The organism is Nocardia thraciensis, assembly GCF_054782435.1.
In genome coordinates this window covers 1-57,003 of record NZ_BAAGSM010000026.1, presented here as the reverse complement: position 1 = coordinate 57,003, position 57,003 = coordinate 1, and the positions used below count along the sequence as shown (strand labels likewise).

Annotated in this window: 52 protein-coding genes and 1 pseudogene (1 of these 53 only partly in view); 24 read left to right on the top strand and 29 right to left on the bottom strand. The window is 68.7% G+C overall.

All coding sequences use genetic code 11. From position 1 onward, the window contains the following. The 3 genes and pseudogenes from serB to ctaD all read right to left on the bottom strand — a co-directional run. Positions 1-1,092 carry the 5' portion of a phosphoserine phosphatase SerB gene (serB, locus tag ACYVLQ_RS16480; RefSeq protein WP_460698359.1) on the bottom strand. The gene continues 132 nt to the left of window position 1, outside the view, so 1,092 of the gene's 1,224 nt are visible here — the first part of the coding sequence; its start codon is at positions 1,090-1,092; its stop codon lies off the left edge, out of view. Between the two features lie 438 nt (positions 1,093-1,530). Beyond that, positions 1,531-2,530, bottom strand: a pseudogene (locus tag ACYVLQ_RS16475) (IS481 family transposase). A 118-nt stretch (positions 2,531-2,648) separates the two neighbouring features. Further along, the gene (gene ctaD, locus ACYVLQ_RS16470) at positions 2,649-4,385 is read right to left on the bottom strand and encodes an aa3-type cytochrome oxidase subunit I (protein ID WP_460698358.1); all 1,737 of its coding nucleotides are present in this window, start codon (positions 4,383-4,385) and stop codon (positions 2,649-2,651) included. A gap of 150 nt (positions 4,386-4,535) precedes the next feature. Here ctaD and ACYVLQ_RS16465 point away from each other — a divergent pair, with 150 nt between their 5' ends. Next, the gene (locus tag ACYVLQ_RS16465; protein ID WP_460698357.1) at positions 4,536-5,618 is read left to right on the top strand and encodes an ABC transporter substrate-binding protein; all 1,083 of its coding nucleotides are present in this window, start codon (positions 4,536-4,538) and stop codon (positions 5,616-5,618) included. A 216-nt stretch (positions 5,619-5,834) separates the two neighbouring features. Here the strand turns inward: ACYVLQ_RS16465 and ACYVLQ_RS16460 are convergent, their stop codons facing one another. Next, positions 5,835-6,233 carry a hypothetical protein gene (locus ACYVLQ_RS16460; RefSeq protein WP_460698356.1) on the bottom strand — a complete coding sequence of 133 codons (399 nt, stop codon included), beginning with the start codon at positions 6,231-6,233 and terminating at the stop codon, positions 5,835-5,837. A gap of 105 nt (positions 6,234-6,338) precedes the next feature. Further along, positions 6,339-7,493 carry a damage-control phosphatase ARMT1 family protein gene (locus ACYVLQ_RS16455; protein WP_460698355.1) on the bottom strand — a complete coding sequence of 385 codons (1,155 nt, stop codon included), beginning with the start codon at positions 7,491-7,493 and terminating at the stop codon, positions 6,339-6,341. A gap of 165 nt (positions 7,494-7,658) precedes the next feature. On the opposite strand from ACYVLQ_RS16455, the gene ACYVLQ_RS16450 reads away from it, so the two are divergent. Then, entirely contained in the window at positions 7,659-9,218 is a 1,560-nt protein-coding gene (locus ACYVLQ_RS16450; protein ID WP_460698354.1) for an alkaline phosphatase D family protein, read from the top strand. 27 nt (positions 9,219-9,245) lie between these two features. Here ACYVLQ_RS16450 and nrdF read toward each other — a convergent pair whose 3' ends face one another. Next, the gene (gene nrdF / locus ACYVLQ_RS16445) at positions 9,246-10,208 is read right to left on the bottom strand and encodes a class 1b ribonucleoside-diphosphate reductase subunit beta (RefSeq protein ID WP_460698569.1); all 963 of its coding nucleotides are present in this window, start codon (positions 10,206-10,208) and stop codon (positions 9,246-9,248) included. 320 nt (positions 10,209-10,528) lie between these two features. Between nrdF and ACYVLQ_RS16440 the strand changes: the two genes are divergently transcribed. Continuing rightward, on the top strand, positions 10,529-10,933 hold the full coding sequence (locus tag ACYVLQ_RS16440) for a DUF7144 family membrane protein (RefSeq protein WP_460698353.1): 405 nt from the start codon (positions 10,529-10,531) through the stop codon (positions 10,931-10,933). Between the two features lie 64 nt (positions 10,934-10,997). On the opposite strand, the gene mgtE is transcribed toward ACYVLQ_RS16440, so the two are convergent. Continuing rightward, positions 10,998-12,425, bottom strand: coding sequence for a magnesium transporter (mgtE, locus tag ACYVLQ_RS16435; RefSeq protein ID WP_460698352.1), 1,428 nt, complete (start codon positions 12,423-12,425; stop codon positions 10,998-11,000). A 565-nt stretch (positions 12,426-12,990) separates the two neighbouring features. On the opposite strand from mgtE, the gene ACYVLQ_RS16430 reads away from it, so the two are divergent. Continuing rightward, positions 12,991-14,049, top strand: a complete 1,059-nt coding sequence (locus ACYVLQ_RS16430; RefSeq protein WP_460698351.1) for a response regulator — start codon at positions 12,991-12,993, stop codon at positions 14,047-14,049. Between the two features lie 3 nt (positions 14,050-14,052). Here ACYVLQ_RS16430 and nrdE read toward each other — a convergent pair whose 3' ends face one another. From nrdE to ACYVLQ_RS16405, 5 genes are all read right to left on the bottom strand, one after another. Next, positions 14,053-16,158: a class 1b ribonucleoside-diphosphate reductase subunit alpha gene (gene nrdE / locus ACYVLQ_RS16425; RefSeq protein ID WP_460698568.1), complete on the bottom strand. Its 2,106-nt coding sequence runs from the start codon at positions 16,156-16,158 to the stop codon at positions 14,053-14,055. 35 nt (positions 16,159-16,193) lie between these two features. Continuing rightward, complete coding sequence (nrdI, locus tag ACYVLQ_RS16420) at positions 16,194-16,643, bottom strand: class Ib ribonucleoside-diphosphate reductase assembly flavoprotein NrdI (protein ID WP_460698350.1); 450 nt, start codon at positions 16,641-16,643, stop codon at positions 16,194-16,196. 96 nt (positions 16,644-16,739) lie between these two features. Then, positions 16,740-16,973, bottom strand: coding sequence for a redoxin NrdH (locus ACYVLQ_RS16415; RefSeq protein WP_068014192.1), 234 nt, complete (start codon positions 16,971-16,973; stop codon positions 16,740-16,742). Positions 16,974-17,610: 637 nt separating this feature from the next. Beyond that, positions 17,611-17,733: a type B 50S ribosomal protein L36 gene (ykgO, locus tag ACYVLQ_RS16410; RefSeq protein WP_025348247.1), complete on the bottom strand. Its 123-nt coding sequence runs from the start codon at positions 17,731-17,733 to the stop codon at positions 17,611-17,613. A gap of 115 nt (positions 17,734-17,848) precedes the next feature. Next, positions 17,849-18,415, bottom strand: coding sequence for an NAD(P)H-dependent oxidoreductase (locus tag ACYVLQ_RS16405; RefSeq protein ID WP_460698349.1), 567 nt, complete (start codon positions 18,413-18,415; stop codon positions 17,849-17,851). Between the two features lie 180 nt (positions 18,416-18,595). Here ACYVLQ_RS16405 and ACYVLQ_RS16400 point away from each other — a divergent pair, with 180 nt between their 5' ends. Beyond that, positions 18,596-19,219 carry a TetR/AcrR family transcriptional regulator gene (locus ACYVLQ_RS16400; RefSeq protein ID WP_460698567.1) on the top strand — a complete coding sequence of 208 codons (624 nt, stop codon included), beginning with the start codon at positions 18,596-18,598 and terminating at the stop codon, positions 19,217-19,219. 4 nt (positions 19,220-19,223) lie between these two features. Continuing rightward, positions 19,224-20,066: an ammonia-dependent NAD(+) synthetase gene (gene nadE, locus ACYVLQ_RS16395; RefSeq protein WP_460698348.1), complete on the top strand. Its 843-nt coding sequence runs from the start codon at positions 19,224-19,226 to the stop codon at positions 20,064-20,066. A gap of 192 nt (positions 20,067-20,258) precedes the next feature. Here nadE and ACYVLQ_RS16390 read toward each other — a convergent pair whose 3' ends face one another. The 4 genes from ACYVLQ_RS16390 to moaA form a co-directional block, all read right to left on the bottom strand. Beyond that, a complete protein-coding gene (locus ACYVLQ_RS16390) occupies positions 20,259-21,500 on the bottom strand; it encodes an RNA polymerase sigma factor (protein ID WP_460698347.1) in 1,242 nt (413 codons plus the stop codon). 5 nt (positions 21,501-21,505) lie between these two features. Next, a complete protein-coding gene (locus ACYVLQ_RS16385; RefSeq protein ID WP_460698566.1) occupies positions 21,506-22,216 on the bottom strand; it encodes a YciI family protein in 711 nt (236 codons plus the stop codon). A gap of 94 nt (positions 22,217-22,310) precedes the next feature. Then, entirely contained in the window at positions 22,311-22,553 is a 243-nt protein-coding gene (locus ACYVLQ_RS16380; RefSeq protein WP_460698346.1) for a MoaD/ThiS family protein, read from the bottom strand. Then, on the bottom strand, positions 22,546-23,604 hold the full coding sequence (moaA, locus tag ACYVLQ_RS16375) for a GTP 3',8-cyclase MoaA (protein WP_460698345.1): 1,059 nt from the start codon (positions 23,602-23,604) through the stop codon (positions 22,546-22,548). Before moaA ends, ACYVLQ_RS16380 begins: the two co-directional genes overlap by 8 nt. A 240-nt stretch (positions 23,605-23,844) precedes the next feature. On the opposite strand from moaA, the gene ACYVLQ_RS16370 reads away from it, so the two are divergent. The 5 genes from ACYVLQ_RS16370 (at position 23,845) to pucL (ending at position 28,048) form a co-directional block, all read left to right on the top strand. After that, positions 23,845-25,050 (top strand): molybdopterin molybdotransferase MoeA, encoded by a 1,206-nt coding sequence (locus tag ACYVLQ_RS16370; RefSeq protein WP_460698344.1) that lies wholly within the window; start codon positions 23,845-23,847, stop codon positions 25,048-25,050. Further along, positions 25,047-26,075 (top strand): bifunctional molybdenum cofactor biosynthesis protein MoaC/MoaB, encoded by a 1,029-nt coding sequence (gene moaCB / locus ACYVLQ_RS16365; RefSeq protein ID WP_460698343.1) that lies wholly within the window; start codon positions 25,047-25,049, stop codon positions 26,073-26,075. The genes ACYVLQ_RS16370 and moaCB overlap by 4 nt, the downstream gene beginning before the upstream one ends. After that, positions 26,068-26,493 (top strand): molybdenum cofactor biosynthesis protein MoaE, encoded by a 426-nt coding sequence (locus ACYVLQ_RS16360; RefSeq protein WP_460698342.1) that lies wholly within the window; start codon positions 26,068-26,070, stop codon positions 26,491-26,493. The genes moaCB and ACYVLQ_RS16360 overlap by 8 nt, the downstream gene beginning before the upstream one ends. 45 nt (positions 26,494-26,538) lie before the next feature. After that, positions 26,539-26,973, top strand: coding sequence for a Clp protease N-terminal domain-containing protein (locus tag ACYVLQ_RS16355; RefSeq protein ID WP_460698341.1), 435 nt, complete (start codon positions 26,539-26,541; stop codon positions 26,971-26,973). Between the two features lie 154 nt (positions 26,974-27,127). Continuing rightward, a complete protein-coding gene (pucL, locus tag ACYVLQ_RS16350; protein WP_460698340.1) occupies positions 27,128-28,048 on the top strand; it encodes a factor-independent urate hydroxylase in 921 nt (306 codons plus the stop codon). A 20-nt stretch (positions 28,049-28,068) separates the two neighbouring features. On the opposite strand, the gene ACYVLQ_RS16345 is transcribed toward pucL, so the two are convergent. From ACYVLQ_RS16345 to ACYVLQ_RS16330, 4 genes are all read right to left on the bottom strand, one after another. Further along, a complete protein-coding gene (locus ACYVLQ_RS16345) occupies positions 28,069-29,211 on the bottom strand; it encodes a CobW family GTP-binding protein (RefSeq protein WP_460698339.1) in 1,143 nt (380 codons plus the stop codon). A 41-nt stretch (positions 29,212-29,252) separates the two neighbouring features. Next, the gene (locus ACYVLQ_RS16340) at positions 29,253-29,762 is read right to left on the bottom strand and encodes a DinB family protein (RefSeq protein WP_460698338.1); all 510 of its coding nucleotides are present in this window, start codon (positions 29,760-29,762) and stop codon (positions 29,253-29,255) included. A 429-nt stretch (positions 29,763-30,191) separates the two neighbouring features. Beyond that, a complete protein-coding gene (locus ACYVLQ_RS16335; protein WP_460698337.1) occupies positions 30,192-31,970 on the bottom strand; it encodes an N-acetylmuramoyl-L-alanine amidase in 1,779 nt (592 codons plus the stop codon). Between the two features lie 128 nt (positions 31,971-32,098). Further along, the gene (locus ACYVLQ_RS16330; RefSeq protein WP_460698336.1) at positions 32,099-32,668 is read right to left on the bottom strand and encodes a sigma-70 family RNA polymerase sigma factor; all 570 of its coding nucleotides are present in this window, start codon (positions 32,666-32,668) and stop codon (positions 32,099-32,101) included. Between the two features lie 205 nt (positions 32,669-32,873). On the opposite strand from ACYVLQ_RS16330, the gene ACYVLQ_RS16325 reads away from it, so the two are divergent. The 8 genes from ACYVLQ_RS16325 to ACYVLQ_RS16290 all read left to right on the top strand — a co-directional run bounded on the left by ACYVLQ_RS16325 (position 32,874) and on the right by ACYVLQ_RS16290 (position 38,972). Beyond that, entirely contained in the window at positions 32,874-33,275 is a 402-nt protein-coding gene (locus ACYVLQ_RS16325; protein WP_460698335.1) for a hypothetical protein, read from the top strand. Positions 33,276-33,460: 185 nt separating this feature from the next. Continuing rightward, on the top strand, positions 33,461-34,531 hold the full coding sequence (galT, locus tag ACYVLQ_RS16320; RefSeq protein WP_460698565.1) for a galactose-1-phosphate uridylyltransferase: 1,071 nt from the start codon (positions 33,461-33,463) through the stop codon (positions 34,529-34,531). Continuing rightward, entirely contained in the window at positions 34,528-35,646 is a 1,119-nt protein-coding gene (gene galK / locus ACYVLQ_RS16315) for a galactokinase (protein WP_460698334.1), read from the top strand. The genes galT and galK overlap by 4 nt, the downstream gene beginning before the upstream one ends. Positions 35,647-36,163: 517 nt before the next feature. After that, on the top strand, positions 36,164-36,394 hold the full coding sequence (locus ACYVLQ_RS16310; protein ID WP_460698333.1) for a DUF397 domain-containing protein: 231 nt from the start codon (positions 36,164-36,166) through the stop codon (positions 36,392-36,394). Between the two features lie 39 nt (positions 36,395-36,433). Continuing rightward, on the top strand, positions 36,434-37,183 hold the full coding sequence (locus tag ACYVLQ_RS16305; RefSeq protein WP_460698332.1) for an SDR family oxidoreductase: 750 nt from the start codon (positions 36,434-36,436) through the stop codon (positions 37,181-37,183). Between the two features lie 305 nt (positions 37,184-37,488). Further along, the gene (locus ACYVLQ_RS16300) at positions 37,489-37,647 is read left to right on the top strand and encodes a hypothetical protein (protein WP_460698331.1); all 159 of its coding nucleotides are present in this window, start codon (positions 37,489-37,491) and stop codon (positions 37,645-37,647) included. A gap of 84 nt (positions 37,648-37,731) precedes the next feature. Then, on the top strand, positions 37,732-38,133 hold the full coding sequence (locus ACYVLQ_RS16295) for a PaaI family thioesterase (RefSeq protein WP_460698330.1): 402 nt from the start codon (positions 37,732-37,734) through the stop codon (positions 38,131-38,133). A gap of 86 nt (positions 38,134-38,219) precedes the next feature. Further along, positions 38,220-38,972 (top strand): alpha/beta fold hydrolase, encoded by a 753-nt coding sequence (locus ACYVLQ_RS16290; protein ID WP_460698329.1) that lies wholly within the window; start codon positions 38,220-38,222, stop codon positions 38,970-38,972. A 154-nt stretch (positions 38,973-39,126) separates the two neighbouring features. Here ACYVLQ_RS16290 and ACYVLQ_RS16285 read toward each other — a convergent pair whose 3' ends face one another. From ACYVLQ_RS16285 to ACYVLQ_RS16275, 3 genes are all read right to left on the bottom strand, one after another. Continuing rightward, positions 39,127-40,551 (bottom strand): MFS transporter, encoded by a 1,425-nt coding sequence (locus ACYVLQ_RS16285; protein WP_460698328.1) that lies wholly within the window; start codon positions 40,549-40,551, stop codon positions 39,127-39,129. A gap of 748 nt (positions 40,552-41,299) precedes the next feature. Next, positions 41,300-41,620, bottom strand: coding sequence for a hypothetical protein (locus ACYVLQ_RS16280; RefSeq protein WP_460698327.1), 321 nt, complete (start codon positions 41,618-41,620; stop codon positions 41,300-41,302). 102 nt (positions 41,621-41,722) lie between these two features. Then, on the bottom strand, positions 41,723-43,021 hold the full coding sequence (locus tag ACYVLQ_RS16275; RefSeq protein ID WP_460698326.1) for an aldehyde dehydrogenase family protein: 1,299 nt from the start codon (positions 43,019-43,021) through the stop codon (positions 41,723-41,725). A gap of 666 nt (positions 43,022-43,687) precedes the next feature. Here ACYVLQ_RS16275 and ACYVLQ_RS16270 point away from each other — a divergent pair. Together ACYVLQ_RS16270 and ACYVLQ_RS16265 are read left to right on the top strand one after the other, a co-directional pair. Continuing rightward, a complete protein-coding gene (locus ACYVLQ_RS16270) occupies positions 43,688-44,719 on the top strand; it encodes an AraC family transcriptional regulator (protein WP_460698325.1) in 1,032 nt (343 codons plus the stop codon). Between the two features lie 92 nt (positions 44,720-44,811). After that, positions 44,812-45,402 carry an HdeD family acid-resistance protein gene (locus ACYVLQ_RS16265; protein ID WP_460698324.1) on the top strand — a complete coding sequence of 197 codons (591 nt, stop codon included), beginning with the start codon at positions 44,812-44,814 and terminating at the stop codon, positions 45,400-45,402. 199 nt (positions 45,403-45,601) lie between these two features. Here the strand turns inward: ACYVLQ_RS16265 and ACYVLQ_RS16260 are convergent, their stop codons facing one another. Beyond that, on the bottom strand, positions 45,602-46,939 hold the full coding sequence (locus ACYVLQ_RS16260; protein ID WP_460698323.1) for a hypothetical protein: 1,338 nt from the start codon (positions 46,937-46,939) through the stop codon (positions 45,602-45,604). A 275-nt stretch (positions 46,940-47,214) separates the two neighbouring features. On the opposite strand from ACYVLQ_RS16260, the gene ACYVLQ_RS16255 reads away from it, so the two are divergent. The 3 genes from ACYVLQ_RS16255 to ACYVLQ_RS16245 all read left to right on the top strand — a co-directional run bounded on the left by ACYVLQ_RS16255 (position 47,215) and on the right by ACYVLQ_RS16245 (position 52,482). Continuing rightward, positions 47,215-48,594, top strand: coding sequence for a cytochrome P450 (locus ACYVLQ_RS16255; RefSeq protein WP_460698322.1), 1,380 nt, complete (start codon positions 47,215-47,217; stop codon positions 48,592-48,594). A 13-nt stretch (positions 48,595-48,607) separates the two neighbouring features. After that, positions 48,608-50,869 (top strand): sensor histidine kinase, encoded by a 2,262-nt coding sequence (locus ACYVLQ_RS16250; protein WP_460698321.1) that lies wholly within the window; start codon positions 48,608-48,610, stop codon positions 50,867-50,869. A gap of 386 nt (positions 50,870-51,255) precedes the next feature. Next, complete coding sequence (locus ACYVLQ_RS16245) at positions 51,256-52,482, top strand: IS110 family RNA-guided transposase (protein WP_460698320.1); 1,227 nt, start codon at positions 51,256-51,258, stop codon at positions 52,480-52,482. Between the two features lie 122 nt (positions 52,483-52,604). On the opposite strand, the gene ACYVLQ_RS16240 is transcribed toward ACYVLQ_RS16245, so the two are convergent. The 5 genes from ACYVLQ_RS16240 to ACYVLQ_RS16220 form a co-directional block, all read right to left on the bottom strand. Beyond that, complete coding sequence (locus ACYVLQ_RS16240) at positions 52,605-53,381, bottom strand: ESX secretion-associated protein EspG (protein ID WP_460698319.1); 777 nt, start codon at positions 53,379-53,381, stop codon at positions 52,605-52,607. Positions 53,382-53,486: 105 nt separating this feature from the next. Further along, positions 53,487-54,824, bottom strand: a complete 1,338-nt coding sequence (locus tag ACYVLQ_RS16235) for a hypothetical protein (RefSeq protein ID WP_460698318.1) — start codon at positions 54,822-54,824, stop codon at positions 53,487-53,489. 5 nt (positions 54,825-54,829) lie between these two features. Further along, positions 54,830-55,204: a hypothetical protein gene (locus ACYVLQ_RS16230; RefSeq protein ID WP_460698317.1), complete on the bottom strand. Its 375-nt coding sequence runs from the start codon at positions 55,202-55,204 to the stop codon at positions 54,830-54,832. A gap of 24 nt (positions 55,205-55,228) precedes the next feature. Continuing rightward, entirely contained in the window at positions 55,229-55,753 is a 525-nt protein-coding gene (locus tag ACYVLQ_RS16225; RefSeq protein WP_460698316.1) for a DUF3558 domain-containing protein, read from the bottom strand. Positions 55,754-56,132: 379 nt separating this feature from the next. Beyond that, a complete protein-coding gene (locus ACYVLQ_RS16220; RefSeq protein WP_460698315.1) occupies positions 56,133-56,489 on the bottom strand; it encodes a hypothetical protein in 357 nt (118 codons plus the stop codon). Positions 56,490-57,003: the final 514 nt, after the last annotated feature.

The following is a 57,003-nucleotide window of genomic DNA, read 5'->3' as shown; positions in this document are numbered from 1 at the left end:
CAGGGCGGGCTTGGCGTTGAATGCGATGCCCAGACCTGCGGCGTTCAGCATGTCGATGTCGTTGGCGCCGTCGCCGACCGCGACGGTCTGCTCCATCGGCACCCCGGCCTCGGCGGCGAACCGCCGCAGCGCCACGGCCTTGGCGGCCCGGTCGACGATCTCCCCGATCACCTTGCCGGTCAGCTTGCCGTCCACCACCTCGAGCGTGTTCGCCTGCACGAAATCCAGTTCCAGATCGTGCGCCAGCGGCTCGATCACCTGCCGGAAGCCGCCGGACACCACGCCGCAGCGGAAACCCAGCCGCCGCAGGGTGCGGATGGTGGTGCGGGCGCCGGGGGTCAGCTCGATGCGCTCGGCGACCTCGTCGATAACGGTCTCGTCCAGCCCGGCCAGCGTCGCGACCCGCTGCCGCAGCGATTCCGCGAAGTCGATCTCGCCGCGCATGGCGGACTCGGTGACCTTGCGCACCTCGTCCTCGACACCCGCGTGCGCGGCCAGCATCTCGATCACCTCACCCTGGATGAGGGTGGAGTCGACGTCGAACACGATCAGCCGCTTGGCCCGCCGCGCCAGGCCCGCGCGCTCGACCGCGACGTCGACGCTCTCCTTGGCCGCCACCACCGACAGGGCGGTGCGCAGCCGGGTCTCGCCCTCCTGGTCCACCGGCGCGGTCACCATCAGCTCCAGACCGGTCACCGGATAGTCGGCGATGCCGCGGATGGCGTCGATATTGACGTTCTGCTCGGCGAGCTTGCGCGCGATCGTGCTGAACGCCCGCGCGGTGACGGGGCTGCCCAGCACCACGATCGCGTGCGTCGACAGCCGTGCCCCCGCCACCGAGTTCGCGCCGATCTCGACGTCGACCTGCATGCCCACGGTGGCCATCGCGTCCTCGAGCTGATCCTGCAGATCCTCCGGATCGTCCGGGCAGGTCACCAGCACGCCGAGGGTCAACCGGCCGCGGATCACGACCTGTTCGACGTCGAGCAGGCTCACCCCGTTGCGGGACAGGGCCGTCAGCAGCACCGAGGTCACACCCGGTTTATCGGGCCCGGTGACAGTGATCAGCACGGTCGTCTCGGGCGTGCTCAAGCGAAACTCCGTTTCTCGTGATGTGCTCGGCCGCCGACGACGGCCAGCACATTGTCTCAGGTCGGTGTGGCGTTCTCTCCGCCGTCCCGGCCCACCATCCGGCGCACAATGCCCCCGCTCCCGTCACCCCGCGCGACACTGCTCCCGTCAACCCGGCGCAACCACCCGCTCCAGCCGACCCGCCGCAACACCCGCTCCAACCGACCCGGCGCAACCACCCGCTCCAACCGACCCGGCGCAACCCCCGCTCCAGCCGGCCCGGCGCAACCACCCGCTCGTCATCCCGGCCTGCTTTTGGCCGGGATCTGCCGTGGATTCCGGCCGAAAGCGTGCCGGAAATAGCGGGATGAGCAGGCCGGGAAGGACGGTGTCCGCTGTGCTCGAAATCGAACGCGGCGGCCGTCGTGTCGACGGCCGCCGCAGGTTCGCAATTTCTGGCTAGCTGTATGAGGCCGTGACGTTGGTGACGCCGGTGCGGAGTCGGCTGGCCGGCGGCCGGTTCCCAACGGCCGAATTGCGGTCGATGATAGTTGTAATGGACGTTCCAGACTTGTAGTGCCTGCTCGCGCTGCAGATCCGAGGTCCATTCACGCGCGTAGAGGAACTCCTCGGCCAAGATCCGGTTGTAGCGCTCGACCTTCCCGTTGTGCCGCGGTGTGTAGGGCGTGATCCGCTGATGCCGGGCCCCGAGCAGCACCCTGGCGAAATCGTGTGCCTTGTAGCAGGCGCCGTTGTCGGTCACGATCCGCTCGATCCGCGTGATGCCGTGCGCGGCGAAGAACGCCCGCGCCCGGAACACGAAACCGATTGCGGTGACAGCTTTCTCGTCGGGCAGTGCCTCGGTGTAGGCCAGGCGCGAGTAGCCGTCGACCGCGGAATGCAGGAACGTGTAGCCGGGCCTGGTGCGCCGGTTGACCGCGCGAGAAGCCTTGTGCTGCAGCGATCCTTTGCCGTGCACGCGCCAGCCGCCACCGTCGGGGATCCGACCGACTTTCTTGATATCGACATGGACCATGTGCCCGGACCGGCGTGCCACGATCGGCCGTGGTACCCGGTTGGCCTCACCGCCCGGATCCAGGAAGCGGCGCCGGTTCAACCCCAGGCGCACCAGATGCCGGCCCACCGTCCGCACCGACACCGAAACACCCTCGCCTGCCAGCTCGAGCGCGATGCGGCGCGCCGACCACTTCCGGGTCCGCCGCAGCACTTCGATCCGGGCCATGACCTGCAACGGCGTGGCTGCCGGTGACCGGTAAGGCGCGCTGGACCGATCGAGCAGCCCGAGTTCACCGTGGCGGCGGAATCGGTTGACCCACTTCGACGCGCACTGCCGGGAGATACCCATCTCCGCGGCGACGTGAGCGATCGGGCGGGACCGACAACGCTGGACGAGCCGGTGACGGCCCTCGAGGGTGAGCGGGGCATTACGGTGGGACACGGCGGTTCTTTCGTTCGTGGCTGATGTGTGAGTTGGCGCTTCACATCCTGCCGCTGAAAGAACCGCCTCTTTCAGCTCACCCCACCCTCGCCGTCACCAACGTCACGACCCACAACAGCTAGCTCGAGACCTTGTCGAGCTCCTTGACGTGGTGCGCTTTCCCACCCCAGCCGACGTGCGCCTCGGCGCGCATCCGCTCGATCATGTGCGGGTAGTGCAGCTCGAACGCCGGACGCTCCGACCGGATCCGCGGCAGCTCATAGAAGTTGTGCCGCGGCGGCGGGCAGGTCGTGGCCCACTCCAGCGAGTTACCGTAGCCCCATGGATCGTCCACCGTCACCACCTCGCCGTAGCGGTAGCTCTTGAAGACGTTCCAGATGAACGGCAGCGTCGAGGCACCGAGGATGAAGGCGCCGATGGTGGAGATCGTGTTCAGTAGCGTGAACCCGTCCGTGGGCAGGTAGTCCGCGTAGCGGCGCGGCATGCCCTCGGCACCCAGCCAGTGCTGCACCAGGAACGTGGTGTGGAAGCCCACCATGGTCGCCCAGAAGTGCCACTTGCCCAGGCGCTCGTCCATCATTCGGCCGGTCATCTTCGGGAACCAGAAATAGATTCCCGCGAAGGTCGCGAACACGATGGTGCCGAAGAGCACGTAGTGGAAGTGCGCGACCACGAAGTAGGTGTCGGATACGTGGAAGTCCAGCGGCGGGCTGGCCAGGATGACACCCGACAGACCACCGAACAGGAACGTGACGATGAAGCCCACCGAGAACAACATCGGTGACTCGAACGTCAACTGCCCCTTCCACATCGTGCCGATCCAGTTGAAGAACTTCACACCGGTCGGAACCGCGATCAGGAACGTCATGAACGAGAAGTACGGCAGCAGTACCGCACCGGTGGCGTACATGTGGTGCGCCCACACCGCGATGGAGAGCGCCGCGATGCCCAGGGTCGCGTAGACCAGCGTGGTGTATCCGAAGATCGGCTTGCGGCTGAAGACCGGGAAGATCTCGGACACGATGCCGAAGAACGGCAGCGCGATGATGTACACCTCGGGATGCCCGAAGTACCAGAACAGGTGTTGATAGAGCAGCGCACCGCCGGACGCCGGATCGTAGATGTGCCCGCCCAGGTGCCGGTCGTAGGCCAAGCCCATCAGGGCGGCGGTCAGCAGCGGGAAGGCCAGCAGCACCAGCACGCTGGTGACGGCGATGTTCCAGGTGAAGATCGGCATCCGGAACAGGGTCATGCCGGGCGCGCGCAGGCAGACCACGGTGGTCAGCATGTTGACGCCGCCGAGGATGGTGCCCAGGCCGGAGACGGCCAGACCCATGATCCACAGGTCGGCGCCGACACCGGGCGAGTGCACGATATCCGACAGCGGGGTGTAGGCGGTCCAGCCGAAGTCGGCGGCGCCGCCGGGGGTGATGAAGCCCGCGGTCGCCATCGAGGCGCCGAACAGGTACAGCCAGTAGCTGAAGGCGTTCAGGCGCGGGAACGCGACATCGGGGGCGCCGATCTGCAGCGGCAGCACGATGTTGGCGAAACCGAACACGATCGCGGTCGCGTAGAACAGCAGCATGATCGTGCCGTGCATGGTGAACAGCTGGTTGAACTGCTCCGGCGACAGGAACTGCAGACCCGGGCGGGCCAGCTCGCCACGCATCAGCAGCGCCATCAGGCCGCCGATCATGAAGAACGACATCGCCGTCACCAGGTACATCACACCGAGGACCTTGGGGTCGGTGGTGGTGACAGCCTTGTAGATGAACGACCCCTTCGGCCCCAGACGTGGTGGGTACGGCCGAGTCGCTTCCAACTTCGGGACTGGCTGGGGCTCTACAGCAGTCACTGATCCTCCATTAGGTACGGCAATGCGCTACGACGCATCGTAAACCGTGCTGCCACAGCGCATCGCGCCCGGTCCTACTCTGTGTCGTATTCGACCGCCGCGGGTGTCGTCGTTGTGGTGATGTCGGGGCGGCTGTGTACCCTTCCCCGCATGCCGGTGATCGAGGTCGACTCCACCCGAAACACCAGAGCCCGCCACCGCCGCCATGCTCGGCGTTTGCGCGCCGGTAGCTTGGCCGCGGCCGCCGCCGTGGCGTTGGTCGCGGGCTGCGCCCAGGGGTCGCACGACGACGCCAGCATCGTGCGCACCACGACCAATATCGCCGGGGCCGCCGTGGTCGGCATCGAGCGCGATACCCGCACCGCGTGCGCGCTGCCCTCGGCGCCGGATCAGCGGTCGGGCGCCCACACCGTCTCCCAGCCCGCCGGACCCACCCAGGTACCGGCGGACCCGCAGCGCATCGTCGTGCTCGACACCACGGCGCTGGATGCCGTGTGCGCTCTGGGGCTGTGGGAGCGCGTGGTCGGCGCCACCACGCTCGCCGGGGAAAGCCCGCAGCCGACCTATATGGGCACGGGCGTGCAGAAGATTCCGGGCGTGGGCAGCATCGGCGCACCCGACGTCCAGGCCATCGCGGGCCTGCGGCCGGACCTGATCCTCGGCGGCGACGGCAGCGTCGACGCGCTGCGCGGGATCGCCCCCACGGTGCAGGTGGGCCCCGGCAACTGGCAGGCGACCTTCACCGGCTACGCCGAGGCGATGGGCCGCAGCAACGCGGGCGCAACGGCGCTGGCGGACTATCGGACCGCCGCCCGCGATACCGGCGCCGCGGTCGCGGCCAACCTGTCGCAGGCGTCGATCATCCGCTTCACGCCCTCCGCCGATATCCAGGTCCAGGGCGACGACAGCTTCGCCGGGCAGGTGCTCGCCGACGCCGGGGTGCAGCGTCCCGTCGCGCAGCGCGGGGCCTCGTTCAGCGTCAGCAGCCTCTCGTCCGCCGACGACCGCGACAAGATCGAGGGCGACATCGTCTACCTGATGTTCGACGGCCCCGACGGCAAGGCCCACGGCGAGAAGGTGATGAAGGGCCCGGACTGGGAGAAGGTCAGCGCCGTCATCGATAAGCGCGACTTCGCCGTCGACGACGCGATCTGGCACGGCACCGGCCTCACCGCCGCCCGAGCGCTGCTGACGGACCTGGCCAAGTCGCTCAACAGCTTCGTCACCGACTGAGCCCCGGCCAAAAACACGCCGGGGAACGAGTAGAGGCGTGCCCGGGGAACGAGTAAGAAGGCACGCCCGGGGAACGAGTAAGAAGGCACGCCCGGGGAACGAGTAGAAGGCACACCCAGGGAACAAGGAGAAGACACACCCAGGGAACGAGGAGAGGCACGCCCTGGGAATGAGTAAAGGGCATGCCCGGGGGAAGATCGCCGTGGGCGTAGGTTGTCAGGGGGAGGCATCCGCGTCCCCGACCTCTTCGGGATGGCGGCGTGCGCTCTTGCGGGGGCGTAGCGCGTAGGCGGGGACCAGTTGGTCGGTCAGGTGCAGTGGCGGGCGGCCGTCCCCGTAGGGGATCGAGAAATTCACCCGCCCCAGCCAGTCGCCGTTCAGGCTCGGCACCCAGTGCGTCAGGGTGCCGGGGCGCTCCCCCGTCATATCCAGCCCGGCCCCGTTGATGTGACGTGGCATGCCCGGATCACGCACGAGGAGGGCGTCGAGACGGACCCACACCGGGCGCGGCGGATAGGTGAGCGCCCGGTAGTAATAGCCGGTCTCGTTCGGGTATTGCAGCTCGGGCTCCGTGCCTTCGGTCCGAGGTAACTCACCCTCCTCGTTCGAACGCATATTCGAATACTAGCGCGGGGTTCATGACACGTCTCGAGACGGTCTGATTTCATAGAAGTAGCAGGTCAACAAGCCTGAACGGCGGATCCGACGCCTGTCGGCCGCCTACCGGGCCTGGATCAGGGCGTGTTCGCCACTGGTACGCCAGGACCGGCCCGTGGCGTCGAGATCGGCGACCTGCTCGGCGGACAGACCCGCGATGACATCGGACTTCAGCGTGCGCAAGGCGGTGACCGGCGACGGGAAGTAGGCGGTGAGGTCGGCGAAGGGTGTGGTCGGAGGCCAGTCGCGGTCGCCGAGGAGGCGACGGTAGTTCAGGTCGCCCTTGAGGATCGTCATCGCCGCGCACGCGAACTCGACCGCGAGGTCTTCCGGCAGGTCGTGGAACGACAGTGGGGCACAGAAGAATTCGTGGGTGCGCGGGACCAGGCGACCCTCGTTCATCGCCTGCCACAGCCGCTCCCCCGCACGCGCGGCCTCGGCCGCGTCGCTGTCCCGCAATACCCGCACCGCGGCCAGCAGGTCGGCCATGGTCGCGTCGGAGACGTAGTACGGCTGCGGCTTGAGATAGATCGTGACCCGGGCGGCCGCCCCGCTGGTGAGCAGGTGATCGATGAGGATCAGGTCGGGCAGCAGTTCCCGACCCGCGTTGTCCGCCACCAGGCAGACATCGGGATCGGCCGCGGCGGCCAGCGTCGCCCAAAGCACCGGACTGTCGTCGACCAGCAGCCGTTCGTCCCGGGCGCCCGATTCGGATGTCAGCTGGAACCCGAGATCGGCCTGGTTGCCCCACAGCGCCGAGACCAGCAGCGCGTCGCGCTTCTTGTCCTCCGGCGCATCGGCCAGGTCGGCGAGTGCGTTCACCTCGTCGGCGACGGCCGGGCTCGACAGTTCGGCGGCCTTGGTGGGACCGAAGGGGTCGACACCGCGCCAGACGCCCGAGCCGAAATACCCGACCGCCTCCAGCAACCGCCGGTAGAAGTAACTCTCGGCCCACAGGAACGACGCCTCGCCCCACGGCCGCCCCCACATGTCCCGTCCCCACTCGTGCCACCGCGCGCCGTCCCCCGCGTCGGTCTCGAGCGGTTCGACCACCCCCGCGACGCTCTCGGCCAGCAACTTCCGCAGCGCCGTCTGCTCCACATGCCCATAGGGATGCGCGCCGATCACCTGCTCGATCAGCTTCGGATGACGCTCGTGGAACACGCCGTGTGGAAACGAGCCCGGGACTCCTGCCAGAATCTGCGGCGCATCGGTCATCCCTCGATCCTGTCATCCGAGCCCCCACCACCGTTCCCGCACCCCGTGCCGGGAGCTGGATGTCGCGGACCGAGGTAGGGACTGTTCGGTCGCTTTGGGGAGAGTTGGTTTGCCGGATAACAGCCGTTCAGATTGTGTTGCGTTGGCTTGGACAGGGTGCGAGCCATGACCGACGCTCCGCAACCAGGTATCTCGCGACGGACCCTGCTCCGCTCCACCGCGGTGGGGCTCGTCGCCGCGCCGGGGTTGGTGGCGTGCTCGTCGGACGGCCCCGGGTTGGCGCGGGAGCGGCGGGGCCTCACGCACGGCGTGGCTGTCGGCGATCCGCGCGGTGACGGTGCGCTGATCTGGGCCCGCTCCGACCGCCCGGCCAAGCTGATCGTGGAGACCTCCGCGACCGAAAACTTCACCGAGACAAGGCGATTCGAGGGCCCGACCCTCACCCCCGCGACCGACGGCACCGGTCGACTGCGGCTGGCCGGACTGCCCGCCGGGCAGCAGGTGCACTACCGGGTGACGCTGGAGGGCGACGGCGGGGCGACCTCGGAACCGCTCACGGGCGTATTCCGCACCGTGCCGACGGCGGCGTCGGATCTGCGGCTGCTGTGGTCCGGCGACGTCGTCGGCCAGGGCTGGGGAAGCAATCCGGACCTGGGCGGCATGAAGATCTTCTCGGCCATGGCCGCCCGCGACCCGCACCTGTTCATTCACTCCGGCGATGCCATCTATGCCGACGGTCCCCTGAAGGAGTCGGTGCCGCTGCCGGACGGGCGCGTCTGGCGCAACGTGGTCACCGAGCCGAAAACCGCTGTGGCCCAGACCCTCGAGCAGTTCCGCGGCCAGTACGCCTACAACCTGCTGGACGACAACTACCGGCGCTTCACCAGTTCGACGGCGCAGGTCGTGCAGTGGGACGACCACGAGACGGTCAACAACTGGTACCCGGGCGGCACGGTCGCCGCGACCAAGGGCTACACCGAGCGCAGCATGGACGTGCTGGCGCAGCGCGCCTGGCAGGCATTCCACGAGTGGATGCCGCTCGACCCCGCGGAGGCCGTCGACGGCAGGCTCTACCGCAAGATCCCCTACGGCCCGCTACTGGACGTGTTCATGCTCGACATGCGGACCTACAAGGACGCCAACGACGCCAACCGCTCCCCCGACGGAAAGATCTTCGGCCCCAGGCAAACCCAGTGGCTGATCGACTCGCTGCGGGAATCGAAGGCCACCTGGAAGATCATCGCCAACGACCTGCCGCTGGGCCTGGTCGTGAAGGACGGCGAACAGCCGAACACCACCGCCTTCGAGGGCCCGGCGAACGGCGACCCGGGCGCGCCGTCAGGGCGCGAGACCGAGATCGCCCGGGTGCTGTCGGCCGTCCAGGCGAACAAGGTCACCGGCGTCGTATGGCTGACCGCGGACGTGCATTACACCGCCGCGCATCATTATTCGCCGGAGCGCGCCGCCTTCACCGACTTCGACCCGTTCTGGGAGTTCGTCTCCGGCCCGCTCAACGCCGGTGCGTTCGGCCCCAACGAACTCGACGGAACCTTCGGCCCCACAGCCGTTTTCGTCAACGCCCCGCCCGTGCAGAACACCTCGCCGCTGGACGGTTTCCAGCACTTCGGCGAGGTGCTCATCGACGGCAAGAGCAGGGAGTTGACGGTCAACCTGTGCGATGCGACGGGCAAAGTGCTGTTCACCCAGCGCCTGCCACCGACCTGAGGCTCCATTCCCGGTGGCGAGCGCAATTCAGAAGTCCCAGTCCTCGTCTTCGGTGTTCACCGCCTTGCCGATGACGTAGCTGGAGCCCGAGCCGGAGAAGAAGTCGTGGTTCTCGTCGGCGTTGGGGGACAGCGCGGACAGGATCGCGGGGTTGACGTCGGTCTCGTCCTTGGGGAACAGGCCCTCGTAGCCGAGATTCATCAGCGCCTTGTTCGCGTTGTAGCGCAGGAACTTCTTGACGTCCTCGGTCAGGCCGACCTCGTCGTAGAGGTCCTGGGTGTATTCGACCTCGTTCTCGTACAGTTCGAACAGCAGCTCGAAGGTGTAGTTCTTCAGCTCGGTCTGCTCGGCCTCGGTCAGGCTCTCCAGACCCTTCTGGTACTTGTAGCCGATGTAGTAGCCGTGCACCGCCTCGTCGCGGATGATCAAGCGGATCAGGTCGGCGGTGTTGGTGAGCTTGGCCCGCGAGGACCAGTACATCGGCAGGTAGAAGCCGGAGTAGAACAGGAAGCTCTCCAGCAGCGTGGAGGCCACCTTGCGCTCGAGCGGCTCGTCGCCGTTGTAGTACTCGAGGACGATCTCGGCTTTACGCTGCAGGTTCCGGTTCTCCTCCGACCAGCGGAAGGCGTCATCGATCTCGCGGGTGGAGCACAGGGTGGAGAAGATCGAGCTGTAGCTCTTGGCGTGTACCGACTCCATGAACGCGATGTTGGTGTACACCGCCTCCTCGTGCGGGGTCAGCGCGTCCGGGATCAGGCTCACCGCGCCGACCGTGCCCTGAATGGTGTCCAGCAGCGTCAAGCCGGTGAAAACCCGCATGGTCAGCTGCTTTTCGTGCGGACTCAACGTGTTCCACGACGGAATGTCATTGGACACCGGAACCTTCTCGGGCAACCAGAAGTTGCCTACCAGCCGGTCCCAGACCTCGGCGTCCTTCTCGTCGGGCACCCGATTCCAGTTGATCGCAGACACTCGGTCGATCAGCTTCACGCGCCGCTCACTCACCCTTCTCACCTAGCCGGACCGTACAGATTTCCCGTACGGGAAAACACTACTACTTGGGGGCGACAACCCCTTGCAGCACAAGACCTTGTGTCTCCCCCGTCCTGCGCAAATGCCTCCGACGTGGGCCGACCCACACCCGCGCCCCCGCACGCCATGCCGACCATCACAGCACATCGTGCCGCGCATGACAGGTCAACCCCGCGTACGCTATTGGATGCTCGCAGTTTGCCAGACACGGCATCACGGCGTCGCGATGCCGCTCGGTTCGATCACCACCCGTGTGTTGTTCGAAAGGAGTCAGTGCAATGGCAGTTCCCGGCACGATCCGGTCCGGTCGCTCGGTGAGCTCTTGGACGATCTTTTCCGGTGTCCTCCTGCTCATCGCCGGTGTGATGCACCTGCTCACGGGCATCGCCGCCATCGCGGAGCGCGCGGTGTTCGTCGTCGACGAGGACGAGATCTTCCGTATCAGCCTCACCGGCTGGGGATGGCTGCACGTGGTGATCGCCGCGCTGCTGCTCATCGCGGGAGTCGGCATCGTCAACGGTAAGAGCTGGGGTTACCTCGGCGGCATCGTGATGGCCGCGCTCAGCGTGCTCGCCAACTTCATCTTCGCCCCGATGTACCCATTCTGGGCGCTGGTCATCATCGCCATAGATGTGCTGGTGATCTGGGCGCTGGCCCGCCAGCTGGCCGCGGACGACGCCTGAAAGTCGTTTCCGCACCACGGGCGCACGCCGGAATGACGCGCTGGAAGATCGGAAGGCCCGCCGCTCAGATGCCCAGCACTACCTTGGCGGTGGTGAAGTAGATGATCAGCCCCGTGGCGTCGACCAGCGTCGTGACCATGGGCGCGGAGATGACCGCCGGGTCGATACGGAGCTTCTTCGCCAGCAGCGGCATGGTGCCGCCGATGGTCGCCGCCCAGCCGCAGATGACGATCAGGGTGATGCCCACGACCAACGCGATCTGCGCGCTGACGAAGATGCCGCCGATGACCATCCCGACCACGGCCAGCATCGACCCCAGCACCAGGCCCACCCGGCATTCGCGCCAGATCACCCGCAGCAGGTCCGATACCCGGACCTCGCCGACGGCCAGCGCGCGCACACACGACGTCGCCGCCTGCGCGCCCGCGTTGCCACCGGCGCCGATCAGCAGCGGAATGAACAGCGCCAGATGCGCGGCCTGGGCGAGGGTGGCCTCGAAGGCGTCGGTCACCGAGACCGTCAGGGTCGCCGCCACCAGCAGCAGCATCAGCCACATCGCCCGGTACCGGGCCAGCTGGAACACCCCGGCCGCCATGTAGTGACCGGCCCACGGCATGGTACCGGCCTGCCGCGCCACATCCTCGCTGTCGGCGGCCTCGATCACCTCGACGGCGTCGTCGATGGTCAGCAGCCCGACCAGCCGGTCCTCGCTGTCGACCACGGGCAGGTTGATGAGGTTGGTCTCGCGCATCAACCGGGCGGCCTTCTCGGCCGAATCGGTGGCCCGCACGAAGACCGGCTCGGTGACGACGAGATCGGACACCATGGCCTCGGGCGCGCTGAGCACCAGCTCGCGCAGCTCGACGATGCCGATCAGCCGTCGGCCGAGATCCACCACCGGCAGCGTATACACGGTCTCCGCGCCGACGCCCTTCACCCGCACCATCTGCAGGGCCTGGGCGACGCTCACCTGCCGCGGCAGCGCGACGACCTCCGGTGTCATGTACCGGCCGACGGCACCCTCCGGATAGCCGAGCAGAGCGGCGGTCATGCGGCGCTCGCGGGGGCTCAGCCCGGCCAGCACCTTCTTGGCGACCTTGGCCGGGGCCTCGCGCAGCATCCGGGCGCGGTCGTCGGGATCCATCTCCTCGACGAGTTCCCGAAATGCCTGGCCGCGCAGGCCGGACAGGATCTGCTGCTGATCGACGGGCTCGAGTTCCTCGAACACCGCCAGCGCGCTGTCCTTGTCGAGCAGGCGGAAGGCCAGACCGGCCTGCACCGCGTCCATGCGCGCGAGTTCGTCGGCGATCAGGTGCGGCGGGTGATTGTCCAGCCACGCCAGGGTGGCGTCGACTCGGTGGCAGTCGACGATGTCGCGCAGCGACTCGCCCTGGGGGAACTGCGGCATCGACTCGGTGGACACGGACTCGGTGGACGTCGGCTCGGCAGTGGGGAGCACGGGAGCGGCGACGGACAGATCGGTCGGCGACATGGCAGAACCTCGGCACAACGGCATGCAGCACTACGGCATGGAGCGGAAATGGAACCGGATCATCACACCGCGGGGCGCCGCCCCTACCGCCGACGAACTATCGGCAGATCATGAAGGCGACGCCGCGCGGCCTTCGACTGGGGGGCTCGCTACGCATAGCAACCCACCTCCTCATCGTCGTAGCCGTTCGTGTGCGTCGTCCGCCCTTCGACGAACGCAGCCATCGGCGACTGGCCCGCCGATGACGCAATATTGCATTCCGGGGCAGCATACTCGAATACCGCGTACGCCACGCCGACAGGCGTATAACATCACGGCGCGCCGCGTCATTCCCGGCGCGACCTTGGTTGCCGTCACACCCCGTCCGGCGTCCGTCCACCATGGCTCGAGGTCCTCCCTCGTGCGTGTTCTGACACTGGAGGATGATGGGCGCACGCCACGGCGGCAGCACCGCAGGATATGCGAATGTGCGATGTGCGTTGCCCCGGCTCGTGCCCGCGGATAATCTTCTCGCGTCCGAAATATGTTGTCTCGGTGGACAACAGACGAACGCTGTGGGGGACCCGTGCATGAGATCCTCAGTTCCGTTGCCACACTGCTGTGGCCGGTGCTGTTCCTGGTGGCACTGCTGATGTTCCGCGGCCCGGTGGGCCGGGTGATCCGCTCGGCCGAGCGCCGCGAGTTCACGCTGAACGTGGGCGGTCAGGAGATCGGCATGAAGGAGCTCAGCGACCAGCAGGACGACATGATCGCCGACCTGCAGACGCAGCTGAGCAGGCTGCAGCAGGAGGTCGCCAACCTCCGGTCGGCGCGCTCGTCGTCCCCGCCGACACCGGCCTACGCCTGGTCGCCGCCCCGGCCGGACGCGCCCGCCCCTTACACCGGAGAACTCCTGGCAGGAGACGAATCGGGTGCGGCCGATGTCCGTGCCGCACCAGCGGCCGGTGCACCCTCCGCCGGATCGGACGACGCCGACCCGCCGCCCGCCGAGATCGACTTCGGCACTCCGGTACCGACGGGTCCCGTCTACGGCGAACCGCCGACCGATGAGGACGACGGTCCGTCCGCCTACGGGGATCCCGGCGCATTCGGCGCCGCAGCCCCCGGCAGTGCCCGCCCGACCGCTCGATCGCGTCGCTGGGGGCTGCGGGCACGGTCGGCAACCCCGCCGGTCACCGAGCGCCCTCGTGAGGATGCCGGGGCCGAGCAGAGCGGCCCGGGTAGCCGCCGCGAGCCCACGGCGAACGCCGTGCTCTGGGTGGACGACAAGCCGGAGAACAGCGCCCTCATCGTGGACCGCTTGGAGCGCAACGGAATTCGCGTCGATATCGCACGGTCCACCGCCGAGGCGCTGACCCTGCTGGACAAGGGGCGCGGCTACGGCGCCATCGTGACGGACTGGGGCCGCACCGAGAACGGTGTGCGCGTCTCGGATGCTGGGCGGCGATTGCTGGAGGAGGTGCGCGATCGCGACATCTCGACCCCGATGATCGTCTACACCAGTGTCTTCGGCATCTCGGCCGCCCGGCGCGACAGTGCGAGCGAGGCGGGCGCACGCCTGGTCACCGGCTCGACCACCCGCCTCACCGGGGAGCTGGCCGCGCTGGGCCTGCTCCCCGGTTGAGGGCTACAGCATGCAGCTGACGCAGCCCTCGACTTCGGTTCCCTCCAAGGCCATCTGTCGGATGCGGATGTAGTAGAGGGTCTTGATGCCCTTGCGCCACGCGTAGATCTGGGCGCGGTTGACGTCGCGGGTGGTGGCGGTGTCCTTGAAGAACAGCGTCAGCGACAGGCCCTGATCCACGTGCTGGGTGGCCGCGGCGTAGGTGTCGATGATCTTCTCGTAGCCGATGTCGTAGGCGTCGGCGAAGTAGTCGAGGTTGTCGTTGTCCAGGTAGGGCGCCGGGTAGTAGACGCGCCCGATCTTGCCCTCCTTGCGGATCTCGATCTTCGACGCCACCGGGTGGATCGAGCTGGTGGAGTGGTTGATGTAGGAGATCGAGCCGGTCGGCGGCACGGCCTGCAGGTTCTGGTTGTAGATGCCGTGCGCCATCACCGAGGCCCGCAGCTCCCGCCAGTCGTCCTGGTTCGGGATGTGCACCCCGGCGTCGGCGAACAGGCGCTGCACGGCTTCGGTTTTCGGCTCCCAGACCTGCTCGGTGTACTTGTCGAAGTACTCGCCGCTGGCGTACTTCGACTCGGGGAAGCCGCCGAAGTACTGCCCGCGCTCGATGGCCAGCCGGTTCGACGCCCGGATCGCGTGGAAGGCCACCGTGTAGAAGTAGATGTTGGTGAAGTCCACGCCCTCCTCGGAGCCGTAGTGGACCCGCTCGCGCGCCAGGTACCCGTGCAGGTTCATCTGGCCGAGGCCGATGGCGTGGGACTGGTTGTTGCCCTGCTCGATCGACGGCACCGAGTAGATGTGGGTCTGGTCGGACACCGCGGTCAGCGCGCGGATGGCCGTCTCCACCGTCTTGCCGAAGTCGGGCGAGTCCATGGTCTTGGCGATATTGAGCGAGCCCAGGTTGCAGGAGATGTCCTTGCCCACCGTGGCGTAAGTCAGATCGTCGTTGTAGACCGACGGCGTGGAGACCTGCAGGATCTCCGAGCACAGGTTGGAGTGGGTGATCTTGCCCGCGATCGGGTTGGCCCGGTTCACCGTGTCCTCGTACATGATGTACGGGTAGCCCGACTCGAACTGCAGCTCGGCGATGGTCTGGAAGAACTCGCGCGCGTTGATCTTCGACTTGCGGATGCGCCGGTCGTCGACCATCTCGTAGTACTTCTCGGTGACGTTGATATCGGCGAACGGCACGCCGTAGATGCGCTCCACGTCGTACGGCGAGAACAGGTACATGTCCTCGTTCTTCTTCGCCAGCTCGAAGGTGATGTCCGGGATCACCACGCCCAGCGACAGGGTCTTGATGCGGATCTTCTCGTCCGCGTTCTCGCGCTTGGTGTCGAGGAAGCGGTAGATGTCGGGGTGATGCGCCTGCAGATACACCGCACCGGCGCCCTGCCGCGCGCCCAGCTGGTTGGCGTAGGAGAACGAATCCTCCAGCAGCTTCATGATCGGGATGACACCCGAGGACTGGTTCTCGATCTTCTTGATCGGCGCGCCGTGCTCGCGAATGTTGCTGAGCAGCAACGCGACACCGCCGCCGCGCTTGGACAGCTGCAGCGCGGAGTTGATGGAGCGCCCGATGGACTCCATGTTGTCCTCGATGCGCAGCAGGAAGCACGACACCGGCTCGCCGCGCTGCTTCTTGCCCGAGTTGAGGAACGTCGGCGTGGCGGGCTGGAAGCGGCCGTCGATGATCTCCTCGACCAGTTCGGACGCCAGCACCTCGTCACCGGCGGCCAGGGTCAGCGCGACCATGCAGACCCGGTCCTCGAAGCGCTCCAGGTAGCGCTTGCCGTCGAAGGTCTTCAACGTGTACGAGGTGTAGTACTTGAACGCGCCGAGGAAGGTCGGGAACCGGAACTTCTTGCCGTAGGCCTGCTGGAACAGCTTCTTCACGAACGCCCGGCTGTACTGGTCGAGGACCTCGGGCTCGTAGTAGTTCTCCTCGATGAGGTAGTCGAGCTTCTCGTCGAGGTTGTGGAAGAAGACGGTGTTCTGGTTGACGTGCTGGAGGAAGTACTGGTGCGCGGCCTCGCGGTCCTTGTCGAACTGGATCTCGCCGTTGGGACCGTAGAGGTTCAGCATCGCGTTCAGGGCGTGGTAGTCCATGCCCTCGGTCGACGAATCGCCCGTCACCGGACGCTCTAGGCGGGCCGTCTTTCCGGCCGGTGCTGTTGTCGTTGCCAAAACAATCCCAATCCCTCTCGGACGCGTTCAACGTCCTCGGCGGTTCCCATGAGTTCGAAGCGATACAGGTACGGCACCCCGGCCTTGCGCGAGATCACCTCTCCCGCATAGCAGTAGGTATCGCCGAAGTTCGTGTTGCCGGCCGCGACGACGCCGCGCAACAGCGCACGATTGTGCGGATCGTTGAGGAACTTGGCCACCTGGCGGGGCACGAATTCCTTGTCGGATCGGTTACGACCCAGGACGTGCCGACCGCCCCCGTAGGTGGGGCAGATCAGTACGTAGGGCTCGTCGACGCGAAGCGATTCGGCGGTGTGGAGCGGAATGCGAACGGCCGGGAGGCCCAGCCGCTCCACGAAGCGGTGCGTGTTCTCCGACGCGCTCGAGAAGTAGACCAGATCGGCCATGGCCACTCCCCCTTCCCCATTGTCGGATGAAAGTCGGCGCCCCGTCATTCCAGCGTCAGAGCATCCCGGATTGTTTCCGGCATGCCTCGGCCGGAATCAGGCCGCCTGGGTCAGCAGCGACTTGATGCGGTCGGGGCGGAAGCCCGACCAGTGCTCGTCGCCGGCGACGACGACCGGGGCCTGCAGGTAGCCCAGCGCCATGACGTAGTCGCGGGCCTCGGGGTTCTCGGAGATGTCGACGACGTCGTAATCGACGCCGGCCTTGTCGAGAGCGCGGTAGGTGGCATTGCACTGGACACAAGCGGGCTTGGTGTACACGGTGATGGTCATGAGTGTCCCTCTCTCCTTGCCTTGAATCCGACTGCAGTGCACGACTCGCAAGATCCAACTGATAACTGCGCAAACCCCTGGAAGTGGGCCCGGAGCCCCAGGTCGCGAGTGCCGCAACCGGTCGGAGCCCGCTTCGTCTTCCAGCGCTGTAGACACTACACCTAGTGGCCGACAGATTCATCCAACACGACATGTTGCGAGTCACAAAGGTGAAATTCGGTCGGTGCAAGTACCTGGACAGTTGATTCGCAACCCGACACGGCAGTGGTGCGGATCACGATTTCGTGTCGCAGCTCTCTCCCAGCAAACTCAATTTGCTCACCAGTCACAGACGCCCCATCCGCCCCGAAGCCAGCCTCGACGGCTCCGACACGCCCGGCGCTACAGAGAAGCCGCTCCGCCCCCAAGGGGGGACGGAGCGGCTATGTGTTTACCCTGCGGCCGAGCGGCCATGCGTCCACCCCACAGCCCAGTGGCATGCGCCTACCCACGGCGGAGTGGCTGAGTGTTTACCCACAGCCGAGCAGCCATGTGCTTACCCACAGCGGAGCAGCCACGTGCTTACCCCACAGCCGAGCGGCCATGCGTTTGCCCCACGGCGGAGCGGCTGGTTTGCCGCGCCGTCGCGGGGGTCGCGTCAGCCCTGGCGGGCCTTGAAGCGAGGGTCCTTCTTGTTGATCACGTAAGTCTTGCCGCGTCGGCGCACCACCTGGGCGCCCGGCTTGCTCTTCAGCGAACGCAGCGAGTTGCGGACCTTCATGCCACCTCCTAAATGATAATGGTTTTCACATTCTATACGGGTGGCGATCCGGCCTCGACACACGCGGGGCCGCATCCCGAAGGATGCGGCCCCGCGCGACGGAAAGCGTCGAAAGTCAGGCGTTCACGCGCTCGGCAACGACCTCGACCAGCTCCCGCACCGCGGCCGCGAGCTGCGTCAGCGCCTCGGCGTCCTCGCGCGGGTGCGACTCCGCGAACCGCTGGCCGATGGTGCCGAAGTGCAGGTGCGCGCTCTCCACCACCGAGGCACCGGCGACGTTCAGCGCCTTGACCGTGTCGCCGTGCGACCACCTGGCGGCGTTCTGGCTGATGGAACCGCTGATCACGGCGACCGGCTTGTCCTTGATCGAACCGTCACCGAACGGGCGCGAGGCCCAGTCGATGGCGTTCTTCAGCGCGGCCGGGATGGTGCCGTTGTACTCGGGAACGAACAGCAGCAGTCCGTCGGCAGCGGTCACCGCGTCGCGCAACGCGGTCGCCTGCGCGGGCTCCTGCCCGGGAACATCGATGTCCTCGTTGTAGAAAGGGATATCTCCGAGGCCCTCGAAGATCTCGACCTCGACACCTTCCGGGGCGGTCTGCGCGGCAGCCTCGGCGAGCTGACGGTTGAACGATCCGGCACGCAGGCTGCCGACCAGAGCGAGAAGGCGGGTCTGGGACATGGTCACTCCTTGTGCGATGGTGCGGTGGGCTAAGCTTCTACGACACCATAACCGGACCGCAGTCCGCTTTCATTCCCAGCCTTCGAGGTCACCGCTGTGAACCACGACACACACCCTCCCGCCGACGTGCACGCGCCGCAACCCGGTGACGCGCCGGCGGTCCTGCCGCTCGAGGCATCGATCCCGAGCCCGCCGCACACCCTGCCCGTCGCCGAGGAACACCTCGAGCGCAGCGACGCCGCCCGCAATCGGCAGCTGCTGCTGGACGCCGCCGAGCACCTGGTGCGCGAGCACGGCGCCGACGGCGTCACCATGGACGCGGTCGCCCGGCGCGCCGGTGTCGGCAAGGGGACGGTGTTCCGCCGGTTCGGCAACCGGGCCGGGCTGATGCTGGCGCTGCTGGACCAGTCCGAACGAAAACTGCAGGCCGCCTACATGTTCGGGCCGCCGCCGCTGGGCCCGGGCGCACCGGCGGTGGAGCGGCTGGTGGCGTTCGGGCGGGCGCGGCTGGCCGGGATCGAGGTCGAGGGCGAGATGCGCCGGGCCGCCGACGAATCCGGCCGCTACTCGGGAGCGCCCTACAACATCATGAAAACCCATGTGGCCCTGCTGCTCCGGCAGGCCCGCGCCCAGGGCGACATCCCGCTGCTGGCCGATTCGCTACTGGCGGGGCTGGACGCGGCCCTGGTACTGCACCAGACCCGGGTGCTGGGCTACTCCCCCGAGCAGATCGGCGACCACTGGGAGCGGCTGGTGCGCGCGATCGTCCCGGCGGCGCCCGCGTCGCGGCCGTCAGTAGAGTGACGGCATGGGGAACCTGCATGAACGCATTGTCGCCGAGTTGGGTGTGCGGCCGGTCATCGAGCCGAAGGTCGAGGTACGCCGCCGCGTCGACTTCCTCAAGGACTACCTGAAGACCACGCCCGCACAGGGTTTCGTGCTGGGGATCAGCGGCGGGCAGGATTCGACGCTGACCGGGCGGCTGTGCCAGCTGGCCGTCGAGGAGCTGCGCGCGGAGGGCCGGGCGGCCACCTTCGTGGCGGTGCGGCTGCCCTATGGCGTGCAGGCCGACGAGGCCGACGCTCAGATCGCGCTGGAGTTCATCCGGCCCGATCGCTCGATCGCGGTGAACGTCAAGCCGAGCGCCGACGCGGTAGCGGGCGAATCCGCGCAGGGGCTGCGCGAACTGCTCGCCGAACGGCCGCAGCTGCGGGACTTCGTGCGCGGCAACATCAAAGCCCGCGAGCGCATGGTCATCCAGTACTCGATCGCCGGGCAGCTCAATATGCTGGTGGCCGGCACCGACCACGCCGCCGAGGCGGTCACCGGCTTCTTCACCAAGTACGGCGACGGCGGCGTGGACGTCACGCCGCTGACCGGTCTGACCAAGCGCCAGGGCGCGGCGCTGCTGCAGGAATTGGGCGCCCCGCCGAGCGTGTGGGAGAAGGTCCCCACCGCAGACCTGGAGGACGAGCGCCCCGCGCTGCCGGACGAGACCGCCCTCGGCCTGAAGTACGCCCAGATCGACGACTACCTGGAGGGCAAGGACGTCTCCCCGGAGGTGGCCGACCGCATCGAGTCGATCTTCCACATGACCCGCCACAAGCGCGCGGTCCCGGTATCCCCGCTGGACACATGGTGGCGCGACTGAGCGAAACGCCGATGTCCGCATAGCGCGTGGTCCGGCCGACCTGCTGGCGGCCACCACTGCCGAACCGGCTCGCGTCCCTCCACTTCGACGTGGATTCCGACACTATCGCTGAGCTCACCGGTCGACCCCCGCAGTGGGCAGTGCCTGCGGGATCGGCGTGACCCGGTGCGTGGGAGCGGACTGCGGACGGCGTCAACCGGCTGCACCCGCCGACTCGACCTCCGCGAGGCGTCGACGCAGGAAACGCCGCGCCTGATCGTTACTCGCCAGCTCGATGGCCAGCCGATAGTGCGCGGCGGCGTCGGGATATCGCCCGGCGCGGCGCAGCAGGTCGGCGCGAGTGGATGCCACCAGGTTCGAACCGGCCAGGCGCGGATGGTCGGCGACCTCGTCGAGCGCCGCCAGGCCCCGGTCGAAGCCGTGCAGGAAGCCTACGGCGACAGCGCGATTCACCCGGACCGCCGGGGAATCGGTGTAGTGCAGCAGTTCGTCGTAGGCGGCGACGATCGACTTCCAGTCGGTCGCGGCCCAACTCGGTGCTACGGCGTGGGCGGCCGCGATTCGTGCCTGCGCCAGATACGGCCCGCTGCCACCCTGTTCGGACGCCGATACCAGGCAGCTCAGGCCCGCCCGGATCGCCGAGCGGTTCCAGCGGGTGCGGTCCTGGTCCTCCAGCGGCACCAGGGAACCGTCGGCCGCTCGCCGTCGCGCCCGCCTGCTGTCGTTCAGCAGCATGAGCGCGAGCAGTGACCGGGCCTCCGGTTCGTCCGGCAGCAGTCCGCACAGCAGGCGGCCGAGACGGATCGCCTCGTCGCACAGCTCGTCGCGCACCGCGGACAGACCGGAGGTCGCGAAGTAGCCCTCGCTGAACACCAGGTAGATGCACGAGAGCACGCCCGGAAGCCGTTGCGGCAGCAGGGGTCCCGGCGGCACTCGCAGCGGGATCCCGGCCTGCCGGATCTTCGTCTTGGCCCGGCTCAGCCGCTGCGCCACGGTGTGCTCGGGCTGCAGGAAGGCGCGGGCGATCTCCGCGGTCCGCAACCCGCACACCAGGCGCAGGGTCAGCGCCACCCGCGATTCGGGCGAGAGCGCGGGGTGGCAGCAGGTGAAGATCATCCGCAGCTGATCGTCGGCGATCGGTGTCACCTCCGGCTCCTCCCTCGGCGCGGTACTCATCTCGGCGACGTATTCTTTTGCGGCCCTGGATGATTCGCGGCGCAGCCGATCCAGCGCGCGGTTGCGGGCCGCGGTGGTGATCCAGGCGCCCGGATTCGCGGGCGGACCGGACGCGGGCCAGGTGCGCAGCGCGTCGGCGAAAGCCTCCTGGACCGCGTCCTCGGCGATGCCGATATCGCCGACCAGGCGGGCAACGGTGGCCATGGCCCGGCCGAATTCGGTCCGGTAGACCGCATCGATGTACTCGGCCGGGCCCATCGCGCTCAGCCGTCGAGGTCGACGATCCGACGTACCTCGGCCCGGCCCGTGGGGCCCAGCGGGATCTGTGCCGCGTACTCGAGCGCCGGGGCCCGGTCGGGTGCGGACAGGATGTAGAACCCGTCGACCACCTCGGCGGACTCGGCGAACGGACCGTCGCTGAGCAGCAGGTCGCCGTCGCGGACCCGCACGGTGGTGGCAGTGGACGGCGGCTGCAGCGCCCCGCCGCCGCGGACGGCCGCGCCGACCTGCTCGGCGAACCGCCGGTGTTCCACGATCGCCGCATCCCAGGCGGGCGTGCCCGGCTCGATCACGGCCTCGGGCTTCTCCCACAGCAGTGCGAGCCAGCCGTCGGAGCCCAGATCCTTCGGCGGGTCCCACTGCACCATCGGCCGGACCTCGACCGCGCCCTGCTCCGCCGCGGGCAGCTGCCGGGCGAGCTGAATCGCCTCGTCCAGATGCTCGCAGTCGAAGACATCGAAACCGCCGACGACCTCGGCCTGCTCGGCGAACGGCCCATCGGAGATCAGCGTCTGCCCACCGGACCGCCGCACATGTGTGGCGGTCTCCGACGGGAACAGCGCGGCGCCACCGGCGATCGCGCTGCCCGCCCGCTCCTCGAACTCCGCATAGCGCGCGACCTCGGCGTCGAACTCGGGGGTGCCCGGTTCCACACTCCCGTCCTCACGCCCGAACAAAAGCGCCAGGTAGTACATGCCGTCATCCTTCCTCATCACGGAGGAGTTCGGTACTCCCCTCACCGAGACGACGAACGACCGACGAGTTCTTCTACATCGGTCCGGATTTTTCTCAGCCGCCCGCGAAGGGCGGGAGGACGTCCACGCGCGCGGTGAGGGGCATGGACTCGTCGCGGGTGAGTTCGTCGTCGAGGAGGAAGGCGCAGACCTTCAGCATGGGCTCGAGGTCGGGGCCGTAGGCGGCGGCCAGGGTGCGGCGCAGGTCGCCGACCGTCGCCTCGGCGGACAGGTCCAGGCGCTCGCTGCTCTTGCCGACCGCATCGGCGATCGCCGCGAAATAGCGGACCTCAACCACCGATGGCTCCCATCGTGCGCTCCGGCGGCACGAACCCCTCGGCGTCGATGCCGTGCCCGGCCCACTTGTGCCACATCGCGCCGCGCCACAGCGTGGCGATCTCGTCGTCGCTCGCGCCCGAGCGCAGCGCCGAACGCACATCGTATTCCTGGTCGCTGAACAGGCACGAGCGGATCCGGCCGTCGGCGGTCAGGCGGGTGCGGTCGCAATCGCCGCAGAACTTGCGGGTCACCGAGGCGATGATGCCGACCTTCGCCGGGCCGCCGTCCACCAGCCAGTTCTCCGCCGGGGCGGCCGGATCGGGGCGGCCGATCTCGGTCAGGGTGAACCGGCTGCGCAGCGCGTCCAGCAGTTCGGCGGCGGTGATCATACTGGCGCGCGCCCATTCGTGATCGGCGTCCAGCGGCATCTCCTCGATGAACCGCAGCTCGCACCCCTCGTCCAGGCACCACTGCAGCAGATCCGCCGCGCCGGAAAGGGTTTCGCGCATCAGCACGGCGTTCACCTTCACCGGGGCCAGGCCCTCGCGCTGGGCCGCGCGGATGCCCGACAGCACCGAGTCGAGCCGATCGCGGCGGGTCAGGCGGGCGAAGCCGGTGCGGTCGACGGTATCGAGCGAGACGTTGACCCGACCCAGACCGGCCGCGACGAGCGCCCGCGCGCGATGCTCGAGGCCGACGCCGTTGGTGGTCATGGCCAGCGGAGTGTCGGGGACCACCGCGTGACATCCGGCGATGACGTGTTCGAGGTCGCGGCGCATCAGCGGCTCGCCGCCGGTGAAGCGGACCTCCCGCACCCCCAGCTCGCGTACCGACAGAGCCACCAGCCGCACGATCTCCTCTGCCGACAGCAGTTCGTCGGCGGGGATGGCGGGCAGGCCCTCCTCCGGCATGCAGTAGGTGCAGCGCAGTGAGCACTTCTCGGTGATCGAAACCCGCAGGTCCCGGGCCACGCGGCCGAACCTGTCGACAAGCAGCGGCGTGTCGGGCCGTCCCTCCAGCGTGGGCTGCCCGCCCCGCACGGCGGGAATCCCCATGAGAACAACCGTCACGCGACCATTATGGCCGCCATTCTCATCTCACGCCCGCACGGTGGCGGGCTGTGAGACCGTGCGCCGTCGTCGTCCCTGCACAGCGCTGGACGATTCGAGGAACCCGCACGCGGATGTTTCGGACATGCTTCGGAGGAACGTACGAACCGATACCGAAATCCGCCGGGACTAGGCTGGCGCCGTGAGCGAGCTTGCCAGCAACACAGCGCATGGCGGACCCGACCCGGGCGAGGCGCAGGCATGAGTGCCCAGCCCGCGACCGCGTCGGCCCGGTCCGTCGAGGAGCACCGCGACCGTGTCGAACAGTTGCTGCGGCCGCTCGCGGTCCGCGATATCGAGGATGCGGGCATGGGCGAGGCCCTCGGGCGGCTGCTGGCCGAGGAGGTGCGGGCGCCGGTCGATCTGCCGGTGTTCCGCAACTCGGGCATGGACGGCTACGCGGTGCGGGCCGAGTCGGTGTCCGTGACACCCGTGACGCTGCCGCTGGCCGGTGTCGTGGCCGCCGGTCAGCCGGGGCAGGCGCCGCTGCCGCCCGGCACCGCGGTGAAGGTGATGACCGGCGCGCCGATCCCGCCGGGGGCGGATTGCGTGGTGCCGGTGGAGGACACCCGCGCGGGCGACGGCGCGGTCACCATCGAACGTGGCCGCACGGCAGGCGATTTCGTACGCGAGCCGGGCACCGATGTGCGCGCCGGGGATCTGCTGGTGCCCGCCGGAACCCTGCTGGCACCCCGGCATATCGCGGCGCTGGCGGCGGTCGGACTGCCCGCGCTGCCGGTATTCCGACGAGTGCGCGCCGCGGTACTCACCACCGGTGACGAACTCGTCCCGGCGGGGGAAACGTTGCGGCCCGGGCAGATCTACAACTCCAACGGGATCGCCCTGGGCGCTGCGCTGGCCGCCAACGGGGTCGAGGTGGTCTCGGTCGAACACAGCCGCGACGATCCGGCCGAGTTCCGGCGCGCGCTCGGTCAGGCGGCCGGGTCCGCGGATGTCGTGTTCACCTCCGGCGGGGTGTCCAAGGGCGACTTCGAGGTGGTGAAGGACGTCTTGTCCGGCGCCGGTGGGGAGTTCGGCGCGGTCGCCGTGCAACCCGGTGGGCCGCAAGGGCTGTCGGTGGTCGACGGCGTGCCGGTGCTGAGCTTCCCCGGCAATCCGGTCAGCACCATGGTGTCGTTCGAGGTCTTCGCCCGGCCGGTGCTGCGGGTGCTCGGCGGACTGCCTCCTGTGACGAAAGTTGATGCGCCACTACTGGATTCGGTGCGATCACCGGCCGGTCGACGGCAGTTCCTGCGCGGGCGGCTGGAGCCGGACGGGATCGCGCAGGTCTCCGGGCCCGGTTCACACCTGATCGCGGCCATGGCACACGCCGATGTGCTGATCGACATACCCTCGGAGGTGACCGAGCTGGCGGCGGGATCGATTGTGAAAGTCTGGGAACTATGAGCGAGGGCACCCCCGCCGACCCGGCCCTGTCCCATGTGGATTCCGAGGGCCGCGCGCGCATGGTCGATGTGAGCGCCAAATCCGATACCGTCCGGGTCGCGGTCGCCGCGGGCGAGCTGCGGACCACGGCGGAGGTGGTGAAGCTCGTGCAGGCCGACGATATGCCGAAGGCCGACGTGCTGGCCACCGCGCGCATCGCCGGGATCGCGGGCGCCAAGAAGACCTCCGAACTGATCCCGCTGTGCCATCAGCTCGCACTGTCGTCGGTGGACGTGCACTTCGCCTTCACCGCCGACACGATCACCCTCGAGGCGACCGCAAAAACCAAGGGCCCCACCGGCGTGGAGATGGAGGCCCTCACCGCCGTAGCCGTCGCCGGGCTCACCTTGCACGACATGGTGAAGGCGGTGGATCCGGCGGCCGTCCTCAACGGCGTGCGACTGCTGACGAAAGACGGTGGTAAGCGCGGACATTGGGAACGATCCGCGGCCGACTCGCCCGGAGGGACGGGGGGTGGACCGCGGTCGACCCCGGCAGGAGCCGGCGAGGGTGCGCGGTCGGCCGTGGTGGTCGTCGCATCGACCGGTGCGGCGGCGGGGACGCGGGTCGACAAAACGGGCCCGGTTCTGGTGGATTGGCTTGCGGGACAGGGATTTTCGGTGCGCGGACCGCTGGTGTACGCGGATGCCGACATCGCGGCGGGCCTCACGGACGCGCTCAGCGGACAGCCGGGCCTGGTCATCACCACCGGCGGCACCGGCGCCTCCCCCACCGATGGCACCCCCGAGGCGACACTGGCGGTGCTGGACCGCGAGCTGCCCGGCATCGCCGAGGCCATCCGGCTGGCCGGGACGGCGACCTTCCCACTGGCGGCCCTGAGCCGCGGCGTCGCGGGGCTGGCTGACCGATCGGTCCTGATCAACCTGCCCGGCTCACCCGGCGGGGTGCGCGACGGGATCGCAGTGCTGGAACCGCTTCTGGATCATCTGCTGGCCCAGGTGGCCGGAGGAGGCAGCCATGACTGACGCCGTAGGGCTCACCGGGATCCGCGATCGGCCGCTGGACCCGTCCGAGGTGGAGCAGTCCGTCACCGGACCCGCCTACGGCGCCGTCGTGGTGTTCACCGGCAAGGTACGCAATCATGATGGCGGCCAAGCGGTTTCGGCATTGGAGTATTCCGCGCACCCGCAGGCGGAGGTGTTTCTGCGGCGGGTCTGCGCCGAGGTGTCCGCCGCGGCGGGCCTGCCGGTCGCCGCCGTGCACCGGGTCGGACCGCTCACCGTCGGCGATCTCGCCATCGCCGTCGCGGTCGCCGCGCCGCATCGCGCCGAGGCCTTCGTCACCTGCTCGGAGCTGGTGAACCGGATCAAGCACGAGGTCCCGATCTGGAAGCGTCAGCTGTTCGCCGACGGCATGTCCGAATGGGTCAATGCCTGCGGATAAGTGAAAACGGTTGTCCGGAAGGCGCTCCGACACAATGATCAGCAGATGGAGACCCCGGACGCGACCCTCACCCTGACCCCGCGCACCAACTGGATATTCGGTTACGCGCAGGCGGTGGCGCGGGAGCGGGCGCACGAGCATATCGGCCCGGAACACCTGCAGCTGGCGATCCTCGACGATCCGGATGCCGTACCCACACAGACACTCCGCCGCCTCGGCGCCGAACCCCGAGACCTCGCCGAGGCCCTGGGCGAGGCGATGCGGTCGGCCGACTACGAGCCCGCGGCGATGCGGCACCGGATCGTGGGCGCCGCGGGCGATATCGCCCGGCGCCTGGGCCACGACTTCATCGGCGCCGAACACCTGCAGCTGGCGCTGCTGCGCCAGCGCGACAGCCTGGCCAGCCGCACGCTCGCCGCCGGCGTCCGGCTGGAGGAGTTCGAGGAATCGCTCACGGAGACGATGCGGGCCTACACGTAGCCCGAAGGGCGCCTCGCGGGCCGTGACGATCGACACAGGCCGGACGCCCGAACAGCAACAGCCCGGTAACCGGGGACCGTCCGGGATAGGCCACAGTGAAGGAGAAGCAGTCCCGCGACCTGGTGTGGATGTCCCGCACGACAGAGGAGTGACCATGACCGATATGACCGGCAAGATCGTCCTCGGATCGAATCAGTACGGCAAAGCCGAGAACCGCGTGGTGCGCATCTACCGCGACACCGCGCGACACGAGATCCGCGACCTGAACGTGTCCTGCTGCCTGCGGGGCGAGTTCGAGGCCGCGCACGTGAGCGGCGATCAGGGCACCGTCCTCCCGACCGACACCCAGAAGCAGACCGTCTACGCCTATGCGAAGACCCACGGGTCGGGCAGCATCGAGGACTACGGCCTCGCCCTGGCGCGGCATTTCGTCGGCGATGTCGAGCCGGTGCATTCGGCGCGGATCGAGATCGAGGAGTACGCCTGGGAGCGCGCCGAGGCCGATGGCGCGCCACACGACCACACCTGGACGCGTCGCGGGCCGGAGGTGCGCACGGCGGCGATCACGGTGCAGGGCGGCGGTTCTCGGCGTCGCGAGTGGGTGATCGGCGGGGTCGAGGATCTGGTGATCCTCAAGTCGACCGGGTCGGAGTTCGCGGGATTTCTCACCGACGAGTTCACGGTGCTGGAGCCGACCCACGACCGGGTGATGGCAACCAGTCTCGTCGCGCGCTGGCGGTTCGCCGCGCCCCCCGCGGACTGGGATGCCACCTACGCGGGCATCAAGGCGGTGCTCATCGAGCGCTTCGCGGTCCTGCGGTCGAAAGCGTTGCAGCAGACGCTGTTCGATATGGGCCGCTCCGCGCTCGAGGCGTATCCGTGCCTGGCCGAGATCCGCCTGTCCGCACCCAACAAGCACCACTTCTCCTACGACCTCGGCCGATTCGGCCTAGACAACGCGGGCGAGGTATTCCACGCCGACGACCGCCCCTACGGCCTCATCCAGGCATCGGTACACCGCGAGGACGCCCCGGACCCCGGAATCGCCTGGGACCCCTACACCGGCGCGGTATAGGCGGCGCCGTCGAAGCTCGCTCACTGGTCGAGTTCGTCGACCTCGTCGAATTCCTCGAAGGGGTCGAGTTCGACGAGATCGTCCGGGTCCTCGACGGCGTCCTTGATCTCACGGGGCACGTAGCGCCAGACCGGGAGTAGTGCCTGTTCATCGAGGGGTTCCGCGGCCGTGTGGACGGTATCGTGCAGACGCGCGGTGGTGGCGGCGGCGTCCATGCCGGACCCGATCAGCACCAAACGGGTTTCACGGTCCTCGGCGCGCTCCCAGGCCGCCGGTTCGAACACCACGTGGCGGCCGACCACGTGCAGCAAGAACTTCCGCTGTTCCCCACGCACCCCGAAAGCGGTGCGGCCCTTGGCCCGGAACAGACCCGGCGGCGGATCCTCGAGGAATCCGACCAGGCGGCGCGGGTCGAGGTCGTCGGCGCTGACGAAGGACACGCTGTCGTAGTCGTCGTGCAGGTGCCGGTGCCCGTCGCCGTCGTGATGGTCGTGGTCGTCCAGCAGCTCGTCGAAGCTGAGCTGTTCGGCGACCGGCGCACGCGACCGCGGCGGATCGAACAGCAGGCTCGGGTCGATCCGGCCGTGGCTGGTGGCGTGCACCGGTACGCCGCCCACCAGCTCGCCGATCTCCCGCCGCAGCCGCGTCACCTGCTCCGCGGGCACGCGGTCGGCCTTGTTCAGCACCACCAGGTCGGCCAGTCCCAGGTGGCTGGCCAGCTCCGGATGCCGGGCCCGGCTGTCGTCGAAGTGCTCGGCGTCGACGACCTCGATCAGGCCGCCGTAGCGGATGCGCGGGTTGTCGCTGCCGAGCACCATGCGGATCAGGTTCCGCGGTTCGGCCAGCCCGCTGGCCTCGACCACGATCACATCGATCCGGTTGCGCGGCTCCGCCAGCCGCGCGAACAGCCCGTCGAGTTCGTCGACGTCGACCGCGCAGCACACGCAGCCGTTGCCGAGTGACACCATCGCGTCGACCTGCCCCGCGACCAGCATCGCGTCGATATTGACGGCCCCGAAGTCGTTGACCACCACGCCGATTCGCGCCCGCCGCTGCCGCAGCAGGCGATTGAGCATCGTCGTCTTCCCCGCTCCCAGATAACCGGCCACGACCAGGACAGGGATGCGCCGGTCCACCCGGCCGAGATCGTCCGCTGCGCGCATTCCGGCCATAGTAGCGATCGGCCCCGCGTCGCCCGCAGGGTCTATGCGCCGGTCCGGCCGTCGATCCGCTCCCGGATGAGGTCGGCGTGCCCGTTGTGCCGAGCGTATTCCTCGATCATGTGTACGAGGATCCAGCGCAGGCTGTAGCGATCGCCGGTCGCCTCGTGCACACCGACGGTGTCGAGCGACTCGACGGCGGCGACGATCGCGCGGGACCGGTCACAGACACTGCGCCACAACCGAAGCGATTCGTCGACATCCGCGCCGTCGACGTCGAAGTCGGCGCCGTCCGGGGCGTCGTGCCAGTACCGGAACGGGGCATCCCCGCCGGACAGGATGCGGTCGAACCAGCCTAGTTCTACATCGGTCAGATGGCGGACGAGACCGAGCAGCGACAGCGCCGACGGCTCCACGGCCCGCAGGCGAAGCTGGTCGGCGGTGAGTCCGGCACACTTCCGGGCCAACGTTTCTCGCTGCAAATCCAGAACGCCGGTGAGCGTCTCCCGTTCCCCGGCGAGCTGATGTGCCTCGGTCTGTTGCGTCGACTCCACTCGTTCATGATGCCGGGTGCCTTCGAGTGCGCGTGTGTGTAGCGTTGCGGGCGAGGTCCAGGAGAAAATCGGATTCCGCCCCATCACAATGGGATCGACGATCGCGGCGAGCTGATCCACCTCGTTCGCGAGCCGGGCGTCGGCCATCCCGGGGCTCGACGGCAAGCGCGCTCGCCCCTATGGGAGAGCGGGCGCTGTGCGCGACGCGAACTCGGTGCACTCAGACCGACGAGCGATCACTACTTGGCTCGCTGGCACCGGCGGCTCTGGCTACCGGCTCGAGACCTGGGAGCCCGGCGTGGTCTGACTGCCCGAAACGCCCTGGCTACCCGAAACGCTCCGAGTGCCCGGAGTGCTCTGGGTGCCCGGAGTGCCCCGACCACCCGGGTGATCCTGGCCGCCCGGAACGCTCTGGCCGCCCGGAGTGTTCTAGGTGCCCGGAACGCTCCGAGTCCCCGGAGTGCTCTGGGTGCCCGGGGTGCTCTGGGTGCCCGGAGTGCTGCGACCACCCGGGAGGTCCTGGCCGCCCGGGTAACCCTGGCTGTTCTGGCTGCTCGGGTCGCCTGAGGTGCCAGGGCCCATCAGGGTGGAGACCAGGGTGTAGGCCAGGTTGATCAACTGGGAGTTGACCGTCGCGTCCTCCATGCCCAGCGACTCGGCCAGCGGGAGCAGCAGTTGCATCGCGGTGGTGACGAGTGTGCTCGCCGACGAATCGGTGCCCGCCTGGCCCGGCAGCGATCCGCCGGTGGACGGGCCGGCGCCCATCGGGGAGGTGGCTCCCGGAGCGGTGCCGGAGTATCCGGACGTGCCGGGGGTGGAGGCATTCGGCGCCGTGTACGTGTTCGGCGTGGGCGAACTCGGTGCCGTGCCCGGCGTGTAGGCCCCGAGGGAGTTCGGGCCCGCGCCCGTCCCGCCGGGCGTGATCCGACCGGTCCCGTCCGGCAGCGGCTGCTCCGCCGCACCCGGCAGCGTCTGCGCCTGCCCACCGGGTACCGCCTGCCCCGCGCCGCCCGGCAGCGTCTGACCCGCCCCACCAGGCACAGCTTGCCCATCTGGCGACGCCGACCCCGCCGCACCAGGCGTGGACGCACCGCCGGGCAACGTCTGGCCTGTCGCACCGGATGTCGTCTGTCCACCGGGCAACGGCTGCCCCGGGTCGCCGGGTATGCCTTGACCACCAGGCAGGGGCTGCCCCGCCGTACCGGGCAACGACTGCGCTGTCTCGCCTTGCCCGCCGGTCGATGCCGACCCCGGTGGTTCGCCCGGCGCGTTCCCGCCCTGTGCCGAGACGTCCGGGACCCCGGGCGCCTGCGGCGCGGAGGCATGCGGCGCGCCTCCGGGCAGCGAATTCCCCTGTCCTGGAACGGTATCGGCCGCGGCACGTCCGTCGGCCGAACCGGACGGCAGGGGCGAGCCGCCGACTCCCAGCAGGTACCCGGCCAGGCCGGTGGCGATGGCGACCGCGTGCTTGAGCTGCCCCTCCTTGGATTCGAGCAGCGCGGCATCGTCGGCGTTGGCGCCGTTGCCCATCTCCAGGAACACGTCCGGCACCTGGGTCAGCGCGGGCCCGGCGATATCGGCGCGGGTCTGCAGGCCGTCGACCGCGCCGCCGTAGGTGGCGGGCGAGAACCCGCCCTGCACATAGGCGTCGCGGACCACTGTGGTCGCCGACAGCCCCGCCCCCGACTGCACCTGGTTGGCCTTGGGATCGGGAATCGGCAACTCCGGCACGATCAGATGGAAACCGCGGTTCTGCGCGGGCGCGCCATCGGCGTGGATGCTGATCGCGACATCGGCCCCGGATCGGTTGGCCGCCGCCGCGCGCTCGTCGACACAGCCGCCCCACCCCGTATCGTCCTGACGGCTGAGCACCACCCGGGCACCCATCGCCTCCAGCGACTGCCTGACAAGCTGCGAGACATTCCACGCGATGGTGTGTTCGGGCACGCCGTTGATGGTGGTCATGCCCGACGTCTGACACTCCTTGGTGCCGCCGCGGCCGTTGGCGACCGGGCGCAGGAGGTCCTCGGTGTGATTGGGCCCCTGGTGACCCGGATCCAGGAACACCGTCTTACCGGTGAGCTTGGTCGACATGTCCGGGTCGGTCGGGGTGGCGACTGCGACCGCCGGGAGAAACCCGGCGGATGGTGCGAGCGCCGCGGCCGTGACGGCGAGGCTGAGACCGGCCTTGACGATGCTTGGCTTCATGTTCGGACGGCGCTCCCAAGACAAGGAACGCCCCTCCCTTCCCACTAGTAACACCAAACCCAGTGGTTCACTCTTGCAACGGGAATCTCATCACGCAAGCACAGTTATCGAACCGTTACCCCGAGTCGTCAGGCCCCACGCGGCAATTGACGCAGTGACCGCAGCGCATAATGCACGCGCGTCTTGACGGTACCGATCGGCACGCCCAGATCCTCAGCAACATCCCGGTAAGCACGGTCGCGCAGGATCACCTGGACGACCGCGTCCCGCTGCGGATCGGGCAGCCGTTGCAGTAACTCGGTGACCAGCAGCCCATCGGCCAGCGTGTCGGTGAAATCCGGCCGGGCGAAGCGCGGGTCGAGCATCTCCCCGAGGTCGTCCCAGCTGGTCTCGGCCGGACGCACGGCGCGCATGCGGCCGATGTCGGTGAGGACATTGCGCTCGATCGACAACAGCCAGGTACGCACGCTGCCCCGGTCCGGGTCGTAGGTGGCGCAGCTGCGCCAAGCCCGCAGCAGCGTCTCCTGCACAGCGTGCTCCGCCAGCCCGGTATCCCCGAGCCGCCGCGCCGCCCGCCAGTGCAGCAGCCCCTGATCGGAGGCGAGCACCGCGGCCAGTCCGGCCTGGGTGCACAGTCGCGCGCACCGGGCGCGGCATGCGGTATCGCGGGTGTGGGGGATAGCTCGGGGGCCTCTCATGCCAGGAATATCGCGAGAAGTCCCCGGAACGGCATCGTCGGCGGCACACCAATTTCCGCGAAGTTGGTGCATGACCACAAATCTCACCGAATCGACCAACCGGTACGTGGAACTCTGATAGACCGGACCCCCGGAGGACACGGGGATCTTCCGAGGGCTGCCCGTACCGACCGGCGGCCCGGACATGAGCTCGAGGAGGACCGCCGTGCGTGGACGCACGTTTGTGATCGCGGGCGCCGTGGCGTCCGCGGCGACCATGCTCGGATCCGGCATGGCCGCCGCCCAACCGGCGACGGCCATGCCCGGTGACGGGCTGTACCGGGTGGGTATCGATATCCTGCCCGGCATCTATCAGGCGCCGGGTACGCCGGATCCCGCCCACGGCTGCTTCTGGCAGCGCCTGCGGAAGGTGCCGGAACCGGGCGACGCCGACCCGAACCAGTTCGCCATCGCCAGCGACCACACCAAGGTCAGCCCGGTCCGGGTATTGATCAAGGCGGGCGACGTCGCGTTCCAGGCCACCAACTGCGGCCCCTGGGTGATGATGCCCGCGCCGCCGCCGACCGGCTCCTACGGTCCCGGCGGCTCGTTCGGCAGCGAGTACTGAGTTCACCGCGGCGCCGCGACCCGCGGCGCCGCGGTCCCCGATTCACCCGATGTGAGCGCTCACACTGATCCGGTGTACTGTCCGGCTGAGTCTGTCGCGCATCCATCGGAGGTTGTCATGGCGCCGCCGCCACCCGACCGCACGCCCACCCGGGTCCGGGCGCGGTGATCACCACCCGACGGGAGCTGGCGGACGGCCGAGAGATCCTGTACTTCGATGAGGATCCGGGCGTCCCGCACACCGCGACCGACACCCGCGATCTGCCGCACACCACCACCCACTCCCAGCGCCGGTTCGATCCCCTGCTGGGCGAATGGGTCGTGATCGCCTCGCACCGACAGACCCGGACCTTCCTCCCGCCCGCGGATCTGTGCCCGCTGTGCCCGTCCACCCCGGATCGATCCACCGAGATTCCCGAATCCGACTATCAGGTGGCGGTTTTCGAGAATCGCTTCCCGTCGCTGTCCACCGGCAGCGCGGAACTGCCAGCGACCGTGGAGGATTCGCCGCTGACACCGCTGCGCGACGGCTACGGCCGCTGTGAGGTGGTGTGTTTCACCAGCGTGCACGACAGTTCGTTCGCGCGGCTGGACCGACGCCGGGCGCGGCTGGTCGTCGACGTGTGGGCGCACCGCACCGCCGAACTCGCCGACCGGAACGGCGTGGGCCAGGTTTTCTGCTTCGAGAATCACGGCGAGGAGATCGGGGTGACGCTGTCGCATCCGCACGGGCAGATCTACGCCTACCCGTTCGTGACGCCGCGCGTCGCCAAGATCTCGGAGAATGTGGCGCGGTACCGGAACTCGCACGGCGGCAACCTGTTCGGCGACCTCCTGGCCGCCGAGCGAACGTCCGGTGTGCGCGTGGTCGCCGCCAACGAGGAGTGGACGGCCTACGTCCCGCCGTTCGCGCGCTGGCCGTACGAGGTCCAGCTGTATCCGCACCGGCGGGTCACCGACCTCCCCGAACTCGACGACGCGCAGCGCGACGGCTTCGCGGAGCTGTATCTGGATGTGCTGCAACGGTTCGCACACCGCTTCGACACCCCGATGCCCTACATCGCGGCCTGGAACCAGGCGCCGACCCCGAAATCCGGTGTGCCACGCGAGGATTGGTGGCTGCACCTGCAACTGTTCTCGATCCGCCGCGCGGCCGGGAAACTGAAGTACCTGGCCGGGTCGGAATCCGGCATGAACGTCTTCATCAGCGATACCACCCCGGAGACGGTGGCGGCCGAATTGCGGGAGGTGCGGTGACCGCGAGCGGATCGCCGGCGCGACAAGGAGTCTGGGCCGCGCCCGGCCGGGTCAACATCATCGGCGAGCACACCGACTACAACGACGGCTACGCACTGCCGATCGCCCTGCCGCAGGCGGTCACCTGCACGGCTGCCACCGGCGCCGACGGCCGCGTCCGGGTGACCTCGCGCCAGCATCCCGGCGAGGTGACGGTCGAACCGATCGCCGGACTCGCCACGTCGTCCGCCGAAGGCTGGGTCCGCTACCCGCTCGGCGTCGTCCACGAATACCTCCGGCGCGGGCACGAGATCCCGGGGGTCGTCCTGGACCTGGACGGCGCGGTGCCGGTCGGCGCCGGGCTGTCGTCCTCGGCGGCGGTGGAGTGCTCGGTGGCGATCGCGCTGCGCGACCTGTTCACGCTGCCGGTGACCGACGCAGAACTCATAGATATCGGCCGGGCGGCGGAGAACTCCTATGTCGGCGCCGCCACCGGCACACTGGATCAGTCCGCCTCGGTGCTGTGCACGGCCGGGCACGCGCTGTTCCTCGACTTCGGCAAGGGCGAGCACGCGCAGGTTCCGTTCGACCTGACCGCGACCGGGCTGGAGTTGCTGGTGGTCGACACGAACACGCCCCACCAACTGATCGACGGCGGTTACGGCAAGCGGCGCACCGAATGCGAACAGGCCGCGGCGGCGCTCGGTGTGCGGTCGCTGCGCGAGGTCACCGAGGCCGCGGAGGTGGAGCGCATCACCGACCCGGTGCTACGCCGGCGCGCCTGCCACATCGTCACCGAGAACGCCCGGGTGCTGGCGGTGGTCGCGGCGCTGCGCGACGGTGGAGATCCGCGCGAGATCGGGCCGACCCTGACCGCCGGGCACACCTCGCTGCGCGACGACTTCGAGATCTCCACCCCGCAACTCGACGCCGCGGTCGAGACCGCGCTGACCGCGGGCGCGCACGGCGCGCGCATGGTGGGCGGCGGATTCGGCGGCAGCATCATCGCCCTGACCGAGGCCGACGACACCGAACAGGTAGCCGCCGCGATAGCGAAACGGTTCCGCACGGCCGGTTTCGCCGAGCCGCGCACGTTCGTCGCGGTGCCGTCGGACGGTGCGCGCCGGACGTCCTGAAAACCCGAATTCGCGGTATTCCCGGTGTCGTTCTGTGTCGCGACAGAGGAATTGGTCTGCGAATCCAGCGAATTCCCGAGAATCTTCTGCACGATCAGATGCAACAACACCTGTGCGTGCAGAACGCCCCGGGACCGGCCTCCGCCCGACCGTTGGCAAACGGCAGTCGCTTCGATGGAACAGCTCTGACGTCGCACTATGTGACCGGCCGCCGAGCACTGGCATCCTTCCCGCAACCATATTGGCGCGGAGCGACCCCGGCAAACACCCCGGAACGCGCCCCCACCTGCTGTGTCGTGAACCTGCGAATTCGGCGAATACCCTACAGCTATCCGAATTCAGAACGTACGGTGAGGACGCGATTAGCTCGACTGCCAATGGTTACTCAGTTCTTGCGCCAGTTGAGCCAGGGGGATCGAGGCCGCTGCCACCTGGGCGACCGGCCTCTGTCGGCTAGGCAATGTCGCCACGCACATCGCAACCAGCGCATATCGAAAACCCTGTCTTGGAGGTAGTCATGACCGAGTCGGACGCGGCCCGCATCGCCGCGCTGCCCGCGACCAGTTGGCGCAAGTCCAGTTTCAGCGGACCGGACGGCAACTGCGTGGAGTGCGCACCGTTGCCCGACACCACGGTGGCCGTCCGCAACAGCAACCGGCCGGAGGCGGGCGCCCTGGTGTTCACCCGTGCCGAACTCGCCGCGTGGATCCAAGGATGCCGCGCCGGAGAATTCGACGACCTGATGTAGTCGCGATCGGTCGTGCATCCGCCCGATTAGGGTGGGCGCATGACCAGGCGCAGGATCCTCATTACCGGAGCGAGTTCGGGACTCGGCGCGGGTATGGCCCGCGAATTCGCGAAGCAAGGACGCGATCTCGCGCTCTGCGCGCGCCGGGTCGGCAATCTCGAGCAGTTGCGCGACGAACTGCTCGCGGCGCGCCCCGGTATCACCGTCGCCGTCCGCGCACTCGATGTCGACGACCACGCCGCGGTGCCGGTCGTATTCGCCGAACTCCGCGACGAGCTCGGCGGGCTGGACCGGGTCGTAGTCAATGCGGGCCTGGGCAAGGGCGCGGTGCTCGGCACCGGTCGGGCCGACGCCAATATCGCGACTGCCACCACCAATTTCGTCAGCGCGCTCGCGCAGGCCGAGGCGGCCCTGCGGATCTTCCGGGAGCAGAACTCCGGGCATCTGGTGCTGATCTCCTCGATGAGCGCCGTGCGCGGCCTGCCCGGGAAGAAGGCCGCCTACTCCGCCAGCAAGGCCGGGCTCACCGCGCTCGGCGAGGGTTTGGCGACCGAGCTGCGCCGCGGACCGATCGCCGTGACCACCGTGCAGCCCGGATTCATCGCCACCGATATGGCGGCCAAGGCCGGCGACGCCAAGCTGGTTACGCCGATGGACAAGGGCGTCGCGTCGATGGTGGCCGCGATCGAGCGCGAGCCGGTGCGCGCGTGCGTACCGCAATGGCCTTGGCGCGCATTGAATCTCGCGCTCCCCCTGTTGCCCCGCACAATCATCGCGCGGCTCGGTTGAGCTGTGCGCCAAAACGGGCGCGGGCGCAAAATCGGATGCGGTGCTGAAGTGGCCGGGCGTCGTGGCGCTCGCGATCACCGCGCTGCTGATCGTGCTCGCGATGCCGCTGACCGGCGCCCGGCTCAGCGACGTCCACCCTACGGCGCTGCCCGCGGGAAATCCGATGCGCGCCACCGCGGACGCCGGTCCACACCGGAGTCGTCAAGACCGCCCGTGTAATCACCGCCGCGGCAACGCTTCTCGTGGTCGTCACCGGCGCCTTCACGCTGTCGCCGCTGACTCCGATGTAGTTTCTCGGGCTCGGCATGATCATCGCGCTGGTCATCGACGCCACGCTGGTGCGCATGCTGCTGGTGTCCGCGCTGGTGCAGCTCATGGGCCCGGCGACTGGTGGCCGGGCGGGCCACGAGTGGTCTCCGCGACCGTCACCGAGACCGCCGTACGCGAGCACTTCCCCGTCGTGAACCGTCCGTGGCCGCCACCCGATACCCCGGTCCATTACCCGGCAGGTAATCGACCCGCCCCGCCGGGACCGGCATGCTCGTCCCATGATCGATACCGCGGGCACGCAGCTGTTCCACCAGACCATGCCGTTCACCGAGCGGCTCGGCGTCGAGGCGCTCGAGCACGGGCGAGCGGTGGTGCGCAGCCGGTTGGCCTGGGACGAGAGCCTGTGCACACTGGGTGGGGCGCTGCACGGCGGCGTGCTGATGTCGCTGGCGGACTCGACCGCCGCGGTCTGCGCATACCTGAATCTGCCCGAGGGCAGGCAGGGCACGACGACCGTGGAATCGAAGACGAATTTCCTGCGCGCGGTGCGGTCCGGGCACGCGGTGGCCACCGCGACGCCGCTGCACGCCGGGCGCAGCTTCATCGTCGTGGAGACCGAAATCCGGGACGACGCGGACAAACTCGTCGGCAAGGTCACCCAGACCCAAGCCGTGCTGTAGTAGCCGCAGCCGTAGGTCATGGTCAGCTCGAGGAACAGCCGGTGGACAGGGTGCCGCTGGTTCATTCACCCGATTAGCCTCGGCCCATGGCGAAGTTCGAGACATTCGACGGCTTGGAGCTCAACTTCCGAGAGTGGGAGGGCGACGGAGTTCCGGTGGTGCTGCAACACGGCATCGTCGCCGATACCAACGCCAACTGGATGAGCGTCGGCGTGGTCACGGCACTGCGGGAGGCGGGCCACCGGGTGATCTCCCTCGACGCGCGCGGGCACGGCCGCTCGGAGAAGCCGCACGACCCGGCGCGCTACTCGTGGGCCGCCATGGCCGCCGACGTGCGAGCGCTGTACGACGAACTGGGCCTGGACCAGGTCGTACAGGTGGGCTATTCGATGGGCGCGATCATCTCGCTGCTGGTCGCCGCGGCCGACGCGCGGGTGACCCGCCTGGCGATCGGCGGCGTCGGATGCGGGGTCGTCGACTTGGGCGGCATCGACCACCGGGCGATCACCGCCGAACAGCTCGTCGCCGCCATGCGGGGCGAGGCCGCGCAGGTGCCGATGCCGGGCGCGCTGTTCCGGCTGCTCGCCGAGGCCGTCGGCGCGGACCTGCCCGCCATCGCCGCCGTCGCCGCAGGTCTGAACGAGGCGCCGATCGACGACCTGACGGCCGTCGCGATGCCTACCCTCGTCCTCGCGGGCGACGCGGATCCTTTCGCGGCCGAACCCGAACGCCTGGCCGCCGCCCTCCCCGATGCCCGGTTGACCGTGGTCCCCGGCGACCACCTCGCGGCCGTCGCCACCCCCGAATTCCACACGGCCCTCGTCGAGTTCCTGCGCTGAGCCCTTCGCGCACTCCCTGCGTATTCCCGCACCGGTCTCAGCTGCCGGAGCGGGTGCGGGAATCAGCAGGGGGTGCGTGAGTAACGAGGCGCTACGACAGGGCCGGTTACCGCGCCGACTGCTCGCCACTACGTCGCAACGGCCGGTGACACCGCTACGCCTCGACGGCGGTACCCCGGGTGCCCCCGGCCCGAACGCCCCAGGGCCGCAGCAGGATCGCGATCACCAAGGCACCCGCGAGCAGGAGGGCGCCGATGACGGCCATGCCCGCGGTGAAGCGCAACGTGTCGACGACCGATAACGTCGCGGCCAGACCGAGCACGAAACCCAGTTGCCCGGCAGCGGTTTTCACGGCCGCCAGCATACCGCTCAGATCCGCCGGGAGCGCCGACATGAGCACCGCCGACTGCGGGTTCTGCGCCCACATCACACCGAATCCGGTCACCGCGCAGACCGCCGAATACACCCACAGCTCGGCATTCGCACCGACTCGTGCCAACGCCAGAATGCCTACCCCGCAACAGATCAGACCGGATACGTACATCATCCGAGCCGACCACCCCCGTTCTTGCGCCTGCGCGGCGAGATCCGCTCCGAGCACCATGCCCAGATACAGCGGAACCGCGACCATCATCACCATGGTCACCGACAGGCCCCGGTGCTCGTGCAGCGCGATGATCGTCTGCAGAACGACGACGGCGGCCGCGAACCCGGCCAGCATCCCGGTCAGCCAGGTGGCGGCGAAGGGCGCGGAGGTCAACAGGCGCACCGGAACCGCGGGGTCGGCCGTGTGTAGTTCCCACCTCGCGAACAGTGCGATCAGCACGGACCCGGCGGCCAGCACGCCCCACGCCCGCGGATCGGTCCATCCGCGATCGACAGCCCTGTACAACCCGCCGACGAGAGCGGCGAGCGCGACGGACCCCAGCGACACGCCGACACCGTCGAGGCGGCGCGGTGTGGCCGCCCTCGAATCCGGGACGGTCAGCCAGGCGAGCGCCACGAGCAGCGCGGCGACCAGGCCGGTGATCAAATAGCCGGTACGCCAAGTGGTTCCGTCTACCAATGCGGCGCCGACCACACCGGCGGCCATGATCGCCACCGACTGCAGACCCAGCCACACGCCGAAGGCCCGCGGCATATCCTCCGGAGGGTACAGCGCCGCGACGATCGCCAGCGCTGTCACGAAACAGGCGGCGAGGCCCGCGCCGGTGACGGCTCGGCCGATGAGGAAGGTCGTGGATTCCGACGCGTAGGTGGTGACGAAGGCGCCGACGACTACCGCGAACACCCCGCCGAGCAGGACCCGCCGACGCCCGAACCGATCGCCGAGCATCCCGACGCCCAGTAGGCCCGCCGACAGCGTGATCGCTCCCATACCGGCTGCCAGCCAGGCGGTTTCGGAGCCCATCGCGAAGTACGCCGAGGTCCGCGGCACGGCGACGACGTGGATGACGGTGTCGCCGCCCAGCAGACCCGACAGCAGGGCGAGGACGCCGAGGGCGAGAGCCCGACGGTCCGTTCGTCCACGCACACGCACGGGCCAGACCTGCTCCTGCGGGGTATCGAGTGCCGTCATATCCGCCTCCTCGCCTCACTGACCCGACCAGCAAGCCCCCGACAGCGGGGCGGAACGCTCCCCACGAGTATCCGAGAGTGAAACACCCTCGGACAAGATCAGCGACCAATCAGTGACCGAAGAGCAACCATCCAGCAGATCCCGGCCAAAAGCACGCCGGGAAAGAGGAGGGCGCTTGGACAGCACGCCGAGACGCACGCTGAGAGCCCCGCCGAGACAGCACGCCGAGACACACCCTGAGAGCCCCGCCGACACAGCACGCCGAGACACACCCTGAGAGCCCCGCCGACACAGCACGCCGAGACACACCCTGAGAACCCCGCCGAGACACACGCTGAGACGCACCCTGAGAGCCCCCGCCGAGACACACGCCGGGACGCACCCTGAGGGCCGCTCCGGGACAGCACGCCGAGACGCACCCTGGGAGCTCCGGCCGAGATGCACGCTGGGAGCCCCGGCCGAGATACACCCTGAGAGCCCCGCCGAGATACACCCTGGGAGCCGCGCCGAGATGCACGCTGGGAGCCGCGCAGGGATAGCACGCTGGGAGCCCGCGCAGGGATGCACGCCGGGAGAGGTCTGCACCGTCCAGGTCGGCGGGTCCGGGCCGAAGGACACGGAAAGCGATCTCGCGACCGTGGACCGCAGCAGGCGGCGGGTGTGGGGGTCGAACTCGGCGAACTCGCAGGTCGTGCTGCCCTCGGTGGGCGTGGGGCGGGAAGGGGGCCCGTTCCACGCAACGCGGCGGTCAGCGCGGCTTGATCCGACCGGCCGCGACCAGCACCCGGTAGGCCGCCGACTTGCGGGGGCAGTCGGCGACGGTGCAGTCGAGGTGCTGCTGCATGGTGCGGTGCGCCTCGGACACCTCGAGCCGGTGGTCCGGCGCGCCGTGCGACAGGGCCGCGGCCACCGGCATCGCCGGCGGCACCGACTCGGCCAGCAGGCGCTGGCGGATCTCGGCGACCGAGGTGCGCCCGGTGGGCAAGCGCTGGGGACGCACACTCATCACGATGGCCATCATCGCGCCGACCATCACCATCGTCGCCGCGAAAACCTGCCAGCCACCCATCACTTCACCTCCCCCGGGCCGGAAGTGACTGGAACGGACACATATTCGCAACAGGTGTTCATAACTCTCTCGTAGTTTCGAATTACCTTGATGCAGTGGGTATTACGCGTACCCCGGCGGTGCCAGGTGTACCGAGACGTCGTTGCGTCCCACCTGTTCCGCCAGCAGCCGACCGGCGATGTACCGCCCGGCCGCGTCATCGGCGGTCCATACGCTCGCGCACGGACCGCACGGGTCGTTGGCCAGTTCCAGCGCCGCCTCGGCGTCGGCGACCCGGACCACCGGCAGGATCGGGCCGAGGGTCTGCTGGGTCAGCACGCCCATCGCGGGGTCGGCGTCGGCGAGCACGGTCGGCTCGAACACCTGCCCGTCGACCGTGCCGCCGATGCGCAGCGTCGCGCCCTTGGCCAGAGCGTCGTCGATCTGGTCGCGCAGGTGGTCGATGTGCGCGGCCGAGGTGATGGGGGCGACGCGAACGTCGCCGGGATCCGCGGCGCCGAACGCGGCCACCTCGGCGACCAGCCGGTCGACGAACGCGTCGTATCCGGAGGCCTGGACGAACACCCGCTCGATGCTGCGGCAGCTCTGCCCCGATTCGGCGAGCCCGCCCAGCGCGATACCGGCGGCCGCCAAACCGGGATCGACATCGTCCAGCACGATCGCCGACGACTTCCCGCCCAGTTCGAGGCGGCACGGAACCAGCCGGGCCGCGGCGCGCAGCGCCACCACCTTGCCCACCTCCGGCGAGCCGGTGAAATGCACGTAGTCCACGGTGTCGACAACGGCGGGCCCGGCCTGGTGACCGGCGACGAAGTCCAGCACCGGCGGCGCGCCGATCTGCGCCCAGCCGGTGACCACGGCGCGCACGGTCAGCGGCGTCACCGCCGGGGGCTTCACGAGTACCGCGGAACCGGCCATCAGCGCCGGCACGGCGTCGAACAGCGTCGACGCGAGGGGGTAGGTCCAGGGCGGCAGGACGCCGACCACCGCGCAGGGGCGGTAGGTGATCGCCAGCTGCAATGCCACGCTCGGGAGCTCGCGCCTGCGCGGCGACGGCGCCCCGAGAAAATCGGCACCATGGGTGCGATGATAGTCCACCGCGTCGACGCCCAGACGGAATTCCCGCAAAGCCGCAGCAACCGACTTTCCGGTTTCCGAAGCCAGCAGGTCGACCAGCGTCTGCTCATTCCCGGACAACCATTCCCGGAACCGCGTCAACCACTGCACCCTGCCGACGACACCCATTGCGCGCCAACCGGTTTGCGCGTGCCGCAGGGAGGTGGCGACGGCGCCGACCCGGTCGGGGGTGTGCGTCGGCAGGGTGCCCAGCGCCCGGCCGTCGCCGGGCGCGGTCACGGTGATCCAGGTATTGCCAGCGGTATTCGGATAAGTGGACAGCATTCGGTTCACTCCGGGCGAGGTGGATGCGGCAGGATCACTCCGCGATCGCTCGGCGCACGAAAGGATGGGACGAATGCCCGGGTGGGAGGGTTGCGCCGGTCACTGTGCGGCATGTGAGAAACCGTATGGCTAATGCAACTCTGCAACCAGCGCACAATGGGCCAGAAATCGGCGAATATCGGCCGCTCCCAGCAAACTTACCGACGAGTACCGGCCCGCATCGGCGCGCGAGCACGCTGGGACCGCCTATGCCGCAGGCGAATCCGACCACGGCGCGGTTTACGAGCGCCGATGCGCGGAACTGCCGCAACGCCGCCGCAACCAGGTGGGTAGCAACGGCCGCGTGCGCGATCTGCTGCTCCGCCGCGGTGGAGTTGACCGACCAGTCTCGTCTTGCCGCCGATCTCGACGTGAGCGTCCGCACGCCGGGCCGCCGACTTGCCGAGGAGGACACCACCTTTCGCGAACAGTCCAGAGACCGTCGGCCTGCCCGCCGAGGAACCGCTGGTCGCGAGGCCGACCATGGAGAATGTGATCGAGCGGTCACCCGGCCACTTCGCCCGCACGCACCGGGGCCGGGTCTCGGTGCGGGTGTAGGAAATACGATTATCGTACCGATCGGCGGATTTGGGCCACCGGCACGCAAATCTCTGCGACTATGCCTAGGTGGACGAGCCTGCGCAGGTGCGGTCGATCAACGGTGTGTCGCTGCTGGCGGACTACGCGGTCACGCGCGGTCTGACCATGCCGGATATTCTGCGGGCCACCGGAATTCGCGAGCAACAGCTGCAGAATCCGCACAGCGAGATCACCCTCGCCCAGGAACTCACGATGCTGCACAACGTCGTCGAGGGCATCCACGACGAACCGGGCCTGGGCCTGATGGCCGGGCTGCTGTGCCACCCGCCGTCGTTCGGCGTGCTCGGCTTCGCCGTGATGAGCAGCCCGACGCTGCGCCACGCCGCGGAGATCGGCGTGCGCTACGCGGACCTGTGGTTCACCGTCGCCCGCCACGCCCTGGTCGACCGGGGCGACGAGGTCTGGCTGGTGCGCGACGATCACGCCGTTCCCCCGGCGCTGCGCCGGTTCACGCTGGAGCGAGACTTCTCGGCGATCGCCACGATCCAGCAGGACCTGGTCCCGACGCGAGTCCCCACGCTGCGGGTGGAGGTGACCGTCGAGCCGCATCCGGTGTACGAGATGTTCGCGGCGATGCTGGGCGTGGACAAGATCACCTTCGGGTCTTCGCAATCGGTCATCGCTTGGCACGGCACCGCACTGGATCTGCCGCTCCCGCAGGCGAACACCGCGACCGCCCGCTTCTACGAACAGCAGTGCGCAGACATCATGCAGCGCCGGCTCAGCCGGGGCGGCGTCAGCGGCCGGGTGCGCGAGCTGCTGATTCGCCACGGCGGCGTCACCGACCAGTCCCGCATCGCCGCCGATCTCGACGTCAGCGTGCGCACCCTGCGTCGGCGACTCGCCGAGGAGGGCACCACCTTCCGCGAGCTGTCCAACGAGACGATCGGCATGCTCGCCGAGGAACTGCTGGTCGCCGGGCTCACGGTGGAGAATGTGGCCGATCGGCTCGGCTACTCCAGCGTGTCGGCGTTCACCTCGGCGTTCCGCTCCTGGAAGGGCCAGCCGCCCGGACATTTCGCGCGTACCCACCGCGGGCGCGCCGCAGCGCGGGTGTAGCGAGCGCCGGGAGGCGCGAGCCCGGCACAACGTGATGAGTTCGATACTGGCTAATTGGACGCTATTGGTTCAGCTGGCCTTATTCTGCCGGAATGACACCCAGCAAAGAAGGAGTTTTCGAAGGGCCACTGCATCAACTGGCCCGCGGCGCGTGGCAGTCCATGGTGGTCATCGGCATTCTGTCGGTCGTCATCGGCATCATGGTTCTGGTCTGGCCCGGACCGACCCTCCTGGTCGCGGGAATTCTGTTCGGCATCTATTTGCTGGTCTCCGGCATCCTGCAGTTGGTGGCGGCGTTCGGCGCACACGTCAGCACCGGCTGGCGGGTGCTCTCGGTCATCAGCGGCGTGCTGTCGTTCATCCTGGCGTTCTTCAGCTTCCGGCACATCGGCGACGCGATCGTGCTGCTGGCGCTGTGGATCGGTATCAGCTGGCTGTTCCGCGGGATCGCGGTGCTGGTCGCCGGCGCCGAATCGCCGTCGGGGATGCCCGGCCGCGGCTGGTCGATCTTCTACGGCATCGTGCTACTGATCGGCGGCATCGTGCTGGTGGTATGGCCGATCAGCTCGATCGTCACGCTGACGCTGGTGGCGGGCTGGTGGCTGATCTTCATGGGCGTCATGGAGGTCATCTACGCGTTCCAGGTGCGCGGCGCGGCCAAGCACACACCGAGCGAACTCTGAGTTCGCCGGGTCCATATTCGACCCGGACCCCGAAAGTGGTTCAGCCCCGGATGCATTCGTCCGGGGCTGAATTTTTCCGTCCCCACCACTTCCTACTGTCCGGTGATTCGGAACAACCCGGTGATAGTGCCCTGGTATTGGGTGCCGTCCGGGGCTAGGGAGCCGACCATTTGGAGGGTGTCGGTGGCTATGGTGGCGCCTATTCGCTGTTGAGTCCGGATGGCGCCGGTGGTGGCGTCGATGACGGTGTAGTCGAATGGGTCCACCGGCGTGGTATGCCCTTCCGGCAAATCCTGGCGGGCGACGGTATAGATGTTGCCGTCGGCGGTGGACAGGCGTGGAACGGCCGCGGACGCAACGGAATTGGTCCAGGCGATCGAACACCCGTTCCGGCCCGATCGATATCGACGCGGGTCATGCCGCCGCGGAATCCGGCCGACGACGGGTCGCTGGGACCGGAGGCGCCCGCGGGATAGGGGTAGCCGTAGGTGCTGGCGACGAATACGCTGTCGCCCGCGCCGATCGGGGAGTTCTCCGTCCCGCTCGCCCCGGGCAGCACCGGAATCGAGCACACCTGGCGGCCGGTAGCAGCCTCGAATACCAGCAGATGTTCCTCGGGCACGGCATTGTCGGTGATCGTCACGTAGTCCGATCCGGTGCGCGGGCCGAAGAAGGTCGGAGTCGCGCCGGTCCCCCAGCTCAGCTGGCCGGGCTTGCGGGCGGGTCCACGATCGTAGTCGCGGCGCCACGCGATCCGCGGCGCACCGGAGGCGTGGGCCCGCAGCAAATAGAGGGCGTGGTCGCTGGCTACCGCGACGCCTTCCGGCGCGGCCGCGATGCTGTTGGCCACCCCCTCACCCGAACCGAGCGGAATCGACTCCACCGCACCGGACGCCGGATCGACGAACCCGGCCCGCCCGTGGTCGGTCACGAACCAGATGCGGCCGTCGCGATCGGGCACCAGCGATTCGAGCGCATCGCAGCCCGGCGCCCCGCACGGCTCCGTCACCGCCGCCTCGACCGACACCGTGCGGCGCGCCAGCAGTCGCCAGCGGCCGTCCCCGTCGCGCTCGTGACCGATCCAGGTGATCGTGTCCCCGCCCGCGGCGGCCACGAAATCCCCTGCGGCGTCGATATATCCGTAGACGCCGCCGAGCAGGCTGCCCGCCGCGAGCGACAGCGACGCCAGTGGATCGCCGGACGCCGGATCCAGGAGATACAGCACGGGCGCGCGAGTGGCGATATCGGTGCACAGCGCCTGCGGCAGCCCGTCCGCGCCGATCGGAATCGTCGGGCAGGCCGCCCCCAGCGCGACGAATCGCGCACGCACCGAACCGATTCCCGGGCCCGGATTCGGAGTGGTGTCCGAGGCCTCGGCGTCGCCGTGCATGGTCGCCGTCCCGGCGGGACCGAGCCACGGGTGCGCGGGCGCCTGCGGGCCGAAATCGGCGCCCGCGGTGGCGGGCAGACAGGCCAGCCCCGCGGCCAGCAGTACCGCGGCCACCCGCACGACACGATCTGATCCGGGCAACCGCATAACGGGCAGACTAATACGCGGCGGCGCCGCGACGCCGGTGCTCCTCGAGAGAATATTGCGCCCGGACCCGCCCGCGTTACGCCCCGACATATCGGGGCTTCGCAGGGTTCGAGCCTGCCGTCACACTGGTCGGTGATCACGCTCGGGGGCTGACGAATAGCACGCGCATGCCTGCCGGTCTATTCGTGCTCACGCCGAAGGCACGCGATCACTCGACCGGCAAGACGTACGGGGTTGGATGCGGTGTGCACACCGACAACACGGGAGGATTGTCGATGCTGGACCGAAGCATTGCTACGGGGCCGATGTCGCCACCGCGCAGCAGGCGTTTCCCGCCGCTGGGCGAGGCCGTGCCGATGATGCGCGACCCGCTGGCGGTGATGACTCGCCTGACCGGCGAGTACGGGCCGATCAGCGAATTCCGGCTGGGTCCCACGCGGGCCGTGCTGATCGCCGGGCCGGAGGAGATACACGAGGTGCTGGTCGGCAACGCCGACGATTTCGGCCGCGCCCGGGCCATGGTGCTCGGCCTGTGGCCCGCGCTGCGCAACGGCCTGGTCATCTCCGAGGGCGACCTGCACCACCGCCAGCGGAGCCTGATCGGCCCGCTGTTCACGCCGCGGCAGACGGCCGGGTACGTCGACGCCATCGCCGTCCAGGTGCGCGCGCACCTGGACCGCTGGGCGTTGGCCGGGCGATTCGACGCGCTGGACGCGATGCAGCGGCTCACGCACGACATCATGAGCAATCTGTTCGCCGGTGAATCCCTCGCCGACGACGAGGAGACCCTGGCCGCCATCACCCGCGTCTTCGACTGGGAGATCCGGCTGCTGACCCGGCCGATCGTGGCGCCGCTGAACATCCCGACCCGGCGCAACCGCGTATTCCTGCGCGATATCGCGTACCTGCGCGGGCGCGTCGGCGAACTGATAGCGGCTCGCCGCAGCGGCGCCGAGACCACCGACGACCTGCTGCACGGCCTGGCGCGGGTCGCGGACGACGACGGGGAGATGGACTTCGAGCAGGTCGTCGACGAGGCTATCAATCTGTGGGCCTCCGGGATCGAAACCTCCTCCGACGCACAGTTCTGGACCGCGTACGCGCTCGCGCGGAATCCGGAGGTGGCGGCGCGGGCGCGCGCGGAGGCCGATCTCGTACTCGGCGGCCACCCGCCCACCGTCGAGGACCTGCCGAGACTGCAGTACTGCCTGCAGGTGTTCAAGGAGACCCTGCGGCTGTACTCGCCGGCGCCCGCCTTCCTGCGACAGGCCGTGCGCGACACCACCATCGGCGGGTACCGGGTGCGGCGGGGCACTGTCGTGTTCGTCGCCCCGTACGTGATGCACCGCTCCCCCGAGTGGTTCCCGCGGCCGCTGGAGTTCGACCCGGACCGGTTCGCGCCCGACCGGAAGCTGCCGCGGTTCGCCTACCTGCCTTGGGGCGCGGGGCGGCACGTCTGCGTGGGCTCCTCGCTCGCGCTGCTGGAGGGCCAGATCTTCACCGCGATGCTGCTGAACTCCGGCGCGCTGACCTTCGACGACAGCGATGCCGTGCGGCCGCACCTGCAGACCAATCTTCGTCCGAAGGGCCGCGTGCAGGCGGTGTACGAGGCTCGCGACGACGCACCGGTGGGCGATTCAACCGCATGCGTGTGATCCGGACGTCGCCGTGACAGCTGCCACCGGTGCGCGCACCGGACCCGTGGCGGCGCGGCTGACTCGTTCGGCGGCGCTGCTCATCGGCGCGATCGGCGTGCTCCTCGCGCTCGCGGTGGGCCGGGAGGCGTGGCAGCAGTCGTGGCTCATGGCGGTGTGGTGGACGCCGCTGGTGGTGGCCACCGTGTTCGGGACCTGCCTGGTGCTGATGGTGCTGGCGTTCTCGGCGTCGCTGCGCGTCATCAGGAGCCTGTGCGGGGCGGTATCGCTGGCCCTGCTGGCGGCGATCGCGTTGGCGCCGTGGGCCATTCGTCATCCCGACCTCGAGGACGACCCGTTCTGGCTGCTGCGTATCGTGGCGCTGGGCGCGGCGGCGGGTGCGCTGGTGTGGCGACCGCGGGTGGCGGCCACCACGGCGGTGCTGTCCGTCGCCGGGGGCGCGCTGATCAACGGGCTGGTACAGGGCGGGGTCGGATGGTTGGCGTTCCTGCTGGACTTCTCCCGGAACTTCGGCATCGCGGGCCTGCTCACGTGGAGCCTGATCACGGTCGTGCGGGCGGCCGCCACCCTGGACGAGCAGTCCCGGCGGGCGGAACAGGATGCGGCGCAGGTGGCGGCGGCGGATGCGAAAAGCCGTGAGCGGGCCCGCTTCGCCGCGATCATCCACGACGATGTGATGTCCACCCTGCTCGATGCCTCCCGAGGCCGGGATGCCACGGTGCTGGGCCGCCAGTCCCGAAAGACGTTGCGCCAGTTCGACGAATTCCGGCGCAGCGAGGAGCGCGCCAACTTCGATGCCTTCGGCGCGATCGGCATGTTGCGCGCGACGGTGTCGGCGATCAACCCGGGCATCGCATTTCGTTCCAAGCGGTTGTCCGGATTCGCTCGCCTGCAGGTGCCCGCCGACGTCGGCGACACCATCGCGGCGGCGCTGGCGGAGGCGGTCCGCAACAGCCTGCGCCACGGCGGGGGCACCGGTCGGCGCGTGCACCGCGATGTCACCGTCACGGTGGGCACCGGGGCGCTGCGGGTCGAAATGCGCGACGACGGCGCGGGTTTCGACGCCGACGCGGTCCCCGCGCACCGGCTCGGCGTGCGGCGCAGCATTCTCGCCCGGATGGCGGACCTGCCCGGCGGGGCGGCGTTCGTCGATTCCGCGCCGGGCCAGGGGACGACGGTCACCCTGGTGTGGGTGCACCCGAGCATCGAGGACCGGGCCCCGGACGCCGAGCCCGCACGGATGCGGCACTCGAGCGCACCGCAGCGCTGGGACCTGCGCGGCCTGGTCGGGCTCCGCGGGCGGCAGGGCGTGTTCGTGACGGCCGTCGTGCTGGCCACCATCGCCTCGATGGCGGTGTCGAACCTGCGCAGCGTTCCGGGCCACGGGATCGGCATTCTGGTGGCCTACGTGGTGATCGCGATCGCCGCGGTGGTGGCCATCGCCATCGATACCGACCCGTTCCCGTGGCCCGTCGCGCTGGTGGTCGCCGCCGTCGGCCCGCTGGCCACGGCGCTGGCCTACCACCGCGTCGAGGCGGGCGCGGTACACCAGTTCGTGTGGACGATCTACGCGACCTCCGTGGTGCTGTGCTTCCTCGCCGTCCGCGGGCGCAGCGGGTACGCGGTGGCGGGCATCGCCGTGACGACGCTGGTCGCGGTGGTCGGCATCGGCCTCGGCGCCCGCGGAATCTCGCTGTCGATGACGCCCATCGTCATCGTGGCGAGCGGCACGCTGATGGCATCGATCGCCAGCTCGAACCTGCAGGCGCTGCGGCGCATCGCCGACGAGTCCGCCGCCCGGGCCGCGGCCCAGGCCACCATCCGGGCGCAAAGCGAGGAACGCGCCCGGCAGTTGGAACGGCTCGACGACCGGGCGCGGCCGATGCTCGAGCGGATCGCCGCCGGCGACGGTCTCACCGGCACCGAGCGCCACGAATCCCGCCTGCTGGAGGCCGAACTGCGCGACAGTCTGCGGGCGCCCGCGCTGACCACGGCCGCGCTGGCCGCCGCCACCCGCGGCGCCCGCGGGCGGGGCGTGGAGGTGCTGCTGCTCGACGACGGCGGTCTGGCCGAGGCCAGCGACGGGCTGGTGTCGACCGTCGTCGACACCGCTGCGCAGCAATTGGACAAGGCCAATGCCGGGTCCATCACCGTGCGCATCCTGCCGCCCGGCCGCCACGTCCTGGCCACGATTCTCGTCGACGGGCCGTCGGAGATGCGCCGCATCGAGATCGACCACGACGGCGTGGCCCACACTCTCGTCGAGGAAGGGTGAACGGGCGCAGCGAAACTCAGTCCAGTGGCAGCGGTGGCAATCCGCCGCCGCAACAAAATCACCACAACCGTCCGAGCCGCCGATGCGGCCTGAGACCACCCGCCCGTCACTCCGACCCGCCCTAATGAGGTCTAGCGGGTGGCCCTCCCACTGTTCCTCGGTCGGGCAGACTCGCTACTGGTAGCGGCTGGCAGGTGAGCACATGATGCGCCCCGGACCTCGAGTCCTGGACTGAGATCGTGCCCCTGTCGGTCGGCCGGGAGGATGGATCGCTGCTGGGATGTCGTGCCCGCCGCCGGTCGGCGTGAGCACAGGTTCATCAGGTCGCCGACTACTCCCGCCCGCTGCCGGGACATGCCGTCCGACAACGATGAACGGAGCTTGTTGTGCTGCTGGTCGGTGACGACTGGGCCGAGGACCATCACGATATCGAGGTGATGAACGAGCAAGGCAAACGACTGGCGAAGGCGCGGTTGCCCGAGGGGCTCGCCGGGATCACCCGCCTGCACACGATCGTCGCCGAACACCTCGGCAACGATGACGACACCGCCGAGGTGCGGATCGGCATCGAAACCGACCGCGGCCCCTGGGTCGCCGCGCTCATCGCCGCCGGGTACACCGTCTACGCGGTCAACCCGCTGCAAGCGGCCCGGTTCCGGGAACGACACAGCATCTCCGGCGCCGAAAGCGACGCCGCCGACGCGCACACCCTGGCCGACATGGTCCGCACCGACGCCCACCAGCTCCGCCCCGTCGCCGGCGACAGCCCCCGAGCCGAAGCGGTGAAAGTTGTTGCCAGAACACACAAGACGATGATCTGGGAACGAACCAGAAACACCCAGCGACTGCGCCACGCACTGCGGGAGTACTTCCCCGCCGCCCTGGAGGCATTCACCGACCTCGACGCCGCAGACACCCTGGAACTGCTCGGCAAAGCTCCCGACCCGGCGTCGGCGGCCCGGTTGTCGCTCAACCAGATCACAGCCGCCCTGAAACGGGCCGGACGCCGCGACATCGAGGTCAAGGCCGCCCGGATACAGCAAATCCTGCGTGGCCAGCAGCTGGGCCGCCACCCGGTGATCGAGCAGGCCTACGCCGCCACGACCAGATCGGCGGTCGCGGTCCTGATCACCCTCGACGCACAGGTGAAGACCCTGCAAGGGGAGGTCGAGGCGCATTTTGGCCGGCACCCGGCCGCTGAGATCATCGGGTCCCAACCAGGACTGGGTGTGATCCTCGGAGCCCGGGTGCTCGCCGAGTTCGGAGACGACCCCCACCGCTACGCTTCAGCGAAGGCCCGCAAGAACTACGCCGCGACCAGCCCCATCACCCGCGCGTCGGGAAAGCTGAGAATCGTCGCTGCCCGATACGTCCACCAGGACCGCCTCGTCGATGCCCTACTGCGCCAGGCGTTCTCCGCCCTGAGCTGCTCGCCCGGCGCACGCGCCCACTACGACAAGCAACGCGCTCGCGGCATCAACCACAGCGCAGCACTACACCACGTCGCGAACCGGCTCGTCGGCATCCTGCACGGCTGCCTGAAAACCAGCTCGCTCTACGACGAAGCCACCGCCTGGGCACACCACACCCAACACATACCAGCCGCCGCTTGACAACAGCAGACCCTGGGATGTCTCAGTCGTTTCCGGGATCACGAAGGAAGTCCGGCACTTCGGCGAGCGCGTTGGAGTTGCGGAGGTTTGGGTACGGGAGGGGGCGGCGCCAGGTCTGGCGGTCAGGGGCGGGGGTGGATGCCGGTGCGGACCTCGGTTGTGGTGCGGGTGAGCATTTGGCGGACCTGGGCGGTCATGCGGGTGGAGTCGGTGGGCTTCACGCTGATGATTCGGTCGCCGAAGATCGCGTAGCGGCCGTCGTCGGCGAAGTCTGTGATCTGGAAGTCCTTGCGGCCGTTGGTGTGTCGGTTGTCGGCACTGCCCCACGGGTAAACGGCGATGTGGAAGGTCGCGGTGGTCGGGCGGTTGAAGAAGCGGGCGAGCTGTTCTTTCGGGCCGACGGCCCAGGGGTCGCGGACGTGCCCGACCGGACGTTCCAGGTCCTCCATCGGGATGGAAAACGACTTCCCTTGTCCCGCAGCACATTCAGGTAGCACCGCGATCAAGTCGGGGGCGAGGCGGTCGGCGGGGAGCAGCGACAGGCGCACGGCGCCGCCGACCGTGTCGTCCGGGCCCGGGTCCTGCACCAGGAGCACGCCGTCACCGTCGTGTACCCCACCGTGCGCGCGGATCCGGTGCTCGCGATTGCGGCCACGGAACCCGGCGACCTCGACGCGGGCCTCCGGATCGAGCAGTATCCCGACGGCGCGTTCGAGATCGTCGTCCAGTTGCGGCAATACGGTGCGGGCGACCCGCTGGCGGGTGCGGTTCACCTCCTCCAGCGTGGGTTCGGCGAGGAAGCGGTGCGCCAGCGGGTACGGCAGCACGTCCCGGCCCGTGGAATCCCACAGCACGCGGAATTCGACACCGTCGAATCGCCACCGTCTGTCACTGCTCATTGCCGAACCCAGCACCATCACTCATCCGCCGGTCCCACCGTTCCGGCGAGTCCACCTGCTGCGAAGCATCACTCGCGCATCCACTGCCGGGGCAGCACGTTTCCGTCATTCGCCGAGGACGGGGGGCACGGTCTTCGGAAGATCCGGGATGCCGGTCAGCTCGTCGCCGTGCTCCTGCGTGATCAGGTAGTCCGGGATGCCCTTGTTACGCTCCTCTTCCTTGTCGCCCTGACCGCGGCCCGCGGCGGCGGGGCCCATGCCCGGCATGCCACCGGCTCCAGGACGTCCCGCTGCGGCCACGGCGCGCCCCGCACCGCCGGACGCCGAACCCGGTTGCGCCGCAAGGGGAACGCTGGCACCGACACCACCGGCCGAACCGCCGCCCAGCCCACCGGTGCCGCCACCACCCACGCCACCACCGGGACCGCCGCCGAGACCGCGCGGCCCGGAGGCGCCCGAGGACGCGTTGGGATCCACGCCGGAGGAGATCGTCGCGGATGCGGGGTCGGTGCTTGTGTCCTGGCTCGAATTCCCCGAACCCGTCGACTGGCCGGTATCGGTCGAATTCGACTGCGCGTTCTCCGAATTCGGATCCTGCGTGCCGGAGTCCTGTCCGGTCGGATTCGTGGTGCCGTTACCGTTCGTGCCCCCGGTCGAGTTCGGCCCGCCGGTGTTGCCGCCCGGTGTCACGGGCGGCGGCTGGTCGCCCGGAGTTACCGGCTTCTGCTCGTTCGGTTTCGGGATGACCGGGACGTTCGTATCGCTCTCGTGGACCACGGGGGCGTAGACGGTCGAGAGAACACGCTTCGCCTCGGTGTAGGCATTGTGGTACGCCGAGTCGTCGTTCTTCCATCCTCGCCCGGCGACGAAATGGCGGAAATTGCTCACGCCCGATCGGTGCTCGGGCACATGGGGCACAAGGTCTTTCGTGGGCTGGAGTCCGGTGCGTAGTTCTTCCAGCTTATTACCGGTCAGCGTGGCGGCCTTCGAGACCTGGGAGGCCTGCGTCGTGTAGTCGGTGACCGCCTGCGCGGCGGCGTTGCGCGCCTCGCCGCGCCAGATCTCCTCGCTGGTGGCCTTGGTCATCGCCTGCTGGAAGGTCTGCAGCGAGGTGGTGTCCTTGGTTCCGATCTGACGCCAGGCCGCGATGAGGTCGCCGACCGCGTTCAGATCGATCTTGTCGACCTTCCCGCGCAGTGTCGCCAGGTCGTGCTGTTCGAAATTGTCGGTGCTGTTCACCGATCGGGGGCGGAAAGCGCCCTGGAAGCCGATATTCGTCGCCCCGGCGCGGACGCTGTCCCGCTGGCGGTTGTAGCGGTCCTGCACGTCGCCCGGGTCGGTGGCGTCGGGGATGTCTTCACCCGCGATCCAGCTGGTCAGGGCGTTGCCCATCGACCGGGGGATTTGCGAGAAGTCAGGGATGCCGAAATTCGGGTAGGTCATGGTCGTTACCCGCCCGTCTGGGAGATGGCACCGGCGTTGGAGACGTCCTGGCCGGTGAGGCGTTTGATGGAGAGGGCCATGACCTCGCGCATGTTCTTGACGGTCTCGATGTGGTCTTTGATGATCTGGTCAATCGAGTTGGGCTCCCCTGTGGCCTGTTTGAGGAATCCAGCTTCCAGAGCATGACCCATGTCGAAGTCGCCGAATCCGGAGACAAGTTGCGTCCGACGCGCGGCGTTGAGCATGTCTCCCAAATCCGTGAGCCGCTGGTCGCATGCAGCGAGACAGCTACGCGCCACAGCTTCGTCATCCAGATATAGCTCGCCCGCGCGGGCATGTTCTGCCATCTGCTGCCACTTCGCTGCTTCTTCTGCCGCCATGTTTGCACCCTCCCCTGTTGATTTCTACCGCGGTAGCAGCGGAACCAGCTGCTCGCCGACATTATGGAGTGACACGCACGGATCACCTGGATTATCAACAATGGCGCTATTACTGATCATTATTTCGATGACGCCTTGAGCAGCAGGAAACGCGATATCGCATGTATCGTTCTTGCTCGCGCCTTCGACCCGATACTGGCGACCTTTGCGCCCTGCGATCACCACATCCTGGAGATCGACATTGCCAGGCTTGGCCACGACCTCATCCACGGTGCGCTTTCCCGAAGCGACGTTCACGTGGTAGTTCCTGCCCCTCCAACTGCACATCTCCCACCCGCTCTGATGAACCCCCGCGATCCCAGACTCCTTGGCCTTCGGGTCCACCCCCGCCCGCACCAGCGCATCATCCGGAATCTGCGTGCACGGATCCCACAGCTTCGCCTCAGCAGTGGTCGTGGGGCCTTTCGAGCCGTCCCCGCCCCCGTCGTTACAGGCCGCCATCGCCGGGACCATGGCCGCCAGCAGGAAAATCGCAAGTCGGCGTGCCACTGTCCGCCCCCTCAGCTAGATCATTGCCGCATCTGGACCGCTCGACCTTACCAAACCGAGATGGCCGACGCCGAGCCACGAGGACCACCCCGGCAAGGCGTGGAGACCTGCGGTAAGGCCGTGGTGTGTTGGCATGGCGGGCGCCAAGTGCAGCGTCCGCTCCGGACGCCTAGATCCAGCGTGACGCCAGTTCGGGCCGGGCAGCGTGCCTGGGGGCGGCAGTCCGCGAGCGCTCCCGACCCGGGCCGCGATATGCGCAGCGACCTTGGTGAGTTGCCCTGCGAGCACGGCTATTTCGCGGTCACCCAGGCCCAGTATCGCCACGTCGAGCGCGGAGCACTCACAGGCGCTCACCCGGCGGATGTTATCGAGCAGGTCGTCATTCCGCGCGGCCCCGTCCACGGGCACGTCCCCCCTCACGGCATCCGAGTGTCCTTCGCGGCCAACGCAACCGGGGGTACAGCGTCCATACGTCCACCGACTGCCGAACCACATCCATCCATCCGCCGAGATGCAGCGACGACGGCACCACCACCAGCCCTGTGCCGGGCACTCCCAGCGACGAGACGAGCAGCGGAAACCACGCATCGGAGGGCTCCACGTACACCGCACGCAGATCCCACTGCCGATCCGCGGCCAGCGCACGAATCTCCCCGACGTATCCGTCCGCCCGCGACGGCGCGATATCAACGCGCACAATGCCGTACGCCCGAGGGGAGCCCACGCGGCCCCGCATCGGCTCAGCTCCCGACATGGGGAGCGTCGGCGGGTATCATCCGGTTTGCCTGTACCAGAACGGATTTGGCGTACCGGAGGGCTGGGCAGGCGGTCACCGGGCATTCCTTGTGCACCTGCATCACCGCATGAGCTTCCGCGACGGTCCAATTCCGTCTCGGCGGCGGCGCTTCGTGCACCATCAGCACCGGATGGGCTTGCTCGGGCAGCATTTCGGTCGGCCTTCCTCGGGTGGGAGTGCTTCGGCGGCCGGGGCGGTATCGTCGCCGCACGTGATACATGTTGCCCAGGTCACAATGGAGGAGGAAGGTAAGCACTACGCAAGCGTCAGCAATCGGTAGCAACAGGCAGGCAGGGGTGCCGTGGCGGATGTGACGATGTGGACCGGTAGGCATGTCAAGGCTCTGCGGGACGCGACCAGAAGGACACAGCAGCAACTGGCGGACGAGCTGACTGAACCGTCCCGGGTTTGGGGCCGCTTCCTTTCTTGAGGAAGATGGTCTCCATCATGTCGA

Excerpts from the sequence above, each read along its gene's own strand:
- ACYVLQ_RS16345 (WP_460698339.1), bottom strand. The coding sequence starts at position 29,211 with ATGCGCGCAGCGGACGATCTCGGCCGGGTGGACCGGCGCATCCCTGTC.
- ACYVLQ_RS16265 (WP_460698324.1), top strand. The coding sequence starts at position 44,812 with ATGACACCCAGCAAAGAAGGAGTTTTCGAAGGGCCACTGCATCAACTG.
- ACYVLQ_RS16280 (WP_460698327.1), bottom strand. The coding sequence starts at position 41,620 with ATGGGTGGCTGGCAGGTTTTCGCGGCGACGATGGTGATGGTCGGCGCG.
- ACYVLQ_RS16385 (WP_460698566.1), bottom strand. The coding sequence starts at position 22,216 with ATGTACTACCTGGCGCTTTTGTTCGGGCGTGAGGACGGGAGTGTGGAA.
- ACYVLQ_RS16450 (WP_460698354.1), top strand. The coding sequence starts at position 7,659 with ATGACCGACGCTCCGCAACCAGGTATCTCGCGACGGACCCTGCTCCGC.
- nrdE (WP_460698568.1), bottom strand. The coding sequence starts at position 16,158 with ATGGACTACCACGCCCTGAACGCGATGCTGAACCTCTACGGTCCCAAC.
- ACYVLQ_RS16240 (WP_460698319.1), bottom strand. The coding sequence starts at position 53,381 with ATGAGCAGTGACAGACGGTGGCGATTCGACGGTGTCGAATTCCGCGTG.
- ACYVLQ_RS16290 (WP_460698329.1), top strand. The coding sequence starts at position 38,220 with ATGGCGAAGTTCGAGACATTCGACGGCTTGGAGCTCAACTTCCGAGAG.
- ACYVLQ_RS16370 (WP_460698344.1), top strand. The coding sequence starts at position 23,845 with ATGAGTGCCCAGCCCGCGACCGCGTCGGCCCGGTCCGTCGAGGAGCAC.
- ACYVLQ_RS16235 (WP_460698318.1), bottom strand. The coding sequence starts at position 54,824 with ATGACCTACCCGAATTTCGGCATCCCTGACTTCTCGCAAATCCCCCGG.
- ACYVLQ_RS16275 (WP_460698326.1), bottom strand. The coding sequence starts at position 43,021 with ATGCTGTCCACTTATCCGAATACCGCTGGCAATACCTGGATCACCGTG.
- ACYVLQ_RS16465 (WP_460698357.1), top strand. The coding sequence starts at position 4,536 with ATGCCGGTGATCGAGGTCGACTCCACCCGAAACACCAGAGCCCGCCAC.
- ACYVLQ_RS16310 (WP_460698333.1), top strand. The coding sequence starts at position 36,164 with ATGACCGAGTCGGACGCGGCCCGCATCGCCGCGCTGCCCGCGACCAGT.
- ACYVLQ_RS16440 (WP_460698353.1), top strand. The coding sequence starts at position 10,529 with ATGGCAGTTCCCGGCACGATCCGGTCCGGTCGCTCGGTGAGCTCTTGG.
- ykgO (WP_025348247.1), bottom strand. The coding sequence starts at position 17,733 with ATGAAGGTCCGCAACTCGCTGCGTTCGCTGAAGAGCAAGCCGGGCGCC.
- ACYVLQ_RS16230 (WP_460698317.1), bottom strand. The coding sequence starts at position 55,204 with ATGGCGGCAGAAGAAGCAGCGAAGTGGCAGCAGATGGCAGAACATGCC.
- ACYVLQ_RS16285 (WP_460698328.1), bottom strand. The coding sequence starts at position 40,551 with ATGACGGCACTCGATACCCCGCAGGAGCAGGTCTGGCCCGTGCGTGTG.
- ACYVLQ_RS16330 (WP_460698336.1), bottom strand. The coding sequence starts at position 32,668 with ATGAGAGGCCCCCGAGCTATCCCCCACACCCGCGATACCGCATGCCGC.
- moaCB (WP_460698343.1), top strand. The coding sequence starts at position 25,047 with ATGAGCGAGGGCACCCCCGCCGACCCGGCCCTGTCCCATGTGGATTCC.
- ACYVLQ_RS16455 (WP_460698355.1), bottom strand. The coding sequence starts at position 7,493 with ATGACCGATGCGCCGCAGATTCTGGCAGGAGTCCCGGGCTCGTTTCCA.
- mgtE (WP_460698352.1), bottom strand. The coding sequence starts at position 12,425 with ATGTCGCCGACCGATCTGTCCGTCGCCGCTCCCGTGCTCCCCACTGCC.
- nrdI (WP_460698350.1), bottom strand. The coding sequence starts at position 16,643 with ATGGCCGATCTGGTCTACTTCTCGAGCGCGTCGGAGAACACGCACCGC.
- ACYVLQ_RS16220 (WP_460698315.1), bottom strand. The coding sequence starts at position 56,489 with ATGCGGGGCCGCGTGGGCTCCCCTCGGGCGTACGGCATTGTGCGCGTT.
- ACYVLQ_RS16305 (WP_460698332.1), top strand. The coding sequence starts at position 36,434 with ATGACCAGGCGCAGGATCCTCATTACCGGAGCGAGTTCGGGACTCGGC.
- ACYVLQ_RS16360 (WP_460698342.1), top strand. The coding sequence starts at position 26,068 with ATGACTGACGCCGTAGGGCTCACCGGGATCCGCGATCGGCCGCTGGAC.
- ACYVLQ_RS16260 (WP_460698323.1), bottom strand. The coding sequence starts at position 46,939 with ATGCGGTTGCCCGGATCAGATCGTGTCGTGCGGGTGGCCGCGGTACTG.
- ACYVLQ_RS16335 (WP_460698337.1), bottom strand. The coding sequence starts at position 31,970 with ATGAAGCCAAGCATCGTCAAGGCCGGTCTCAGCCTCGCCGTCACGGCC.
- ACYVLQ_RS16255 (WP_460698322.1), top strand. The coding sequence starts at position 47,215 with ATGCTGGACCGAAGCATTGCTACGGGGCCGATGTCGCCACCGCGCAGC.
- ACYVLQ_RS16390 (WP_460698347.1), bottom strand. The coding sequence starts at position 21,500 with ATGGGCCCGGCCGAGTACATCGATGCGGTCTACCGGACCGAATTCGGC.
- ACYVLQ_RS16415 (WP_068014192.1), bottom strand. The coding sequence starts at position 16,973 with ATGACCATCACCGTGTACACCAAGCCCGCTTGTGTCCAGTGCAATGCC.
- ACYVLQ_RS16355 (WP_460698341.1), top strand. The coding sequence starts at position 26,539 with ATGGAGACCCCGGACGCGACCCTCACCCTGACCCCGCGCACCAACTGG.
- ACYVLQ_RS16405 (WP_460698349.1), bottom strand. The coding sequence starts at position 18,415 with ATGTCCCAGACCCGCCTTCTCGCTCTGGTCGGCAGCCTGCGTGCCGGA.
- pucL (WP_460698340.1), top strand. The coding sequence starts at position 27,128 with ATGACCGATATGACCGGCAAGATCGTCCTCGGATCGAATCAGTACGGC.
- ACYVLQ_RS16300 (WP_460698331.1), top strand. The coding sequence starts at position 37,489 with ATGATCATCGCGCTGGTCATCGACGCCACGCTGGTGCGCATGCTGCTG.
- ACYVLQ_RS16295 (WP_460698330.1), top strand. The coding sequence starts at position 37,732 with ATGATCGATACCGCGGGCACGCAGCTGTTCCACCAGACCATGCCGTTC.
- nadE (WP_460698348.1), top strand. The coding sequence starts at position 19,224 with ATGGGGAACCTGCATGAACGCATTGTCGCCGAGTTGGGTGTGCGGCCG.
- ACYVLQ_RS16460 (WP_460698356.1), bottom strand. The coding sequence starts at position 6,233 with ATGCGTTCGAACGAGGAGGGTGAGTTACCTCGGACCGAAGGCACGGAG.